This is a genomic window from Enterococcus durans NBRC 100479 = LMG 10746 (genome assembly GCF_001544215.1).
GTDB lineage: Bacteria > Bacillota > Bacilli > Lactobacillales > Enterococcaceae > Enterococcus_B > Enterococcus_B durans.
Map to the genome: position 1 here is coordinate 1 of NZ_BCQB01000011.1, position 55,829 is coordinate 55,829.

Annotated in this window: 69 protein-coding genes; 59 read left to right on the forward strand and 10 right to left on the reverse strand. The window is 38.3% G+C overall.

The features are described 5' to 3' along the window. The first annotated feature begins 551 nt into the window (after window positions 1-551). From ED2_RS04600 to clpB, 27 genes are all read left to right on the forward strand, one after another. Window positions 552-926, forward strand: coding sequence for a VOC family protein (locus tag ED2_RS04600; RefSeq protein WP_016176533.1), 375 nt, complete (start codon window positions 552-554; stop codon window positions 924-926). Between the two features lie 266 nt (window positions 927-1,192). Then, the gene (gene trhO, locus ED2_RS04605) at window positions 1,193-2,131 is read left to right on the forward strand and encodes an oxygen-dependent tRNA uridine(34) hydroxylase TrhO (protein ID WP_005879890.1); all 939 of its coding nucleotides are present in this window, start codon (window positions 1,193-1,195) and stop codon (window positions 2,129-2,131) included. 229 nt (window positions 2,132-2,360) lie between these two features. Further along, window positions 2,361-3,089 (forward strand): metallophosphoesterase family protein, encoded by a 729-nt coding sequence (locus tag ED2_RS04610; RefSeq protein ID WP_016176534.1) that lies wholly within the window; start codon window positions 2,361-2,363, stop codon window positions 3,087-3,089. Window positions 3,090-3,241: 152 nt separating this feature from the next. Beyond that, window positions 3,242-5,422 carry a Tex family protein gene (locus tag ED2_RS04615; RefSeq protein ID WP_016176535.1) on the forward strand — a complete coding sequence of 727 codons (2,181 nt, stop codon included), beginning with the start codon at window positions 3,242-3,244 and terminating at the stop codon, window positions 5,420-5,422. Window positions 5,423-5,425: 3 nt separating this feature from the next. After that, the gene (locus ED2_RS04620) at window positions 5,426-5,899 is read left to right on the forward strand and encodes a SprT family protein (RefSeq protein ID WP_005879884.1); all 474 of its coding nucleotides are present in this window, start codon (window positions 5,426-5,428) and stop codon (window positions 5,897-5,899) included. Window positions 5,900-5,911: 12 nt separating this feature from the next. Continuing rightward, entirely contained in the window at window positions 5,912-6,661 is a 750-nt protein-coding gene (locus ED2_RS04625; protein WP_016176536.1) for a YdcF family protein, read from the forward strand. A gap of 185 nt (window positions 6,662-6,846) precedes the next feature. Next, entirely contained in the window at window positions 6,847-8,181 is a 1,335-nt protein-coding gene (gene murC, locus ED2_RS04630; RefSeq protein WP_005879880.1) for a UDP-N-acetylmuramate--L-alanine ligase, read from the forward strand. A 250-nt stretch (window positions 8,182-8,431) separates the two neighbouring features. Further along, window positions 8,432-8,923 carry a PH domain-containing protein gene (locus ED2_RS04635; protein WP_005879878.1) on the forward strand — a complete coding sequence of 164 codons (492 nt, stop codon included), beginning with the start codon at window positions 8,432-8,434 and terminating at the stop codon, window positions 8,921-8,923. Next, window positions 8,916-10,388 (forward strand): PH domain-containing protein, encoded by a 1,473-nt coding sequence (locus ED2_RS04640; protein ID WP_016176537.1) that lies wholly within the window; start codon window positions 8,916-8,918, stop codon window positions 10,386-10,388. The genes ED2_RS04635 and ED2_RS04640 overlap by 8 nt, the downstream gene beginning before the upstream one ends. Window positions 10,389-10,518: 130 nt before the next feature. Beyond that, window positions 10,519-10,995, forward strand: coding sequence for a MaoC/PaaZ C-terminal domain-containing protein (locus ED2_RS04645; RefSeq protein WP_005879875.1), 477 nt, complete (start codon window positions 10,519-10,521; stop codon window positions 10,993-10,995). 1 nt (window position 10,996) lies between these two features. Continuing rightward, on the forward strand, window positions 10,997-11,680 hold the full coding sequence (locus ED2_RS04650) for a Bax inhibitor-1/YccA family protein (protein WP_016176538.1): 684 nt from the start codon (window positions 10,997-10,999) through the stop codon (window positions 11,678-11,680). Window positions 11,681-11,875: 195 nt separating this feature from the next. Beyond that, the gene (polA, locus tag ED2_RS04655) at window positions 11,876-14,521 is read left to right on the forward strand and encodes a DNA polymerase I (RefSeq protein WP_005879871.1); all 2,646 of its coding nucleotides are present in this window, start codon (window positions 11,876-11,878) and stop codon (window positions 14,519-14,521) included. A 34-nt stretch (window positions 14,522-14,555) separates the two neighbouring features. Next, window positions 14,556-15,389 (forward strand): DNA-formamidopyrimidine glycosylase, encoded by an 834-nt coding sequence (gene mutM / locus ED2_RS04660; RefSeq protein ID WP_005879869.1) that lies wholly within the window; start codon window positions 14,556-14,558, stop codon window positions 15,387-15,389. Next, the gene (gene coaE, locus ED2_RS04665; protein ID WP_016176539.1) at window positions 15,356-15,988 is read left to right on the forward strand and encodes a dephospho-CoA kinase; all 633 of its coding nucleotides are present in this window, start codon (window positions 15,356-15,358) and stop codon (window positions 15,986-15,988) included. Before mutM ends, coaE begins: the two co-directional genes overlap by 34 nt. 52 nt (window positions 15,989-16,040) lie before the next feature. Next, window positions 16,041-16,370 carry a hypothetical protein gene (locus tag ED2_RS04670; RefSeq protein ID WP_005879865.1) on the forward strand — a complete coding sequence of 110 codons (330 nt, stop codon included), beginning with the start codon at window positions 16,041-16,043 and terminating at the stop codon, window positions 16,368-16,370. Window positions 16,371-17,122: 752 nt separating this feature from the next. Continuing rightward, window positions 17,123-17,599: a transcriptional regulator NrdR gene (nrdR, locus tag ED2_RS04675; protein WP_005879863.1), complete on the forward strand. Its 477-nt coding sequence runs from the start codon at window positions 17,123-17,125 to the stop codon at window positions 17,597-17,599. Window positions 17,600-17,620: 21 nt separating this feature from the next. After that, complete coding sequence (locus ED2_RS04680; RefSeq protein WP_016176540.1) at window positions 17,621-19,000, forward strand: replication initiation and membrane attachment family protein; 1,380 nt, start codon at window positions 17,621-17,623, stop codon at window positions 18,998-19,000. Next, on the forward strand, window positions 19,000-19,926 hold the full coding sequence (dnaI, locus tag ED2_RS04685) for a primosomal protein DnaI (RefSeq protein ID WP_005879859.1): 927 nt from the start codon (window positions 19,000-19,002) through the stop codon (window positions 19,924-19,926). The genes ED2_RS04680 and dnaI overlap by 1 nt, the downstream gene beginning before the upstream one ends. A 350-nt stretch (window positions 19,927-20,276) precedes the next feature. Next, on the forward strand, window positions 20,277-20,714 hold the full coding sequence (locus ED2_RS04690; protein WP_005879857.1) for an LptM family lipoprotein: 438 nt from the start codon (window positions 20,277-20,279) through the stop codon (window positions 20,712-20,714). 345 nt (window positions 20,715-21,059) lie between these two features. Next, window positions 21,060-21,431 carry a hypothetical protein gene (locus ED2_RS04695; protein ID WP_005879855.1) on the forward strand — a complete coding sequence of 124 codons (372 nt, stop codon included), beginning with the start codon at window positions 21,060-21,062 and terminating at the stop codon, window positions 21,429-21,431. A 112-nt stretch (window positions 21,432-21,543) separates the two neighbouring features. Beyond that, complete coding sequence (locus tag ED2_RS04700) at window positions 21,544-22,242, forward strand: tRNA (adenine(22)-N(1))-methyltransferase (protein WP_016176541.1); 699 nt, start codon at window positions 21,544-21,546, stop codon at window positions 22,240-22,242. Then, window positions 22,242-23,363, forward strand: coding sequence for a Nif3-like dinuclear metal center hexameric protein (locus ED2_RS04705; protein WP_016176542.1), 1,122 nt, complete (start codon window positions 22,242-22,244; stop codon window positions 23,361-23,363). Before ED2_RS04700 ends, ED2_RS04705 begins: the two co-directional genes overlap by 1 nt. A 14-nt stretch (window positions 23,364-23,377) precedes the next feature. Further along, window positions 23,378-24,610 carry a peptidase T gene (pepT, locus tag ED2_RS04710; protein WP_005879849.1) on the forward strand — a complete coding sequence of 411 codons (1,233 nt, stop codon included), beginning with the start codon at window positions 23,378-23,380 and terminating at the stop codon, window positions 24,608-24,610. Between the two features lie 124 nt (window positions 24,611-24,734). Beyond that, entirely contained in the window at window positions 24,735-25,637 is a 903-nt protein-coding gene (locus ED2_RS04715) for a diacylglycerol/lipid kinase family protein (RefSeq protein ID WP_016176543.1), read from the forward strand. Window positions 25,638-25,664: 27 nt separating this feature from the next. Next, entirely contained in the window at window positions 25,665-25,937 is a 273-nt protein-coding gene (locus tag ED2_RS04720) for a DUF1294 domain-containing protein (protein WP_005879846.1), read from the forward strand. Between the two features lie 10 nt (window positions 25,938-25,947). After that, entirely contained in the window at window positions 25,948-26,991 is a 1,044-nt protein-coding gene (locus ED2_RS04725) for a lysylphosphatidylglycerol synthase transmembrane domain-containing protein (RefSeq protein WP_016176544.1), read from the forward strand. A gap of 473 nt (window positions 26,992-27,464) precedes the next feature. Then, the gene (gene clpB, locus ED2_RS04730) at window positions 27,465-30,074 is read left to right on the forward strand and encodes an ATP-dependent chaperone ClpB (RefSeq protein WP_005879842.1); all 2,610 of its coding nucleotides are present in this window, start codon (window positions 27,465-27,467) and stop codon (window positions 30,072-30,074) included. A 400-nt stretch (window positions 30,075-30,474) separates the two neighbouring features. Here clpB and ED2_RS04735 read toward each other — a convergent pair whose 3' ends face one another. The 3 genes from ED2_RS04735 to ED2_RS04745 are packed head-to-tail and all read right to left on the reverse strand — an operon-like array spanning window position 30,475 to window position 32,871. Beyond that, window positions 30,475-31,146 (reverse strand): DUF2238 domain-containing protein, encoded by a 672-nt coding sequence (locus ED2_RS04735; protein ID WP_005879840.1) that lies wholly within the window; start codon window positions 31,144-31,146, stop codon window positions 30,475-30,477. Next, a complete protein-coding gene (locus tag ED2_RS04740) occupies window positions 31,139-31,633 on the reverse strand; it encodes a nucleoside 2-deoxyribosyltransferase (protein WP_016176545.1) in 495 nt (164 codons plus the stop codon). Before ED2_RS04740 ends, ED2_RS04735 begins: the two co-directional genes overlap by 8 nt. Window positions 31,634-31,650: 17 nt before the next feature. Continuing rightward, window positions 31,651-32,871: a GNAT family N-acetyltransferase gene (locus tag ED2_RS04745; RefSeq protein WP_005879836.1), complete on the reverse strand. Its 1,221-nt coding sequence runs from the start codon at window positions 32,869-32,871 to the stop codon at window positions 31,651-31,653. Window positions 32,872-33,017: 146 nt separating this feature from the next. Between ED2_RS04745 and lepA the strand changes: the two genes are divergently transcribed. Then, window positions 33,018-34,853 carry a translation elongation factor 4 gene (gene lepA / locus ED2_RS04750; RefSeq protein WP_016176546.1) on the forward strand — a complete coding sequence of 612 codons (1,836 nt, stop codon included), beginning with the start codon at window positions 33,018-33,020 and terminating at the stop codon, window positions 34,851-34,853. 92 nt (window positions 34,854-34,945) lie between these two features. On the opposite strand, the gene ED2_RS04755 is transcribed toward lepA, so the two are convergent. The 5 genes from ED2_RS04755 to ED2_RS04775 all read right to left on the reverse strand — a co-directional run bounded on the left by ED2_RS04755 (window position 34,946) and on the right by ED2_RS04775 (window position 39,071). Then, window positions 34,946-36,082: a site-specific integrase gene (locus tag ED2_RS04755; RefSeq protein WP_002301560.1), complete on the reverse strand. Its 1,137-nt coding sequence runs from the start codon at window positions 36,080-36,082 to the stop codon at window positions 34,946-34,948. Between the two features lie 177 nt (window positions 36,083-36,259). Beyond that, window positions 36,260-37,168 carry a hypothetical protein gene (locus ED2_RS04760; RefSeq protein WP_016252646.1) on the reverse strand — a complete coding sequence of 303 codons (909 nt, stop codon included), beginning with the start codon at window positions 37,166-37,168 and terminating at the stop codon, window positions 36,260-36,262. Between the two features lie 110 nt (window positions 37,169-37,278). Then, on the reverse strand, window positions 37,279-38,202 hold the full coding sequence (locus ED2_RS04765) for a YPYG domain-containing protein (protein WP_016176548.1): 924 nt from the start codon (window positions 38,200-38,202) through the stop codon (window positions 37,279-37,281). Between the two features lie 60 nt (window positions 38,203-38,262). Further along, the gene (locus ED2_RS04770) at window positions 38,263-38,691 is read right to left on the reverse strand and encodes an ImmA/IrrE family metallo-endopeptidase (RefSeq protein ID WP_016176549.1); all 429 of its coding nucleotides are present in this window, start codon (window positions 38,689-38,691) and stop codon (window positions 38,263-38,265) included. 5 nt (window positions 38,692-38,696) lie between these two features. Further along, a complete protein-coding gene (locus ED2_RS04775; protein WP_002324032.1) occupies window positions 38,697-39,071 on the reverse strand; it encodes a helix-turn-helix domain-containing protein in 375 nt (124 codons plus the stop codon). Window positions 39,072-39,226: 155 nt separating this feature from the next. On the opposite strand from ED2_RS04775, the gene ED2_RS04780 reads away from it, so the two are divergent. Both ED2_RS04780 and ED2_RS04785 read left to right on the forward strand, forming a co-directional pair. Further along, window positions 39,227-39,445: a helix-turn-helix transcriptional regulator gene (locus ED2_RS04780; RefSeq protein ID WP_002337216.1), complete on the forward strand. Its 219-nt coding sequence runs from the start codon at window positions 39,227-39,229 to the stop codon at window positions 39,443-39,445. Window positions 39,446-39,465: 20 nt separating this feature from the next. Next, window positions 39,466-39,735, forward strand: coding sequence for a hypothetical protein (locus tag ED2_RS04785; protein ID WP_002301567.1), 270 nt, complete (start codon window positions 39,466-39,468; stop codon window positions 39,733-39,735). Between the two features lie 216 nt (window positions 39,736-39,951). Here the strand turns inward: ED2_RS04785 and ED2_RS04790 are convergent, their stop codons facing one another. Further along, the gene (locus ED2_RS04790; protein ID WP_002330127.1) at window positions 39,952-40,347 is read right to left on the reverse strand and encodes a hypothetical protein; all 396 of its coding nucleotides are present in this window, start codon (window positions 40,345-40,347) and stop codon (window positions 39,952-39,954) included. A gap of 61 nt (window positions 40,348-40,408) precedes the next feature. Between ED2_RS04790 and ED2_RS15615 the strand changes: the two genes are divergently transcribed. The 24 genes from ED2_RS15615 to ED2_RS15970 all read left to right on the forward strand — a co-directional run bounded on the left by ED2_RS15615 (window position 40,409) and on the right by ED2_RS15970 (window position 50,055). Then, a complete protein-coding gene (locus ED2_RS15615; protein WP_002319160.1) occupies window positions 40,409-40,561 on the forward strand; it encodes a hypothetical protein in 153 nt (50 codons plus the stop codon). Window positions 40,562-40,624: 63 nt separating this feature from the next. Continuing rightward, a complete protein-coding gene (locus ED2_RS04795) occupies window positions 40,625-41,170 on the forward strand; it encodes a hypothetical protein (RefSeq protein WP_002319161.1) in 546 nt (181 codons plus the stop codon). Beyond that, window positions 41,167-41,454 (forward strand): DNA-binding protein, encoded by a 288-nt coding sequence (locus tag ED2_RS04800; RefSeq protein WP_173284484.1) that lies wholly within the window; start codon window positions 41,167-41,169, stop codon window positions 41,452-41,454. Before ED2_RS04795 ends, ED2_RS04800 begins: the two co-directional genes overlap by 4 nt. Continuing rightward, window positions 41,451-41,636, forward strand: a complete 186-nt coding sequence (locus tag ED2_RS04805) for a hypothetical protein (RefSeq protein WP_025481325.1) — start codon at window positions 41,451-41,453, stop codon at window positions 41,634-41,636. The genes ED2_RS04800 and ED2_RS04805 overlap by 4 nt, the downstream gene beginning before the upstream one ends. Before the next feature lie 136 nt (window positions 41,637-41,772). Further along, window positions 41,773-42,714: a YqaJ viral recombinase family nuclease gene (locus ED2_RS04810; protein ID WP_016176552.1), complete on the forward strand. Its 942-nt coding sequence runs from the start codon at window positions 41,773-41,775 to the stop codon at window positions 42,712-42,714. Window position 42,715: 1 nt separating this feature from the next. Then, window positions 42,716-43,654, forward strand: coding sequence for a recombinase RecT (locus ED2_RS04815; RefSeq protein WP_016176553.1), 939 nt, complete (start codon window positions 42,716-42,718; stop codon window positions 43,652-43,654). Window positions 43,655-43,702: 48 nt separating this feature from the next. Beyond that, a complete protein-coding gene (locus tag ED2_RS04820) occupies window positions 43,703-44,608 on the forward strand; it encodes a DnaD domain-containing protein (RefSeq protein ID WP_016176554.1) in 906 nt (301 codons plus the stop codon). Beyond that, complete coding sequence (locus tag ED2_RS04825; protein ID WP_016176555.1) at window positions 44,605-44,970, forward strand: DUF1064 domain-containing protein; 366 nt, start codon at window positions 44,605-44,607, stop codon at window positions 44,968-44,970. The genes ED2_RS04820 and ED2_RS04825 overlap by 4 nt, the downstream gene beginning before the upstream one ends. 14 nt (window positions 44,971-44,984) lie before the next feature. Then, window positions 44,985-45,146 carry a hypothetical protein gene (locus tag ED2_RS04830; protein WP_016176556.1) on the forward strand — a complete coding sequence of 54 codons (162 nt, stop codon included), beginning with the start codon at window positions 44,985-44,987 and terminating at the stop codon, window positions 45,144-45,146. A gap of 2 nt (window positions 45,147-45,148) precedes the next feature. Beyond that, window positions 45,149-45,454 (forward strand): hypothetical protein, encoded by a 306-nt coding sequence (locus ED2_RS04835; protein ID WP_016252647.1) that lies wholly within the window; start codon window positions 45,149-45,151, stop codon window positions 45,452-45,454. Then, complete coding sequence (locus ED2_RS04840) at window positions 45,448-45,738, forward strand: hypothetical protein (RefSeq protein ID WP_002311437.1); 291 nt, start codon at window positions 45,448-45,450, stop codon at window positions 45,736-45,738. Before ED2_RS04835 ends, ED2_RS04840 begins: the two co-directional genes overlap by 7 nt. Continuing rightward, the gene (locus ED2_RS04845; RefSeq protein WP_016176558.1) at window positions 45,738-46,199 is read left to right on the forward strand and encodes a hypothetical protein; all 462 of its coding nucleotides are present in this window, start codon (window positions 45,738-45,740) and stop codon (window positions 46,197-46,199) included. The genes ED2_RS04840 and ED2_RS04845 overlap by 1 nt, the downstream gene beginning before the upstream one ends. Further along, window positions 46,192-46,365, forward strand: a complete 174-nt coding sequence (locus ED2_RS15620) for a DUF6877 family protein (RefSeq protein WP_016176559.1) — start codon at window positions 46,192-46,194, stop codon at window positions 46,363-46,365. The genes ED2_RS04845 and ED2_RS15620 overlap by 8 nt, the downstream gene beginning before the upstream one ends. After that, window positions 46,365-46,646 carry a hypothetical protein gene (locus ED2_RS04855; protein WP_016176560.1) on the forward strand — a complete coding sequence of 94 codons (282 nt, stop codon included), beginning with the start codon at window positions 46,365-46,367 and terminating at the stop codon, window positions 46,644-46,646. The genes ED2_RS15620 and ED2_RS04855 overlap by 1 nt, the downstream gene beginning before the upstream one ends. Continuing rightward, window positions 46,643-47,056, forward strand: coding sequence for a YopX family protein (locus ED2_RS04860; RefSeq protein ID WP_016176561.1), 414 nt, complete (start codon window positions 46,643-46,645; stop codon window positions 47,054-47,056). Before ED2_RS04855 ends, ED2_RS04860 begins: the two co-directional genes overlap by 4 nt. A gap of 1 nt (window position 47,057) precedes the next feature. Next, complete coding sequence (locus tag ED2_RS04865; protein ID WP_016252648.1) at window positions 47,058-47,246, forward strand: hypothetical protein; 189 nt, start codon at window positions 47,058-47,060, stop codon at window positions 47,244-47,246. A 67-nt stretch (window positions 47,247-47,313) separates the two neighbouring features. After that, the gene (locus ED2_RS04870) at window positions 47,314-47,943 is read left to right on the forward strand and encodes a DUF1642 domain-containing protein (protein WP_016252649.1); all 630 of its coding nucleotides are present in this window, start codon (window positions 47,314-47,316) and stop codon (window positions 47,941-47,943) included. A gap of 1 nt (window position 47,944) precedes the next feature. Continuing rightward, complete coding sequence (locus ED2_RS04875) at window positions 47,945-48,346, forward strand: hypothetical protein (RefSeq protein WP_016176564.1); 402 nt, start codon at window positions 47,945-47,947, stop codon at window positions 48,344-48,346. Continuing rightward, on the forward strand, window positions 48,346-48,492 hold the full coding sequence (locus ED2_RS15625; RefSeq protein ID WP_016176565.1) for a hypothetical protein: 147 nt from the start codon (window positions 48,346-48,348) through the stop codon (window positions 48,490-48,492). The genes ED2_RS04875 and ED2_RS15625 overlap by 1 nt, the downstream gene beginning before the upstream one ends. Next, window positions 48,489-48,683, forward strand: a complete 195-nt coding sequence (locus ED2_RS04880; RefSeq protein WP_016176566.1) for a hypothetical protein — start codon at window positions 48,489-48,491, stop codon at window positions 48,681-48,683. The genes ED2_RS15625 and ED2_RS04880 overlap by 4 nt, the downstream gene beginning before the upstream one ends. Further along, entirely contained in the window at window positions 48,680-48,895 is a 216-nt protein-coding gene (locus ED2_RS04885; RefSeq protein ID WP_016176567.1) for a hypothetical protein, read from the forward strand. The genes ED2_RS04880 and ED2_RS04885 overlap by 4 nt, the downstream gene beginning before the upstream one ends. Then, window positions 48,892-49,188 (forward strand): hypothetical protein, encoded by a 297-nt coding sequence (locus ED2_RS04890; RefSeq protein WP_016252650.1) that lies wholly within the window; start codon window positions 48,892-48,894, stop codon window positions 49,186-49,188. The genes ED2_RS04885 and ED2_RS04890 overlap by 4 nt, the downstream gene beginning before the upstream one ends. Window positions 49,189-49,263: 75 nt before the next feature. Then, on the forward strand, window positions 49,264-49,680 hold the full coding sequence (locus tag ED2_RS04895) for an ArpU family phage packaging/lysis transcriptional regulator (RefSeq protein WP_002318885.1): 417 nt from the start codon (window positions 49,264-49,266) through the stop codon (window positions 49,678-49,680). A 243-nt stretch (window positions 49,681-49,923) separates the two neighbouring features. Then, complete coding sequence (locus ED2_RS15970) at window positions 49,924-50,055, forward strand: hypothetical protein (protein ID WP_002330140.1); 132 nt, start codon at window positions 49,924-49,926, stop codon at window positions 50,053-50,055. A gap of 8 nt (window positions 50,056-50,063) precedes the next feature. On the opposite strand, the gene ED2_RS14790 is transcribed toward ED2_RS15970, so the two are convergent. Next, complete coding sequence (locus ED2_RS14790; protein ID WP_002330141.1) at window positions 50,064-50,228, reverse strand: YjzC family protein; 165 nt, start codon at window positions 50,226-50,228, stop codon at window positions 50,064-50,066. A 547-nt stretch (window positions 50,229-50,775) separates the two neighbouring features. Between ED2_RS14790 and ED2_RS15975 the strand changes: the two genes are divergently transcribed. Genes ED2_RS15975 through ED2_RS04920 form a run of 5 tightly spaced genes read left to right on the forward strand, consistent with a single transcriptional unit; the run spans window position 50,776 to window position 55,736 of the window. Further along, on the forward strand, window positions 50,776-51,000 hold the full coding sequence (locus tag ED2_RS15975; RefSeq protein ID WP_025481328.1) for a hypothetical protein: 225 nt from the start codon (window positions 50,776-50,778) through the stop codon (window positions 50,998-51,000). A gap of 42 nt (window positions 51,001-51,042) precedes the next feature. Further along, window positions 51,043-51,753, forward strand: a complete 711-nt coding sequence (terS, locus tag ED2_RS04905; protein WP_016176571.1) for a phage terminase small subunit — start codon at window positions 51,043-51,045, stop codon at window positions 51,751-51,753. After that, a complete protein-coding gene (locus tag ED2_RS04910) occupies window positions 51,719-53,044 on the forward strand; it encodes a PBSX family phage terminase large subunit (RefSeq protein WP_016176572.1) in 1,326 nt (441 codons plus the stop codon). Before terS ends, ED2_RS04910 begins: the two co-directional genes overlap by 35 nt. Continuing rightward, on the forward strand, window positions 53,038-54,597 hold the full coding sequence (locus ED2_RS04915) for a phage portal protein (protein ID WP_025481329.1): 1,560 nt from the start codon (window positions 53,038-53,040) through the stop codon (window positions 54,595-54,597). Before ED2_RS04910 ends, ED2_RS04915 begins: the two co-directional genes overlap by 7 nt. A gap of 2 nt (window positions 54,598-54,599) precedes the next feature. After that, window positions 54,600-55,736, forward strand: a complete 1,137-nt coding sequence (locus tag ED2_RS04920; RefSeq protein WP_016176574.1) for a phage minor capsid protein — start codon at window positions 54,600-54,602, stop codon at window positions 55,734-55,736. The last annotated feature ends 93 nt before the right edge of the window (window positions 55,737-55,829 follow it).

Here is a 55,829-nt window from a genome sequence, read left to right on the forward strand (position 1 = left end):
TTTACCAACATCATTTGACAAAGAGCCGGAATTAGATGGTTAAAAACTATTAACACTATGCCACCGTCTTTTTAACGGGTCTACATTGGGGACTATGTTAGCGCATAGTTCCTTTCCTTTATATTAGCTTAAGTTGTTGAGTCTTGCAAGTAAGCTGTATATGTACGAACAAAATTATGCAAAGAGGTTGGGACAGAAGTGTTTAACTCCGAGAAATAAGAAGAAATGAACGAAAATTGCTTTTCAAATTTTTGTGAATTTCGGCTTATTTAAGAAGGAGTTACTTCTGCTCCCACCGTTTATTCGAGAGTCTGTGGCAAAACTGATTTTTAGTTTTGTCCACGCTCTTTTTAAAGTAAGGCGAAGTTCTTTGTCTTTATCAATAACACATTTCGAGGAAAGAGAATCAACATGGATGACTGGTTTTTGAGATAAGGTTTTCTTACGTTTTAGGATAAAGTTTGAAGGACTGGTAAACATAGATTTTTAATAGGCTGTATGCTAAACTGGATGAGATTATGGCTCTTTTTAGAGAAATGTGGAGGGAAAGTATGTTTACCAATGAATTGAAAATCATGTTGTATGTCGATGATGTAGAAAAAAATACAGCGTTTTGGACAGCTGTCGGCTTTAAAGAAATAGATCGTCAAGAAATGGATGGCACATTGATCGTTGAGGTGGCTGCCACAGAAGGTGCTTCGACATCTTTCGTGTTGTATGATCGTGCGTTCATCGAACAGCATTCACCTGAAACGGCTGGAAGTTCACCTTCTTTGATGTTTTATAGTCAAGATATTTTCGGCTTATATAAAAAGATGCAAGAATACGGTGTTACATTAGGTGACCTTATTCGTATTGGTGAAGAGTATGTCTTTAATTTTGCTGACCCTGACGGCAATTACTTTGCTGTGACAGGAAAAGAATAAACGATCGCTCTATTTGTGAAAAGTAGACTGCCAAGGATATATGTTGGTGGTCTTTTTTTCCTGTTTTCCACAGGCAGACTGTGATTGAGTGTACGGGTTACAATCTAGTATGTAGCGTAAAATTTTGTGGTCAACTACCAAATAAAAAACAATAATTATATTATGTAAACTTTGGGTTTGAACAGTAATACACAAGCATAAAAATCGTCAAAGTACACTTCCTTTTTTATACTATTTTGGAAGGAATAGAAGGAAGGAAGAAAAAAATGAACTACCAAGTATTACTCTACTATAATTATACGACAATTGCTGATCCCGAAGAGTTTGCGAAAGACCATCTTGCTTTTTGCAAGGCATTGAATCTAAAAGGCAGAATCTTAGTTGCGCATGAAGGAATCAATGGCACTCTTTCTGGAACGATCGAAGATACAGAAAAATATATGGAAGCGATGAAGGCAGATGCTCGTTTCTCAGATACCTTTTTCAAAATCGATCCTAGTGAAGGGCATGCGTTTAAAAAGATGTTTGTTCGAGCACGTCCGGAACTTGTTTCACTTAAATTGGAAGAAGATGTCGATCCCAAAGAAATAACGGGTGCGTATCTTTCACCAAAAGAATTCAAAGAAGCAATCTTAGACGAAGATACAGTAGTGATCGACGCAAGAAATGACTACGAATATGATCTTGGTCATTTCCGCGGTGCTGTTCGCCCAGATATCCGCAGCTTTAGAGAATTGCCAGAGTGGATGCAGGCACATAAAGAAGAATTTATGGAAAAACGTGTGGTTACTTATTGTACCGGAGGGATTCGTTGCGAAAAATTTTCTGGCTGGCTTGTCAGAGAAGGCTTCAAGAATGTTGGCCAACTTCACGGCGGCATTGCAACATATGGTAAAGATCCTGAAGTCCAAGGAGAGTTGTGGGATGGAAAAATGTATGTCTTTGATGAACGGATCGCAGTAGATATCAATCAGGTCGACAAGCAGATTGTTGGGAAAGATTGGTTTGATGGTACACCATGCGAGCGCTATATCAATTGTGGCAATCCCGAATGCAATCGGCAGTTCCTCACATCTGTTGAGAATGAAGAAAAACACTTGGGTTCTTGTTCTGTTGCCTGTGCACAACATCCTCAAAATCGTTATATCAAAGAACATCAACTAACGAGCGAAGAAATTGAAGCGAAGCTGTCTGTTTTTGCTTAAAATCATTTATTAGAAAAACGGAGAACGAAGCTGTAAGAAACAAGAGAAAAATCAGGGATTTCACTTTTTGAATTTTCGAGGATCTCAACATTTAAAAAGGGATATTCGTTCCAGTATTTAGTCAGTTTAAGAGGAGGAGGAAAAGTATTTTTTTACTTTTGAATCTTCCTCTTTTTCTGTTCTCTGATAAAAATATGAGCTATACTGAGGAGCAAAGGAGGGGAATGAAATGAAACCTTATATTTATGCAATCGGTGATGTCCATGGAGAGTATGATCTTTTTCAAAAACTTGTTGCACACTATGATCCCTCAATCCATCAACTGGTTATGCTGGGTGATTTAAATGATCGCGGTCCACGTACAAAAGAGTGCTTTTTATTAGGAATGAAATTGGTAAAGGAAACGAATGCGGTCTATCTTCGTGGTAATCATGAAGAATACTTTTTACAATTTCTCCAAGCACCGGAAGATTGGTACGCTCCCTACGTACGTAATGGGGGCAAAGAAACGTTTGAAAGTCTGTTGCACCCAGGAGCTACAGAAGAATATTCCCCAACCGAGATTGCCATGATGATCCGTTCGAGATATCCTGAGTTGATCGATTTTTTGTGTGAGCGTCCGCTATATTATGAGTGGGAAGAGTACTTATTTGTTCATGCAGGCGTTGATTTAACAAAAAAAGATTGGCGACAAACAAGTGATCGGGATTTTCTATGGATTCGAGAACCTTTTCATACAGGAAAAAACAATACAGGGAAAATGATCGTCTTTGGACATACCATCACACCTATGTTGCATGGTGATATGCAGACGACTGATTTATGGTATGGTGACAATCTGATCGGTATTGATGGTGGGGCAGTCTTTGGTGGTTCATTGCATGGCGTTGTTTTTGATCAATCAGGGATCGTTCAAGATATCGAATATCAGAATAATGAAGGCAGTTGGAGAGGCTAGAAAACCAGAAAAGTGACAGTTGTTTTGTGTCGCTTTTTTGTTTTATGATCAGTTCCTATAAAATATGATAAAATAGAAAGGAACTATATTTATTTGGCATTCTTGGTGACGGTCACGAGTAAGGATGTCTCTATTTGCAAAGGAGTTTTTTAATGACGGAGAAATTAAATCAAACAATTGTTCAGCTTGTTCAAAAAGAACTGGCTGATTATCATTCAAAACAGTTAGTAACGGTCTTGAATTTATTAAATGAAGGAAACACAGTGCCGTTCATTGCACGTTATCGTAAGGAAATGACGGGCAGTCTCGATGAAGTCCAAATTCGAGAAATCGAAGAACGATATGCGTATTTGGAAAATCTAGAAAAACGTAAAACAGAAGTTATTCGATTGATTGATGAACAGGAAAAACTAACACCAGAGTTGGAAAAGGCAATCACTTTGGCAGTGAAGATGCAGCAAGTGGAAGATCTTTATCGTCCTTACAAACAAAAGCGGCGTACCAAAGCAACGATTGCAAAAGAAAAAGGTCTTGAACCTTTTGCACAATGGTTGCTCCAATTCACGCAAGGGGATATTCGCGAAGAAGCGAAAAAGTATCTAAGTGAAGAAAAAGAAGTACAAAGCGTAGAAGAGGCACTACAAGGTGCGCATGAGATCATTGCTGAGCAAGTCAGTGATGACGCAAAATTCAGAACGTGGATCCGCTCATACACTTACAACAAAGGGCTGTATGTCAGTGCTGTCAAGAAAAAAGAACTCGATGAAAAAGGCGTATACGAAATGTACTATGATTTTTCCGAGCCTATCCATAAAATTGTTTCTCACCGTATTTTAGCAACTAATCGAGGAGAAAAAGAGGATATCTTGAAAGTATCATTACAAGTGGATGAATCGGCGGTGTTGTCTTATTTAGAACGCCAAATGATCAAAGATCCAGATTCACCTGCGGCTGTTGCGGTAAGGGAAGCATACCAAGATAGTTACAAACGTTTTATTCAGCCTGCCATCGAGCGTGAAGTACGTAATGAACTGACAGAAAAAGCAGATGAACAAGCCATTGCGATTTTTGGCGAAAATCTCCGTAACTTGTTGTTACAGCCACCGTTGAAAGGCAAAGTTGTTTTAGGGTTTGATCCTGCTTATCGTACAGGCTGCAAGTTGGCAGTAGTAGATGCCACAGGTAAGGTTTTGGCAATCGAAGTGATCTACCCACATAAACCAGCAGCACAAGCAAAAAGAGAAGCGGCAGGACCGGCTTTTGTCAAATTGATCAATCAGTACAAGGTAGATATGGTAGCGATAGGAAATGGCACAGCTAGTCGTGAATCTGAGTTGTTCGTCGCAGAACAGTTAAAAGCAGCTGACCACAAGGCATATTATGCGATTGTCAACGAAGCTGGTGCATCGGTCTATTCAGCCAGTGACATCGCCCGTCAAGAGTTTCCCAATCTACAAGTAGAAGAACGTAGTGCTGTCTCGATTGCTCGACGCTTACAAGATCCACTAGCAGAACTAGTGAAGATCGATCCAAAAGCTGTTGGAGTAGGGCAATACCAACATGACGTCTCTCAAAAACGATTAGCCGAACAATTGGATTTCGTGGTTGAAACAGCGGTGAACCAAGTGGGTGTCGATGTCAATACAGCGAGCCCGCAATTATTGCAACACATTTCTGGATTGAACAAAACAACAGCTCAAAACATCGTGACTTACCGTGAGGAAAATGGTGCTTTCGATACGCGAACACAATTGAAGAAGGTGCCAAGATTAGGACCGAAAGCTTATGAGCAAGCAATCGGATTTATCCGTGTGCCTGGTGGGAAAAATGTATTGGATAATACAGCGATCCATCCTGAAAGCTATATTGTAGCCAAAGAGATTCTAAAAACAAATGGGTTGTCTGAGAAAGAGTTAGGGAAAGCGGAAGCCATTGAGATACTTTCGCATTTATCCGCTACTCGTTTAGCTGAAACACTGACTGTAGGCGAAGAAACCTTAGCTGATATATTAGATGGACTGACTAGACCAGGAAGAGACATGCGTGATGAAATGCCAGCACCATTGCTTCGTTCAGATGTTTTAAGCATGGAAGATCTAAAACCTGGCATGGAATTGAAAGGGACAGTTCGTAACGTGATCGATTTTGGTGCTTTCGTCGATATCGGGGTCAAGCAAGATGGATTGGTCCATATCTCTAAATTAAGTAAAAAGTTCGTCAAACATCCAACTGATGTCGTTTCTGTAGGTGATGTAGTCACTGTTTGGATCGATCAAGTCGACACGAACAAAGGACGAATCAGCTTGACGATGCTTTCTCCTTATGAGGAATAAACTGTGACTCAAGAAGAATTGCAACAGTTGGTTGAAAAGATCTCAATAGAAAGTTTCCATTTACCTTTTAGGCATCGCGCTGTTTTTAATGCTCGGTTAAGGTCCACTGGTGGCCGTTACCATTTAAGCGATCATCATCTAGACTTTAATCTCAAGATGTTCAAAGAGGTAGATGAAAAGACAAAGATCGGGATCATCAAACATGAATTGTGCCATTATCATTTACACTTAAGGAACAAAGGCTATCGTCATCAAGATGCCGATTTTAAGAACCTTTTGAAAAAAACTGGCGGTATTCGTTATGCGCCGAGAGTATCTACCAATCAGGTCAAAAAAATCGAATGTTACGAATGTCAAAATTGTTCAGCACTCATTTACCGCAAACGAAAAATAAATACAGAACGTTATATCTGTGGAAAATGTCACGGAAAATTAGTATGGAAAGAAACAAAAAATGTAGCAGAAAAGTCATGCTGATGGGGGAAAAGAATGGATAAACAGGCAGAAAACTATCAAGACTGGAACCAGCTGTTAACTTTTTTAGCTGACAAGAGTTCTAGCCAAATAGATGAGGCTTCTTTAGTGATTCTAGCGGGTAACTGCTTACCCATATTAGCGGATAAGGCAGCAGAACTTTATCAAAAAGGGCAAGTGAAGAAAATATTTCTTGTTGGTGGCATCGGACATGCTACGGCAAAACTTCATCGTAATTTTGAGAAGCTGGGGATTTTTTTAGATCCAACATTAAGTGAAAGTGAGATGTGCTTTCAGTATCTCAAAGAAAAATATCGGCTCCCAAACGAGGCATTCCTTTTAGAAACTGCATCTACCAATTCAGGTGAGAACGCCCGCAACGCCTTAGCAATATTGCGTCAAGAGGGAGAACTTCCTCGCCAAATCTTACTGATGAACGATCCTACTTTGCAAAGAAGGACAAAAGCGACTTTTGAAAAAGTATGGCAAACAGAAAATGTCAAATTTATCAATTATGTTCCTTTTGTGCCTCAAGTGGTCGCTATTGGGGAAGAAATTCAGTTTACTCAGCCAGAGTTGGATGGCCAATGGTCAAAAGAATACTTTTATGCACTGGTTCTAGGGGAAATGGTTCGCTTGAAAGACGATGAAAATGGCTATGGACCAAATGGCAAGGGCTATATGAATCACGTAGAAATGCCTGAAACAGTTTGGTCAGCTTATCGGCGGATCACTGCTCAATTCGATGAGCGATTCGTTGGGTAGGTCATAGTAACGAAGGTTAGTCAAAGAATGAAAAGTTCCATCATTTATTTCTGTTTTTTGACAGCCAATACGATTTGGTCCTCTTCGAATAAATTTGGTTGAAATTTTCAAAGGTTTATAAGATAATGGGTGTCGTGTTGAATATAGTGAAAAAAATGGATGATAGTTAAGAGAAGAGGATTCAAATGGAAAATCAAAATAAATTGTATCATTTCGTTGGTATCAAAGGATCAGGAATGAGTTCCTTGGCTCTTGTTTTACATGAACAAGGTTTAAACGTGCAAGGATCAGACATTGAAAAATATTTCTTTACTCAAAGAGATTTAGAAAAAGCAAATATCAAAATTTTACCTTTTAATGCGGATAACGTAAAACCAGGGATGACAATCATTGCTGGTAATGCTTTTCCAGATACACATGAAGAAATCCAAAGAGCGAAGGAACTAGGGTTAGAAGTTGTTCGCTACCATGATTTCATTGGAGATTTCATCCAAAATTACACTAGTATCGCTGTTACTGGCTCACATGGGAAAACTAGTACGACTGGTCTGCTTTCCCACATGTTGACAGGTATCCGTCCAACGAGCTATTTGATCGGAGATGGTACAGGTCATGGGGATCCTCAAGCCGAATTTTTTGCGTTTGAAGCATGTGAATATCGCCGTCACTTTTTGGCTTATTCACCTGATTATGTCATCATGACAAATATCGACTTTGATCATCCTGATTACTACACAAGTATCGATGATGTGTTCACTGCGTTCCAATCAATGGCTAAACAAGTCAAAAAAGCAATTTTTGCCTATGGTGATGATGCGTACTTGAGAAAATTGGAAGCTGATGTGCCGATCTATTATTATGGTGTATCTGAAAATGATGATATCCAAGCACGTAATATCGAACGAACAACAACTGGTTCCGCTTTTGATGTGTATCATGGCGAGGAGTTTGTTGGACATTTCGTCGTTCCAGCTTTTGGAAAACACAACATTCTAAATGCACTAGGTGTGATTGCGGTCGCTTACTTTGAAAACTTAGATATTGAAGAAGTCGCAAAAGAAATGCTGACTTTCCCAGGTGTGAAACGTCGTTTTAGTGAAAAAATCGTTGCCGATATGACTGTAGTTGATGACTATGCGCATCACCCAGCAGAAATCAAAGCGACGATCGATGGTGCACGTCAAAAATATCCTGACAAAGAAATCATTGCAGTTTTCCAACCACATACATTTACACGTACGATTGCGTTGATGGATGAATTTGCTGAAGCACTTGATCTTGCAGATAAAGTATATCTTTGCGATATTTTTGGTTCAGCACGTGAAAAACAAGGCGATGTAAAAATCGAAGACTTAGGAGATAAGATCAAAAAAGGCGGACAAGTCATCAAAGAAGACAATGTCTCTCCTTTATTGGATTATCATGATGCAGTGATTATTTTCATGGGTGCAGGAGATGTCCAAAAATTTGAACAAGCCTACGAAAAATTATTGAGCAGTACAACAAAGAATGTTTTGTAATTTCTTGAACATGGATTATTCGATCCAAGAAGGGGTGTGACGATATTTCGTCGCATCCTTTTTTTGTGCAATTAGTTAACTAATGCACAAATAAGCGATTTATTGAAAAAATCCATTGGCAAAGGGGATAACTAGTAGTATTCTTAACTAAATAAAATGGTTTCAAATAACTATAACTAGTGGAATAAGAATCGGTATGCTTGGTAGAAATAAATGTTTTTTGTTCCTTAGAATGAAGGTGAGGGAAAGAATGAATTATCCATTATTAGCACAAAAAATGCCACAGCGCATCAAAAAAGTTTGGCAAAAAAGTATATTCTTAACTAGCGCTATTTTCGTATTATTGGGTATCATCATGTTTGGGATACTCCGTTATTTACATCAACTGTCAGCACTGTGGGGTAGCATACTCATTGGCTATTTTCTCATCGTATTGATTGTGACTATTCTGAAATTCATCCTTGTTCCTTATCGTTATGAATTTCATCGCTATGAGATCACCCCAGAAGACTTGGTCTTTCAAAAAGGGTTTATTTTTCGCTCAACGACCTATGTCCCAATCAATCGAATCCAACATGTCGAAACGGAGCAAGGACCTTTCCTACGCCAACAAAACCTGATTCAAATTGCAATCCACACGGCTGCCACCACCCACCGATTAGCTGGTTTAGATATGGAGGAAGCACAAGCTTTGCGTCAGCAGATCATCGAATTAGTGAAGGTGGCGAAGGAAGATGTCTAAAAAGATTCATTATCACCCGTTGACCATTCTTCTCCATATTTTATCTGCATTAAAAGCGTGGGTACCATTTATAGTCATCGGAATTTTCAGGAATGGGCTCAAAGATGGTTGGGAGATGCTTTTGATTTTTGGAGGAGCCGCCATGTTGCTTAGTATGTGGGCCTGCGTAAAATACTTCTTTGAGTCTTATACGATCGATGCAGATAAACTGGTGATCTATGAAGGAATCATCCGAAAAAAGGAAATCGAGGTAACGTATGAACGAATGCAGGCAATCAAGCAACGCCAATGGTTCTTTTTGGTTCCCTTTCATGTCGTAAGTCTACAGATCGAGACTGCTGGAGGAGAGAGCAAACCAGAAGTCAATATTCCAGCCATACCGATCCGGGTGTTCAATGAAATCGAACATTACCGGCAGCATGCAAACGACAAACAAGAAAAAAACTTTCCTGAACAGCAAGCAGAGGAAGCGGTTATTGAGAAGAGTCCGCTTTACGAAGAACAAGCTGTTAAATATCAATTAACGAATCGTCAGATCTTTCTGTTTGGCATCACGGATCTAAGTGTGTTTATGGGGATTTTCGTTGTGTTATTGACAATCGAACGGTTTATGTCAAAAGAGTGGGTCGATGAGGTTGCAGATGTGACGATCTCGGCTGTCCAAACTGGTGGACTGTTCGTTGTGGCATTCGGAATTTTATTTATGGTCGTTGCGATGCTTTTTGCAATGATCAAAAGCATGATTACGTACTATCATTTCAAAGTGAGCTATTTCGAGAAAATATTGACGATCGAACGAGGATTACTTGAAAAGCATGTTCAAAAGATTCCACTCAACAAAGTGCAAGGGATTCGAATCAAGCAAAATATATTGAGAAGATTACTTGGAATCTCATCAGTGGAATTGATTTTAGCAGGTGGACAAGAACAAAAAGAAAATGCAGATAACACAGCTAAAGTCCTGCTCCTACCAATAATCAGTGAAAGCGAATTGTATCCGGTGTTACAAATGATCTATGCTGATTGGCAAATGGCAAAACCAACCATACAAGCTGTTTCACGAGGACGCTGGCTTTATTTTTCCCGCTGGTCCATCGCTGTGCTATTGCCACTAGCAATCATTTCTTTTTTCTTTTACTGGTGGTTGGGAACGATCCTATTGTTGGGGCTATTCTTTGGCACAGCAGCGGACTTACTGAATAGCCATAATCAAGGATTGGCTTTTCTTTCAGAGTCGCGACTTTGTATCCAAAATTACCAATATTTTACAAAAGTCCAAACATTTATTGACCGAGCAAAAGTCCAATCGATCGAAGAAACCAGTACGCCTTTTCTTTACCGTAAAGATTTAGCCCATCTTAGTTTGCAGTTGAGAGAAGGAAATGGGCGTCTAAATGTCAAATTACGCTATATGAAGGGGAAAGATATCCACCGAGTCACTCGTTTTTTTAGAACTGCAGTCTAAGAAAAAGCGAATCATTTTCGGACCAGCAGGATTCTTAAGTATATCTAGTGTTTAGTTAGTGGAACTTGCCTTTTCTGTTTGTTTTGGTACAATGAGTAATGATTAATATATAAACTGGAGGGTTTTTATCTTGAACATAGGTAAACCGCGTAAATTAGGAAAAACAATCAATGAAATCGAGGAAGGAGACTCGTTATCTTTAACAGAATCGATCGAAGATAACCAGTTATTGTTATATCTAGGTTTGACAAATGATGCCAATCCTTTGTATATCCAACATGATTTTGCTCAAAAAACAGAATACCACCAACCAATCGTTCCATCGGTGATGTTGATGGGGATCATTACCAGTGCAATCTCGAAACATCTGCCTGGGCCAGGTTCACATGTCGTCAATTTTTCTGTGAATTTTATTGAACCAGTTTTCCATTACGAAACATTGACTTTTCAGTTTGAGGTCATCAAAGTAGACAAAATGAAAAATGTAGTAACAATTTCTGTGGAAGCAACCAACAGTGTCGAAAATCGAGTATTAGATGCTGTAGTAATGGTTCAACCAGCAGAAGAACCAGAATTAGAAATTACACTTGAAAGTGAAGGTGAATAATATGAACAATCAAAATACTATGGCAGCAGGAATCAATCGATTTTATGCCAAGGTTTATGCTTTTCTAGGTGGAGGGCTTGCATTGAGTGCTATCGTGTCTTATTTGACACTTCAAGTTTTCCCTTACCAAATCGCTTCATTCATCAACAACTTCCCGTTAGGATTTATGGGGCTGTGGATCGTAGAGTTGATTTTAGTCATGGTTCTCGGAGTGAAAGCACAAAAGAATCCTAGCTTAGCTATTGGTGGCTTTGTCGCTTACTCATTGCTAAATGGGCTGACATTGGCTGTTACATTATCCTATTATGATATCGGCAGCATTACCAAAGCATTCATCACTGCTACAGGTATGTTTTTAGGGATGTCAGTTGTCGGGATGGTCACGAAGAAAGACCTAAGCGGCGTTGGTCGTGCGGGAATGGCTGTATTGATCGGCGTGATCATCGCAATGGTATTGAACATCTTCATTTTGCGAAGCAGTGCAGTTGAATTATTCATCTCGCTTCTGCTTGTGTTGATTTTTGCAGGGATCACGGCTTATGACAATCAAAAAATCCGTAGTATCTATGTGCAAAGCAATGGAACAGCCCACAGTGGGATCGCCGTCTTCTTGGCACTACAATTGTATCTCGATTTTATCAACTTGTTCTTAGCCTTTTTAAGAATTTTTGGTAAAAACAATTAACAATAGAAAAAACGTATTTAACAGGGGTGTGACAAAAATCTTGTCACACTCTTTTTTTGAATAAACGGTGCAGAAGTACTTCTGCAATAACCGTATTTTTTATTTATAGAAGAAAATTTCTCACGTTTTTCTTTTCGCTTTCCTACGTATTCTTTGTTAGAATGAAGAAGAACTTTACAGTAAGGAGTTAAACAAATGACAAAACATAAATTATTACTCGTTGATGGGAATAGTGTAGCCTTTCGGGCATTTTTTGCGCTCCACAATTCATTAGAACGCTTCAAAAATAGAAACGGTCTCCATACAAATGCTATTTATGCGTTCCATAACATGTTTGAGAACGTGATGCAAAAAGAACAACCTACCCATGTTTTAGTCGCCTTTGATGCGGGAAAAACAACTTTTAGAACAGAGATGTACGCAGAATATAAGGGTGGCCGTTCCAAAACTCCTGGAGAATTCAAAGAACAGATGCCTTATATCCGTGAATTACTAACTGGTCTAGGTGTGAAATATTATGAACTGCCGAATTATGAAGCAGATGATATCATCGGTACACTGGCAGAAAAAGCCAATAAAGATGAATTTGATGTGGTCGTTTTATCTGGTGACCGTGACTTGACGCAGCTAGCTAGTAAAGAAATCAAAGTGGATATCACTGTCAAAGGTGTGAGTGATATTGAAAGTTATACACCTGAACATGTGGCTGAAAAATATGATGGATTGACCCCAAAACAGATCATCGATATGAAAGGACTCGCTGGCGATGCCTCAGACAATATACCAGGAGTAACGAAGATCGGTGAAAAAACAGCAATCAAATTATTGAAACAATATGGTTCAGTCGAAGGAATCTATGAACATATCGATGAAATGAAACAAAGCAAGATGAAAGAGAATCTTATAAATGACAAAGATCAAGCCTTCTTATCCAAAGAACTAGCGACGATCAATACGCAAGCGCCTGTCGAAATCTCTATCGATTCCTTGAAATATGAAGGAAAAGACTTGGATAAATTGGTACCATTCTACAAGGAAATGGAATTCAAACAGTTTCTTTCTAAACTGGCTATCGTAGAAGAAGAAACGCCAATGACCGATATCTTATTTGAAGTCGTTCATGAGTTCCATGAAGACATGTTCACTACAGATATGGCGCTGTATGTCGAAATGATGGGAGACAACTATCATACTGAGGATATCGTTGGTGTTGCTTGGGGAACGAAGAAAAAAATCTATGTGACGAATGATCTGGCTATCTTTGAAAACGAATCTTTCCATTCTTGGTTAGCTGATCCTACTCGGTTGAAGAAAGTGTATGATGCAAAACGCACGTATGTTGCCTTGAATCGTTACACAACGAAAACAAAGGGCATTGATTTTGATGTGTTATTGGGAGCCTATTTACTGGATACCAACGAAAAAAGTACAGATATCGAAGGAATCGCCGCTCATTACGGCTATCATGAAGTCCAATCGGATGAAGCTGTCTATGGCAAGGGAGCAAAAAAAGGATTACCTGAAGATGAAGAAGTCTTTTTTGCACATTTAGCTCGAAAAGTCTCTGCTATCAATGTGCTAACGCCTCAATTAACCAAAGAATTAGCAGAAAAGAATCAAGAAGATCTTTTCAGAAAAATGGAATTGCCGTTATCGATCATCTTGGCTGAAATGGAAATCAGTGGGATCAAAGTCGATGCGACTCGTTTACAAGAAATGAAAGTTGAGTTTTCTGATCGTTTGAGAGAAATCGAACAAAAAATCTACCAAGAAGCAGGTGAAGAATTCAATTTGAATTCACCTAAACAACTTGGAGTCATCTTATTTGAGAAAATGGGACTGCCAGTTATCAAAAAAACGAAAACAGGTTATTCCACAGCCGTCGATGTATTGGAACAACTAAGAGAACAAGCGCCAATCGTTGATGATATCCTAACCTATCGCCAAATCGCCAAAATCCAGTCTACTTATGTTGAAGGGTTACTTAAAGTGATCCAATCAGACGGAAAGGTCCATACTAGATATGTCCAAACCTTGACACAGACAGGACGTCTAAGTTCAGTCGATCCGAATCTGCAAAATATTCCGATTCGCTTAGACGAAGGACGGAAAATCCGTCAGGCGTTTGTACCAAGAAAGAAAGATTGGTTGATTTATTCATCTGATTACTCTCAAATCGAATTGCGTGTCCTTGCTCATATCTCAAATGATGAACATTTAAAAGCTGCCTTTCTTGAAGGGCAAGATATCCACGCAAGTACAGCAATGCGGGTATTTGGAATCGAAAAAGCAGAAGATGTGACACCAAACATGCGCCGTCAGGCAAAAGCAGTCAATTTTGGGATCGTGTATGGTATCTCCGATTATGGATTATCGCAAAATTTGGGGATCACTAGGAAAGCGGCACAACAGTACATTGATACGTATTTCGAAAAATATCCTGGGGTCAAAGAGTATATGGAACGAATCGTTCGAGAAGCAAAAGATCAAGGATTTGTCGAAACATTGTACCATCGCCGTCGCTATTTACCAGACATCAACTCACGAAATTACAATATTCGTTCATTTGCAGAAAGAACGGCGATCAACACACCAATACAAGGAAGCGCCGCTGACATTCTAAAAATCGCAATGATCGAACTAGACAAGCGTTTGAAGGAAGAGAAATTGGAAGCAACGCTGTTGTTACAAGTGCACGATGAACTTGTATTTGAAGTACCTGAAAAAGAATTAGAAACACTTGATCACCTAGTCAGTGAAGTAATGGAACACGCTGTTTCCCTCCATGTACCGTTGATTACAGATAGTAGTTGGGGAAAAACATGGTATGAAGCAAAATAAGTGAAGAAAGAGCGAAAGAATCGAAGGTGAAATAATGCCAGAGTTACCAGAAGTTGAAACTGTTCGAAAAGGCTTGGAGCGGTTAGTCGCTGGAAAAACAATCAAAAAAGTACAAGTATTGTGGCCTAAAATCATTGAACAGCCAGAAACACCGATTTTTGAAGCGACATTGATTGGTGAACGAATCGAGTCAATAGGACGAAGAGGAAAATTTTTGATTTTCCATTTAAGCCATTATGAGTTGATCTCCCATTTGCGAATGGAAGGGAAGTATCAATTTGTTGAAACAAATCAGCCTATTGATAAGCATACCCACGTCCTATTCTTCTTTGAAGATGGAAGTCAGCTGAGATACAATGACGTACGTAAGTTTGGACGTATGACACTCGTTGATAAGGGAGCGAGTGACACGTATAAAGGTATTTTGAAATTAGGGCCGGAACCTTTACCAGATCAATTTTTGCTTGATCAGTTTATTCTGGGCCTGGGTAAGTCCCATAAGGCAATCAAGCCTTTATTACTTGATCAAAAATTAGTTACAGGATTAGGAAATATCTACGTGGATGAAGCACTCTGGGAAGCGAAAATACACCCAGAGCAACCAGCCAACACATTGAAGCCAAAAGAAATCGAATTATTAAGAAAAGCAATCATTGATGTATTGTCACGTGCAATAGAAGCAGGCGGAACTACGATCAGAAGTTACCTCAATGCATTAGGTGAAGCAGGTAGTTTTCAAGTAGCACTCCATGTCTATGGACAAACTGGCCACCCTTGCGTTCGCTGTCATACACCAATTGTTAAGACTAAAGTAGCGCAAAGGGGGACGCACTATTGTCCAAATTGCCAAAGACTGAAAATAAAATAGGGTTCGTATTAGGGTTGACAGGTGGAATTGCTACAGGAAAAAGTACAGCAGCGGCTATTTTTAGCAATCATGGTATACCAATTGTTGACGGGGACATTATCGCTCGTGAGGTAGTCGCACCGAAAAGCGAAGGCTTATTGGCACTAGTCAGTGTATTTGGAGATGTGATCCTCCAAAAAAATGGCACCCTTGATCGGAAGGCATTGGGACAAATCGTTTTCAATTCTGCCGAGGAACGAAAAAAGATGAATCGGCTACTTGATCCGTTCATCCGTACAGCGATCACAGAACAAATCGAACAATTGAAAACTGAATACCCGTTAGTTGTGGCAGACATCCCGCTTCTTTATGAGGGGCATTATGAGCAACTCATGGATGCAGTGGCAGTGGTTTATCTGCCTGAAAGCATCCAAATACAGCGACTGATGAAAAGAAATCATCTAAGCCTTGAAGAAGCAAAACAGCGAGTCAGCAGCCAGCTGTCCATTGAAGAAAAAAAAGCACTCGCTGATATCGTTTTTGATAATAGTGGGAGTAAAGAGATGCTCGAAGCACAGATCAAAAACTGGTTAGCGGAATCTCGCAATCGATTTCTTTGAGTATATCCAGTAATTTTGCTATGCTGAATATAAATCGAAGAGGAGGATTGCTATGGGGACTTTTAAAAATCAAAAAGATAAAGTGGTTGGCTCAGCAAAAGAAAAAATCGGTGAACTCATCAATAAGGAAGAATTAAAAGATGAAGGCCGTACTCAAGCAGAAATTGCGAAAGAAAATGAAGAAAAGTATCAAGCCAGAATAAATGAAATTGAAGATGAGCAAGCAGAGGCAGAAGCGAAAAACCAAGATTTAACGAAAGAACGAACAGCAAAGAGTGAGCGCAAAAAAGCACCGCTTCCTGAAGCAGAACATATCCCTAATCAGCAAAAAATCGACGAACAACGTATGAAACATTATACGGGCATCGAAGAAAAACTTTGATCGATCTACATGCAAAAAATGAGTTGAATGAATACACGAATAAACCAAATCCTTGGTAACACCCGAGGATCTTGGTTTATTTTTTATTTTCTAAAGATAGCCCAGAAGTTCAGTCAATCTCAAAAATGTTCTGATCGGTGTTTATCTGTTTGATGAACGTTTGAAGTAATTGTGCTAATAAAATCAAACTAAGCTAGACTTACTGATGGATCAACTAGCCAAGAATAGCGATACAATTTTTAGAAATATCGCCCCAGTTGAATGAGAGCGGGAAAATAATCATCTTAGTCGTACATGATAAAATAGTACAGTTGGGCTGATACGATTGCTCTCGGTGGACAAAGAGAAATAAGACAATATACCTGTCGATCTTACACCGAGTGTGCTCGATGCAAAATAAGCAGCCTTAATGTTCGATAGTGGGGGCAAGGCTAGTTGTTTAGGACTCTATTTCACACGTCCAATGTGAATATAGAAATCGAACAAATTACGTACAAAATTGGAAAAAAATGTTCTTGTATTCGCGTTTTTTTGTACAGGAAAGTCGCGTTGAACACACGTTTCGTGTTATAATACAACTAGTTGCAATTTGTAAAAAATGTAAATATTTATAAGAAAAAACGTATTTACTATTGTAAGCAACGATCATTTAATCGAAGTCCATCAAATCAGCCATTTCTACTTTCAAGATTTGGGTATTTGATATGAAAATAGTAGTTTGATAGAAACACTCACAAGAAGAGGTGAAGAAAATGAGATGTCCTAGATGCCAACATAATAATTCTCGCGTCATTGACAGCCGACAGGCAGATGATGGACGAGCAATCCGAAGAAGAAGAGAGTGCGAAAGTTGTTCTTTTCGTTTTACTACATTTGAAAGAATCGAAGCGGCACCATTATTAGTCATCAAAAAGAATGGTGAACGTGAGGAATTCAATCGCGACAAAATCTTGCGTGGGTTGATCCGCTCAGCAGAAAAACGACCAGTTGCGATGGAGCAGATGGAACAAATCGTAAACCACGTAGAAAACCGGGTCAGAAGCCTTGGTGAAAACGAAGTATCGACCACATTGATCGGGGAATATGTCATGGAAGATTTAGTCAATCTTGATGAAATAGCCTATATTCGTTTTGCAAGCGTCTACCGCCAGTTTAAAGATATGTCTGTTTTCTTAAAGGAATTGCAAGATATCGTTGATAAAGCAAAAGAAAACAATAAAGAAAAATAAGAAGTAAGGAGGCCTATTTCCTTGGATAATGCATGGAAAGAGCTTCAACCCAAAAATATCTACCAAGGAAGAAAAAGTCATCCTCTAAAAGAAGATGGAAGATCCGCCTTGTTGTACCTGTATCAGCCATTGATCGGTGGAGAAGCTCTGAGTCTGTATTTGACCCTCTTATCAGAAATATCAGCTGAAAATGGCCAATCACCAGAAGGATTGCATGCAGATCTCTTGAGTAGTTTGAGTTGTGGATTGCCCCAATTTTATGAAGCCCGTAAGCGATTAGAAGGAATCGGTCTTTTAGATGTTTTTTACAAAGAAGACGCCAGCTTAGGAGCTTGTTTTATTTATGAATTATTAGAACCAATGGATGCCTTCGCTTTTTTCAAAGATAGCGTACTTTCCTTCTTGCTTTTAGAAAAGGTGGGAGAACGCCGCTATGAACAGTTAGTCCAATTATTCCAACCAAAGACATTTTCGTCTCAAAGCTACCAGAAAATCACAAAAAAATTTTTGGACGTTTATCGGTTCAGTGAAGCTGCTTATGCTGCTAATCAGGACAAGATCGAAAATGTGCAAGCAGGATTTCAACAAGAAAAACCAGGTTTATTGGTATCTGATTCAGACCAACCTAAACTAGATTGGGTCTTTTTGACAGAGTGGCTGACAAAAAAACATATCCCAGTTCTTGAAGATCCATTAAAAGATCAAATCGAGATGTACCATCAGCTTTACGGCGTGGATGAATTGACTATCGGTGAATGGATTGTTCTAGCCTATGATTTTTCTGAACAAAAAGTCTCGACAAAAGAACTGCAAAGAATCGTTTTGACAAGTCAAGCACAAAAACCAAAAAAAAGTGATCCAACAAGTCCAGAAACAGGTATAGAAGAAACGGTTACTGCTGACAGTTCGTTACCGAACGCCATAGTAGAGTTGATCAAAGAAGCCCGAAGTATCCCACCAATGAAGTATCTTGAAGCATTAAAACAAGAAAAAGGCGGTTTTGTCTCAAAACAAGAAACATGGTTGATGCAAGACTTAGTTTCTCGTTCAGGCTTATCAAGTAGTGTGATCAATATTTTAGTCAACTATGTGTTGGTCATAAGAAATCAAGCAAGCTTAAATGCAAGCTTCGTCAACACGATTGCGAATGAATGGGCCCAAAATAAGATTACTACTCCAGAAGAGGCAATCGAGCATATCCGTACGATCAGTAATCAAGCAAAACTAACGAAAAAAAAGACAACACAGTCATACGCATCTACGCGGCGCAATGTACGCCGTGAAAAACTCCCTGATTGGGTAAACAAACCCAAAGAGGAACAAAAAATCAGTAGTGAGAAAAAGGCAGAGATCGAACGTAGGTTTAAAGAATATTTTGCAAAAAAGGAGGGCGATAGCTAGTGGAAGATGTCGGAAAAGAGCTAAAGAAAATCATTAGCAGAAGAGATTATCAGCAGAAATTTACTGAGATGATCCAAGAAGTCTTGAACGATCCAGATGTTCAAAGTTTCTTATCAGAACATCAAGAAGATTTGACACAAGCAGATATTGAAAAAAGTTATGCTAAACTGTATGAATTTGTTCAAGAAAAACGGAAGTATCAAAAAAATGATCCTACGATGATCGCACCAGGCTATGAGCCCAAATTGACTCTGAACTTTCACTATGTCGATGTGACGTATGTACCAACAGAAGCTTTGCTTGCGAAAAAAAGACAAGAAGAGATCAAAAGTCGGATCAAAGCAGTGGATATGCCAAAAGATATCCAAGATGCCTCATTCAAAAATTTCGAACGTACAGATGGTCGGAGCTATGCCAGCTTCGAGGCGCTTGATTTTGTCGAACACTATAGTGCTGATCCTAAGGGGTACCACAAGGGACTATATCTAGTCGGTAGTTTTGGAATCGGAAAAACGTACTTGCTAGGTGCAACAGCAAGAGAGTTAGCTATCAAAGGGTTCACGACCACGCTAGTCCACTTCCCGACTTTTGCGGTAGAAATGAAACAGGCGATCGGGAAAGACCAAGTGGCGGAGAAATTAGACGCAGTCAAGTGTTCACCAATCCTCATGATGGATGATATCGGCGCCGATGCAATGAGCAGTTGGATCAGAGATGAAGTATTCGGTGTGATCCTACAATATCGGATGCAAGAACAGCTTCCGACATTTTTTTCTTCAAACTTCACGATGGATGAGTTGGAACAACATTTATCTGTCACGCAGCGTGGCGATGAAGAGCCATTAAAAGCCAAAAGGATCATGGAACGGATCCGCTATTTGACCAAAGAAATCGAAATGACTGGGCGTAATCGAAGGAATGGTTGAATAATTCTCCCGAGCCTTTAATAAAACATGCAAAATTGTGAAAGATGTTTTGTTCAGAAATCATTACACCATATACGATAGTATCAAAGAAAATAGAACAGAAGTATTCAGCTTCAAGAAAAAAGGTTTTCCGTAAAATACTGCTAAAATTTTGTAGGATTTTCGTTTGAAAAACTATTTTTTGAAACATCATGTATTCAAAAAAGAGAGTGTGACAATTTTTGTCACACCCTCTTTACATAATTATATGCACTACCTAAAGGGAAGCGAATCCATCTATTAGGCAAACATATAGTAGTCGGGCGCAACCATCAAAATAAGTCAACTAAAAATGAGCTGGAGGAAATTTTATGAAGATTTTATTTTCAACAATGATTGCGGCTGGTTTACTTTTTACATTAACAGGCTGCGGAAACGAAGACTCAAGTAAAGCATCGATCGATTCGATCAGTGCGGAAACATCGACGGAAGTAAGCAACTCTGCAACGCAAGGTCAAAGTATTTTTAATGGCGAAATCGAAAGTATCTCAGAACCGGATGATTCGACGATCCAAATCAAAGTGATCAACGTAAAAGAAATAAAAGACCCGGAAAATATCGGAAGCTCTTTTACGAATGATGGTGTCATTTTGAATGCGTCTGAGGAGCAACTAAAAGATGGAAAAGAGGCATTCGAGAAAGGTGATCAGATCGAGATCATATTAGTAGAAAATTCCATAATGACAATGTCGATCCCACCGCAGATCCCTGGTAATTCGATTGTCGAAATAGCGCGGATCGAAGAATAGGACCACTTATTAAAAAATCAACTTGAATTAATAGTTTGCTAGTCCACATAAGTACCGCAAAGTTAGGGAAGTAGTGAGAAAAAACTCATATTCGCTTCCTAACGAAACAGAATAAGCAGCGGGAACAAAAGTAACAAATCCGAAGCATAAAAAGCAGATTTTTAAGAATTTGAAAAACAAATTTTTGGAATGTTTGCTTTTTTCTTGTGACATGACACTTTGTCCGAGCTTCTTTTACATAAATGAATCTACATGGACCAAAGAACAACAAATGTAGTTGCTAAAGGCAAATAGCTAGACACGATCGTCAAATAAGTGAACGACAATGATTTGAAGGAGGTATTCATGAAACGTATTTTTTCATCGATAATCGCTATCGTATTCCTTTCTTTGACTGGTTGCGGAAACCAAGAGAACGATTATCTCTCAGAAAAAAAAGAACGGTATGTCTACACTGGAGAAATTTTCAGTATTTCGGAAAGTGAAAAATCGATATTTACTATCATAGTAACGAATATAAAAAACATAGAAGAATCAAAGGATCGTGCTGGTGATATGGTTTTGAAAGCGACTGCTGAAAAATTGAAAGATGGCAAAGACTCAATACATGTTGGTGATCAAATCAAGTTTGTACTGAAGGATTTGCGAATGACCAAGTCGGATCCTCCGATAGTCTTTCTTGATTCTTTGATCGAAATAGCACGTATTGAATCGTAGACAGTAGGATTTTAGAAAAAAATAAAAAAATGAAGGAGATTTGAAATTTTTTCTTTTCGAATCTCCTTAAATTATAATGAAAATGTTATAATGGCGTGGAAGGAGTGAAGGTATGAACCATTTGGAATTATCTAAACGTTTAGCGAAGGTGGGAGAATTTGTTCCAGAAAATGCTCGTTTAGCAGATATTGGCTCTGACCATGCTTATTTACCAGTAGCACTAATGTTAAAAGGAAAAATCCAATTTGCAGTTGCTGGCGAAGTAGTAAAAGGTCCTTATGAATCAGCGAGGAAACAAGTGCGAAAGGACGGCTTAGAAAAGCAGATCACTGTACGTCTGGCAAATGGCTTAGATGCAATCGAAGCAGAAGATCAAATTGATGCAATCACGATTGCTGGAATGGGTGGTTCATTGATTCGGGAAATTCTAGAAGCTGGTAAACAAAAAAATCGCTTATCTGGGAACGAACGCCTGATTCTTCAGCCAAATATCGGTGAACGAACATTGAGAAGCTGGTTGCAAGAGAACAATTATCAACTCATTGCAGAAACGATTTTAGAAGAAAATAAAAAAATCTATGAGATCCTTGTGGCGGAAAAGACACAAGAGAAAGTCACCTATAGTGAAAAAGAATTGATGTTTGGTCCCCACTTATTGAACGAGTCCAATGAAGTGTTTCTCAATAAGTGGCAACGAGAACTGAAACAGCGACAAACGATTCTGCAACAGCTGGCTCATGCAACAAATCAGCAAGCCAGAAAAGAACGAATGGAAAGTGAAATCAAAATGATTGAGGAGGTGCTAGGCTAATGACAGTCGACGGCAATGTGTTCATTCGCAAATTTGAAGAATACTGCCCTCAATGGCTGGCAGAAGACGGCGATCCTGTAGGTCTACACATTGGGACGTTGAATAAACCGATCCAACGAGTGATGATGACGCTTGATGTTCGACCGGAAGTCGTAAAAGAAGCCATTGATAAAAAGATCGATCTATTGATTGCAAAACACCCGCCTATCTTTCGACCAGTGAAACGTTTAAATACAGATGTTCCGCAAGAAAAGATGTATGCGGATCTATTGAAACATGATATCGCTGTGTATGCTGCACATACCAATATGGATATCATTGAAGATGGGTTAAATGATTGGTTTTGTGAATTGCTCGGTGTCAAGGTCGAAAACTACTTAGTCAAAACACATGAACGTCATTATAAAAAACTAGCTGTATATATACCTGTGGAACAAGCTGAAGAATTACGTAAAGCATTGGCTCAAGCTGGTGCAGGCCAACAAGGAAACTATGACTCCACCAGCTTTACTACGATCGGCCAAGGACGTTTTCGACCAAATGATTCTGCTCACCCTGCAATCGGTGAAGCTGGTCAACTGGAGAAGGTCCAAGAAGCGAAAGTAGAAGTCATTTTTCCTGAACATCTTGAGCAAAAAATTCTTCGAGCGATGTACGCGGTCCATCCATATGAAGAAGTGGCTTATGATTTGTTTAAAATCGATGAGCCAACTAAAACATGGGGACTTGGCCGTATCGGAGAATTATCAGAAGAAATGCCTCTCGACACTTTTGTAGCCAAAGTGAAAGAAGCGTTCCAATTAGACGGACTTCGCGTCGTACGTCCCACAGAAAAAGAAGTAATGGTCAAGCGAGTGGCAATCTGTGGTGGCAGTGGGGAAAAATTTTATCCTCATGCACTGTCTCAAAAAGCTGATGTTTATATTACTGGCGATATTTATTACCATACAGCACAGGACATGCAGAGCGCAGGTCTTGCAGCCATTGATCCGGGACATTATATCGAATCATTGTGCAAAGAGAAGTTTATCGAAAAATTTGAATCTTGGAAAAAAGAAGAGGATTGGTCTATTGACTTCTTTGTTTCTGAAACAGATACCAACCCATTTCAATTTAACTAAAAGGAGAGAATTTTATGTACGAAAATCTTTTACCTCGTTTTTTACGCTATGTTAAAACAGAAACACGCTCAGATGCAACAAGTCAAACGACACCATCTACTCAAACACAAGTCGCTTTTGCACAAGTTCTAAAAAAAGAACTAGAAGAACTTGGATTGTCGGATGTTTTCTACAATGAAGAAAATGGTTTTGTGATCGGTACATTACCAAGCAATGTGGATCGTCCTGTGCGTTCGATCGGTTTCATCTCCCATATGGATACAGCTGACTTCAATGCGGAAGGGGTCAATCCTCAGATTATTGAGAATTATGATGGGGAATCAGTGATCGTACTGGATAGCGAAGAACGCTATACGCTAAATACTAAAGACTTTCCTAATTTAAAGAATTATGAAGGCCACACATTGATTACGACAGACGGCAGTACGCTACTGGGAGCAGATGATAAAGCAGGGATCGCTGAAATCATGACAGCAATGGAAATCTTGATCAAAAACCCAACGATTCCACATGGTGAAATCAAAGTAGCATTTGGTCCAGATGAAGAGATCGGTGTAGGGGCGGATAAGTTTGATGTTGAAGCATTCAATGTTGATTTTGCATATACTGTCGATGGCGGTCCATTAGGCGAATTGCAATATGAGACATTTAGCGCAGCTCAAGCAGAGATTTCGATCCAAGGAAAAAATGTCCATCCTGGTACAGCAAAAGACACGATGATCAATGCGCTGCAATTAGCGATTGATTTCCATAACCAACTGCCAGCAGATGAAGTACCGGAAAAAACAGAAGGTTATGAAGGCTTCTTCCATTTGATGGCCTTGAATGGAAATACAGAAGAAGCAACGATGAGTTATATCATCCGCGACCATAATCGTGAAAATTTTGAAGCTCGCAAAGCATTGATCACGGAGATCCAAGAAAAATTGAACCGTCGATTTGACCAAGAACGAGTAAAAGTCAATATGTACGATCAATACTACAATATGCGTGAAATCATTGAAAAAGACATGAGTATCGTCGAACTAGCAAAACAAGCAATGATCGATCTAGAAATCGAACCGATCATTGAACCAGTCCGTGGCGGAACGGATGGTTCAAAAATTTCATATCTAGGTATTCCGACCCCTAACCTATTTGCTGGTGGAGAAAACATGCATGGACGCTTCGAGTTTGTTTCTCTTCAAGTAATGGAAAAAGCGGCAGATGTAATTGTAAAAATTGCGGAATTGAACACAAACGTTTAAAATTGAATAGGATGTCGGATCAGTCAGCTAGTCGAGCGGTTCGATAAACGTTGGGGGGAGGACGAATTCCAAGTGGAACCGTCTATCCCCTTGATTTTTGTGTGAAATTAGGAGGTAAAAGAGTATGGAAAAATTGCTGGTCTTTTATAATGAAAGCTCAGGAAATGACGAAGGCGAAAAATTAGCAAAATGGTTCAAAGATTACGTGAGTGAAAAGCGACCAGAGCTAACCGTTTATTTAACGGAAACCGGTCCCTCGGTGAAACACAAGACACTTGTAAAAAAAGCAGAAGAACACGAAGCAGATACCTTGATCATCATTGGGGGAGACGGAACGATCCATCATATCGTCCAAGCTTTCCAGAAGAAACTAGAACATTATCAAGTAGGATTATTACCCGGTGGAACAGTCAATAATCTAGCAAAGGTACTTGGAATCCCTATAGACAAAGAAGAAGCGGCAGATGTTATTTTAGGGGAAGCCATTCGTAAAATCGATTATGGAAAAGTAAATGATGAAGTGATCATTTCCACATTAACGATCGGGATACTCGCTGATACAGCTGTTTGGATCAGCCAAAAGGAAAAACAACGATATGGATCTTGGATATTTATGAAGCGTTTTGTCAATCTATTGCTGAAAAAGAAAAAATATCATCTAGATATCAAAACAGAGAACGAACACTGGAAAGGAAAAACGCAGTTACTGACAGTTACGATGACGAATTCTGTTGGCGGGTATACAAATTTTGATGATTCTGCTAGTCCAGATGATGGAAAATTCCACATAACGATCATTCCATCTCTTGATATTTTCCGATTTATCTTTTATCTTCCTCGTATAATCAAAGGAAAAATCTATTCAGTCCCTGGGATCACTTATTTGACAGCAAGCCAAATCAATATCCAAGCGCAGGAAAAAAAGGTTGGCACTCGTACAGATGGTGATACCACCGAGGATCTACCAATTGAATTAGTCGTTGTTCCCAAGGGACTATCTGTATTTGTTCCAAAAGAAACAAAATAATTTTTCTGACTAGTTGGAGGAAAAAACATGAATGCAATTTTATATAACCCTTTGTGGTTTTATCTGGTACTTGTAAATATTTATTTGTTTTGTTTGATGGGGTATGATAAACGTCAGGCAAAAAAAGGAAAATGGCGCGTACCAGAAAGTAATTTGATCTTTGTTAGTTTACTAGGCGGCGGTATTGGTGGCTTGCTTTCACGAAAAGTCTTTCATCATAAAACGAGAAAAAAGAAATTTACAATTGGATTTATGGCGGGTGTACTCGTTGATTTGATTTTGATTTATTTTTTTCATTAAGGAGTAGTCAATGTCAACTAAAGGAACAAAAACAAAAATAGCCTTAAATCTGCTTTTATTGATAGGAATACTAGCCATTATTTATTATTTGATCAATCAATCATTTGCAGATATATTTGCTGAATTACTATCGACAAGTTTAGTTGTTATTGTTGCAGCATTAGTATTAGGAACACTTTATCAACTTGTAGAAGGACGCTCCATCAAAGAAATTGCAGAACCTTTCGCCAATGATTTTTCTACGATTGACGGCTTCTGGACATCCTGTTATATTGCATTTTATCGGATCGTATCGTTCGGTACAGGAACGTTGATCTCGGAGATTTATTTCTACAATAAAAAAGGAATGAAATTCTCTCAAGGCGCTGGTGTAACTGCATTGCACATGATCATGTACAAACTGGCTGTGATCACGTATGCCATCATCGGTTTGATTGTCCAGTTCTCGTTATTCTATTCTAAAGGACCATCCATGATCTGGTTCATTATTGCGGGGATCGTCTTGACGGGGCTCATTATTGCTTTTCTGTTATTGATCTCAATAAGTTTGAACCTTCAAATTTTCTTTGTCAGTGTGTCAAATAAATTATTCAAAAGTCAAAGATTGCGAAAATGGGTCGATACTTGCAATACACAAATCTATTCACTAAGAGAAACAGTTCAGACGATCGTAAAAGATCGAACAGCATTGCTCCGAATCTATTTTTGGAATATGCTCAAGCTCTTGTTCTGGTATGTGATGCCATATATCTTCTTGGTCGAAAATCATCCGAATATTGATTTCTTACTGACCTTTTCATTTATTAGCTTTGCGGTAGTATTGTCTGGCGTGATACCGACACCTGCGGGAATCGGTTCATTTGAATTTGTCTATCTGTTATTATTCAAACCTTTAGTCGGAACTGTCGATGCAGTTTCGTCCTTACTTCTCTATCGTTTCAGTTCATTTATTTTGCCATTTATCTACGGGTTCTTTTATGTCGTAGCTGATCGCAGAAAAGTACTAAAAAAAGAGATCAAAGAAGTAAAAAGAGAAAAAGAGCAAAATCATTGATCAAATAAGAGAGGAGGTTGGGACAGAAGTGTTTAACTCCGAGAAATAAGAAGAAATTAACGAAAATTGCTTTTCAAATTTTTGTGAATTTCGGCTTATTTCCGAAGGAGCTACTTCTGCTCCCACCGTTTATTCGGAGTTAGAGTCTGTGGCAAAACTGATTTTTAGTTTTGTCCCACGCTCACTTTTTTTGACATTTCCGAAAAAACTGACTTTTGGACGCCCTTTATTCGAGAGTGTGTAACAAAACTGACGTTTAGATTTGTCCGCATTCTCTAAACATAGTAACAGGCGGAAGCAGAAGATCACTTTTTGTTTCAGCCTATTTCTTTTTTAAAAATAGGTAAAGAAGTGTAAGATAAAAGGTAGAAAAGTAACGTTATTCTTTGACCAATATTGACCAAACGAGTATAATAATAATCGTAAAGAATTGATGAAAAACAATTCATACTCTTTATTTAGGAGGTAAGAAGATGAATATTGAAAAAATGACAACTACGCTACAAGAAGCGATTGCCGAAGCACAGCAAATTGCTGTCACTCGGAAGCACCAAGAAATCGACATTGCCCATTTGTGGAAGATTTTTTTACAACCAAATCATTTTGGTCGTAATCTATACACAGATGCCGGCTTAGACGTCGAGGGCTTTGAAAGAGAAGTTGACCGTGTGCTTGACGAATACCCGACCGTATCAGGAGGAAATGTCCAATATGGTCAAAATCTCAGCCAAAATTTATTCCATTTGTTAAATGAAGCTGACCAAATCAGAGAAAGTTTCGGTGACGAATACCTTTCAACTGAAGTGGTTATTTTGGCGTTGATGAAATTGAAAAATTATCCGTTGACTGTGTACTTAACGAAAAACGGACTATCGGAAAAAGAACTTAGAAACAATATTGAAGAAATGAGAGGTGGAGAAAAAGTGACCTCAAAAAATCAAGAAGAACAATACAAAGCGTTAGAAAAATACGGAGTGGATCTGGTCCAACAAGTACGTTCAGGTAAAATGGACCCAATTATTGGCCGTGATGAAGAAATTCGTGATGTGATCCGCATCCTTTCACGAAAAACAAAAAACAACCCTGTGTTGATTGGGGAACCAGGGGTAGGTAAAACAGCGATCGTTGAAGGATTAGCACAACGAATCGTGCGCAAAGATGTACCAGAAAATCTAAAAGACAAAACGATTTTTTCTTTAGATATGGGCGCATTGATTGCGGGAGCAAAATTCCGTGGTGAATTTGAAGAACGACTAAAAGCTGTCCTTAAAGAAGTAACGAAAAGCGATGGTCGAATCATTCTATTTATCGATGAAATCCATAACATTGTCGGCGCAGGCAAGACCGAAGGAAGCATGGATGCTGGTAATTTGCTAAAACCAATGCTAGCACGTGGTGAGCTTCATTTGATCGGAGCAACCACGTTGGATGAATATCGACAATATATGGAAAAAGACAAAGCCTTGGAACGTCGTTTCCAAAAAGTACTAGTCAAGGAACCAACAGTAGAAGATACGATAAGTATTTTACGTGGCTTAAAAGAACGCTTTGAGATCCATCATGGAGTCAATATCCATGACAATGCACTAGTTGCTGCTGCTACACTTTCTGATCGCTATATCACAGATCGATTCTTGCCAGATAAGGCAATCGATTTGATCGATGAAGCCAGTGCAACCATTCGTGTAGAAATGAATTCTATGCCAACAGAGTTGGACCAAGTCACACGCCGATTGATGCAATTGGAAATCGAAGAAGCTGCATTAAAGAAAGAATCAGATGATGCCAGCAAGAAGCGATTGAAGAACTTGCAAGAAGAATTAGCGGACTTGCGCGAAGAAGCGAATGCAATGAAAATGCAGTGGGAAACAGAAAAAGAAGAAGTCAATACAGTTTCTTCTAAACGTGCAGAAATCGATAAAGCAAAACATGAACTAGAAGATGCAGAAAACAATTATGATCTTGAACGTGCCGCTGTTTTGCGTCATGGAACGATCCCACAATTAGAAAAAGAATTAAAAGAGTTAGAAGCAAAAGCTAAAGATAGTGACATCAAAATGGTGCAAGAATCAGTGACTGAAAATGAGATTGCTCAAGTAGTCGGTCGCTTGACAGGGATTCCTGTGACGAAATTAGTTGAAGGTGAAAGAGAAAAACTAATGAAGTTGAACGAAACCTTGCATAAACGAGTAATCGGACAAGATGAAGCAGTAGATGCAGTCAGTGATGCAGTGATCCGCTCTCGTGCTGGGTTACAAGATCCAAACCGTCCGTTAGGTTCATTCTTGTTCTTAGGGCCAACTGGTGTCGGTAAAACGGAACTAGCCAAAGCATTAGCCGAAAACTTATTTGATTCTGAAGAGCATATGGTACGGATCGACATGAGTGAGTATATGGAGAAACATGCCGTCTCTCGTTTAGTAGGAGCTCCTCCAGGCTATGTTGGTTATGAAGAAGGCGGTCAGCTAACGGAAGCGGTAAGAAGAAATCCTTATACCATCGTTTTACTCGATGAAATCGAAAAAGCACATCCTGATGTCTTCAACATTTTATTGCAAGTGTTGGATGACGGACGTTTGACTGACTCTAAAGGACGTGTCGTAGATTTCAAAAATACCGTATTGATCATGACAAGTAATATTGGTTCACAATTATTACTAGAAGGCGTAACAGCGGAAGGTACGATTCCAGAAGAAGTCGAAGAACAAGTGCGAACGATCCTTCGTGGCAATTTCAAACCCGAATTCTTGAATCGAATCGATGATACAATCCTCTTCACACCGTTAAGTTTAGACAATGTAAAAGGCATCGTAGATAAGATGGTGGCACAATTAGCCAAACGACTAGAACATCAAGAAATCTTCTTGACGATCAGCGACGAAGCCAAAACATGGATCGCTGAAAATGCGTATGAACCAGCTTATGGTGCACGTCCATTGAAACGCTTCATCACGAAAGAAGTGGAAACACCTTTGGCAAAAGAAATCGTGTCAGGTCGTATCACACCAAAATCAAAAGTAACGATCACTTTACTTGATGAAAAACTTCATTTCAAAGCAGAAGAATTAGTTGAAGAAGTATGATACGAAACATTGACCAATAAAATAGATAGTTGAAAATAGCTTCCTGAAGCACATTCCAAAATGAGGCGGGACAGAAGTATTCCTTACTTTTGTTCCGCGCGTATTGGATAGGCAACAGGAAGCTATTTTTTATCCAGAAGAAAGACAAAGCAAATTAGCTTCAGTTAATTGTTTAATTGTTTCATTTTACAAGATCCCCATCAAACTAACCTACAGCTAATGAAGAGAAAAAGGGGAGAGGGAAGCAAGTGGTATTTTTATCACACCTATTAAATCGAACTGCCATCGAAAAGTTGATCTTTTTGAAAAAAATAAGTCGAAATTCTCAAAAACTAAAAAAAGTTTTCGCGAATCTCGACTTAATTTCTTAAGATGTCATATAACTGTAAAGTGCATTCAGCTATTTGCTTTTTATGATCTCTAAACGGTAGCTTTCAAAATAAGCCGGATCATTTTTTCCTTGTACCCAAGCAAAAATCCCCATGAGCAAGGCACCAACTGTGTTCGTCAGTAAGTCCCCCATCGTGTCCATCAATGCAGCCCGACCAACGAATAGTGTACCATCAGAAGCCGCGAATCGTTGCAGATTCATTCCTAAGAATTGATCGCAGAGAAATTCCCAGAATTCCCAAAAGACACCACATAGACCAGCAAAGGCAAAACCGAAAAGCAAGAACAACCAAGGACTTGTTTTAGCGATAGGCGCTTTTTTTAGAAGCAACCCGATCAATCCATAGCCCAATGCTGTCAGCACCATCGGACTCACCGCATGTAAGATTTTATCCCAAAAAGAAATGATACTGATCAAATGCATCCCAGTTCCTAAAAAGACCGAGATAAACAAGAAAAACCAATAAAATAGCACGATAGCATCTGGAATATGCAAATGAAATAATTTCTTCATGATCTGAGGGAGAAAAATCAATACGATTCCTGCTAAAGATTCAATAATAAATGTAATCCCTTGAGTCGTCGAATATTTATTGGTGATAAATTCAAAAATGTTGTAGCAAACTACAAAAAGACCGAAAACAACAAGGGCAATCTGCACCTTTTTTACTGTTTTACTCATTCAATTGTACTCCTTTTAAATAGACCTTCAACGCTTCTAGCAGTTCTGTTTCATCAGAAACGATCGATCCGTTTAATTTGATCAGGCCAACTGTATAGAGATTAAGGTAATGGAATTGATTTTCCGCGACTTGTTGCAACGCCTCAAGTTTCTTAGGGTGTGAACCACCTTGTTGACGGCTGTCGGTATACAGACCGATGACCGGGATACCTTTTGCGTAAGCCACACCAATTTCTGAAGCAACGCCAGCGTCAATCGTCAATCCATCAAGTAAAGCAATCATCAAGTCACTTTCTAAAACTTTTTCCGTATCAGCTAAAGCAATCATTTTGCTATCTGCATAAGCTGTTTTATCATTGATTGCTTCATTTTCTTGAGGCAAATAAACAGTCAGATCCTCTGAGACAGCTCGGATCTTCTTTACAAGCATGGCGTTATAGAGTAAATCACTTTTAGCAAATAGTGGGGCAGCAAAATATATATTCATTTTTTATCATCCTTTATTTAGAAATAATCACTGAAGTAAGCTTCCATATTCGGAATAATCAATTCCAGTGTCTTTAATGTTTCTTTATCTGTTTCGATCCGTTCGATCCTGGCCAAATAAGAAGCTCTGCGATAATTCATCATCAAACAAGTCAATGTTTGAACAGAAAGACGAACAGGTTGGCCAACAGGTTCGTTGACTATTTTTAACTGTTCATTCTCATCCCAAACCAAGCCAAAGATACCATTGTTCCAAGGAGCTACCGGATCTTCCACGATAAAATGGAAAGGTTTGGCAGAAGCGGCAAAAGGAAAACGTGCAAGGAATTCTTTCACATCAACGATTCTTGCCATAAAATAAGGTTCGATCTGTTCTTTGATCTGGCTATCTTCAATCAAAAAGGCTAATGGTTCATTTTTATAGATATCGCCATGAACCCAGTAGATCATAGAAAAGTGGGCAGAAATGAAATTCCATAGACCATTGCGCGCCTCTTGATTCAAATAGAACATTTCCTTCACATGGAAAATTTCTTCCGCTACCCAATAAAAAAGAACACCAATCGGTTCTTGAGCAGAATTGTAATAAACAGCAGCCGTCCGTTCATCTTCATTCTCAAAACGCCAGTATTCTTCCCAGTGGAAATCACTTCGGAACAATGCCCCATGATTTTGACCAGCAAATTTTTGATAAACTTTATAGACATCCGGATGATCAACAGGCAATCGTTCCACCATACCACTCACCGGCACTTGCTTTGGCAACTGGGTATCACGTATCTTAAAAGACAGTTTATCAGACATGATCTCCCAGCCCTTACGACGGTAGTAAGGAATACTATAAGGGTAAAGATAGGAAATCCATTGCTTGTTTTTACGCATATTATCTAATGCTACGATGATCAAGTCTTGCATCAACCCATGATTTGCGTATTCGGGATAAGTTCCCACACCAGTGACACCTCCCATTTTATAAGGCGTACCATGGATATTCACTTCACAGGGATAGATGGCAATCTGTGAAATCAGTTTTTCTTCGTGAAACCAACCAAATACTTCAGATAACTCCAAAATTGGTCGTTTTGAGCGGATAAAGGCACGCTTGCTTTCAAATCCGCTCTCTTCAATATCCGCTTCAGTTACTTGGAAGACATAAGAGAGCAATTCATTAAACTGATCCACATGTTCTTCTGTAACAGGTTTTAATTCAAGATTTTCTCTGAAATCTCTTTGATCCATTCTTTCATCTCCAATTATTTACTTGTTACTAGTATAGCAAAATTTCAGCAAAAAAACTTCTAAAGCCGACTAGGTAAAAAGTCTTTAAATTCATTCTTTTCATTGATATAATGGAAAGTGCTGATTATAAGAAAAGAGGAGACGCTATGGATATAAAAAAAATGAAACAACGCCAAGAGCAAATTCGGAATTTCTCGATCATCGCTCATATCGACCATGGGAAATCTACATTGGCCGATCGTATTTTGGAAAAGACGAACACTGTGACGTCTCGTGAAATGCAAGATCAGCTATTAGACTCAATGGATCTAGAGCGTGAACGTGGGATCACGATTAAATTAAATGCTGTAGAACTAAACTATACAGCTAAAAATGGAGAATTATATATTTTTCATCTTATCGACACCCCAGGACATGTCGATTTTACCTATGAAGTATCACGAAGTTTAGCTGCGTGTGAAGGAGCTGTTTTAGTCGTTGATGCTGCCCAAGGAATCGAAGCACAAACACTAGCAAATGTTTACTTGGCTTTAGATAATGATCTGGAGATCTTACCAGTCATCAATAAGATCGATCTACCTGCAGCAGACCCTGAAAGAGTACGTCAAGAAATCGAAGATGTCATTGGACTCGATGCAAGCGAAGCAGTTTTAGCCAGTGCCAAAGCAGGGATCGGTATTGAAGAGATCCTAGAACAAATCGTCGAATATGTTCCTGCACCATCTGGAGATTTAGAAGCACCATTGAAAGCACTGATCTTTGATTCAGTCTACGATAGCTATCGCGGGGTCGTATTAAATGTCCGCATCACAGATGGCGTGGTAAAACCAGGAGATAAGATCCAGTTGATGAGCAACGGCAAAACATTTGATGTAACGGAAGTAGGTGTTTTTTCACCTAAAGCTGTTGCAAGAGACTTTTTGATGGTCGGTGATGTCGGTTATATCACTGCAAGTATCAAAACAGTCCAAGACACACGAGTAGGGGATACTGTTACTCTAGCTAACAATCCAGCAAAAGAAGCACTGCCAGGTTATCGAAAAATGAATCCAATGGTTTATTGTGGACTATATCCTATCGATACTTCCCGTTACAATGATCTGCGTGACGCACTGGATAAGTTGCAATTAAATGACGCTGCGCTCCAATTCGAACCAGAAACTTCTCAAGCATTAGGTTTCGGTTTCCGTTGTGGATTCTTGGGATTGCTACACATGGATGTCGTTCAAGAACGGTTAGAACGTGAATTCAATTTAGAACTGATCACGACTGCACCATCCGTAATCTACCATGTCAATAAAACAGACGGCTCTATGACAGTCGTAGACAACCCAGCAGATTTTCCTGAACCAGTAACCATCCAAGATGTTGAAGAACCTTTCGTCAAGGCACAAATCATGGTACCGAATGAGTATGTCGGAGCTGTAATGGAACTTTCACAAAGAAAACGTGGAGATTTTATCACCATGGATTACTTAGATGATTACCGTGTAAATGTCGTTTATAATATTCCACTTTCTGAAATCGTTTTTGACTTCTTTGATAAACTAAAATCAAGTACGAAGGGCTACGCCTCACTTGATTATGACATGTCAGGCTATCAAAAGAGCAAGCTAGTGAAAATGGATATTTTATTGAACGGCGAAACAGTCGATGCATTAAGCTTCATCGTCCATCGTGACTTTGCCTATGAACGAGGAAAAGCAATCGTTGAAAAATTGAAAAAACTGATTCCACGACAACAATTCGAAGTACCGATACAAGCCGCTATCGGTCAAAAAATCGTCGCCCGTTCAGACATCAAAGCGTTGCGTAAGAACGTTTTGGCAAAATGTTATGGCGGAGATGTTTCGCGTAAACGAAAACTTCTTGAAAAACAAAAAGAAGGTAAGAAACGCATGAAACAAATCGGCTCAGTAGAAGTCCCACAAGAAGCCTTCATGGCCGTTCTGAAAATGGATGAGGAAGAAAGTAAGAAGTAGCAAGGTTTGTTTGAAAACAGTGTAAAAAATAACCCATGTTTACATGGATTTGCCACCGGTTTGCCACCGGTGGTTTTTTTCGGTGGCAAAACTTACGAATTCTTTCTCAGATTCTCCATGATATCGACCGTTTCATTTCTCATCTTATCTGTCACATGCGAGTAAGTATCCATCGTAATTGAAATTCTGCTGTGGCCCAATCGTTCAGAGATTTCTTTCATTTTTGCGCCATTTTCGAGAAGAAGTGTAGCATGAGTATGTCTGAGAGAATGGAAGTTAAAAGAGAGGGAGAGTGCATTCGATATCCTTCTTGTGTTCCATTTCACCACACTTGGCGTAACTAGCTCACCGTCTTCCTTCGTACATACTGCATTTGAATCAATGTAGAGCTTTCCATACTTCATTCGATTTTCTAATTGTTGTTTCTTATGTTTTTTCAGAATTGCTAGCAAGGTTTGTCCAATAAAAATCGTTCGATTGGAACTGCTTGTCTTTGGTGTACCATATACCCATTCGCCATCATTCTTTACCATTTGTTTCTCTACAGTAATTGTTCCATTTGAAAAATCGACATTATCCCACGTCAGACCACAAACTTCGCCAACGCGCATTCCCGTATAAAATCCAATATTCAAAGGAATATAGAAAGGATGGCCTTCAGGAGTAATTTCTAGCATATGATCAAAGTCCTCAAGAGAAATGATTTTTAGATCTTTTTTAGTCGTTGGTCGTTCTTCGTATTTTGGTATCTTTACATACAGCATAGGATTTTGCTTGATTAACCCCCAAGGATAAACCGCCATATTCAGCGCATTCTTAAGGACAGAGTGAGTAATAGTCATTGTTTTCTTCGAGTAACCCTTTTTAAATTCAGCATTGATGAAATTTTGTAAAAGAGCAGGGGAGAGATCCGTAAGTTTTTTCTTTCCTAAATAACCGTTTATATGATTTTTGATGGTAAATCGGTAGTTTTCATAGGTATTGTATTTTAGATTTAGTTTAACGTATTCCTCCATCCAAAAATCAAGGTATTGTTTTACTCGAGTATCCGTACCTAAAAAGTATTGTCCTGTTTCGTCAATATCTGATAAAACTTTTCGTAAAGCAGCTTCGGCCTCTGGTCGGGTGTCTCCGCCAACTTTCTCCACTTTTTTTCTTGAGCCATCATCATTGATGTCTTCAAAATAATAATACCAACGTTTTCCACGTTTTCTCACACCGCCACGCATAAAATCAGTCCTTTCATATTGCTATGTCATTAGTACGATAGTTAAATTCTTTTGGTACATATAGAGAGGGAATAGATGTAAAATCCGTATTTTCAATAGAAGTATACGAACTTATGTTCTTTTGCGTTTAAAAAGAAAAGCCCGAAGGCTGATCTTAAACTATTACAATGCAACTAATTAGGGACGAGCGTATTGATTCCCTCGAGGGGCACGACTATACCCAGCATTATCAGCATCTATTTGAGTCATGTATTGATAATTATTTGGATTTGTAACACGAGAATAGTACTTTCCACTATCTGAACGAGCGAAAACCATACCATTTGCAGCGATAGACCACTGGCCATCAACAGTGTATGAATTATTTTGTTGTTCAGCTTGACGTTGAGCTTCAGCAGCTTGCTGTTCTTGAGCCTGACGCTGAGCTTCAGCAGCTTGTTGCTTTTGTCGTTCTGCTTCAGCTGCCTCATTAGATTTTATAGTTGAATCAACATTGACTAAGCGATTTAATAATTCTTGGTTTCCACCAGGTATAGATTGAATAGCTGATAATGCTGCATTGTAGTTATCTCTAGTTGGATTAGCTTCAGCTTGTTCCAGAATGGTTTTAGCTGTTGAAGTTTTTTGATTAATTTCTTCTTGGCGTTTTTTCTCAGCTTCTTTAGCTTTTTGTTCTTCTTGGCGTTTTTTCTCAGCTTCTTTAGCTTTTTGTTCTTCTTGGCGTTTTTTCTCAGCTTCTTTAGCTTTTTGTTCTTCTTGGTGCTTTTTTTCAGCCTCTTCTTTAGCTTTTTGTTCTTCGGCCTTTTTCTTTTTAGCTAATTCTTTAGCCTTTTTTTCATCTTTTTCTCGGCTTTCAGAAGAGACAGATACACTAGAAGATGAAGATTTAGCGTCTTTGTGTACATCTGCTTGTCCAGTTGTTGGTGGAGCAAGAGCCCCTCCGATTACCATAACTATAAAAGCTACTAGAATTCCAATACTAATCTTTTTCTTTGAACGTTTCTTCTTGGAGAAAAAAGAATATACTAAAAAACATACTCCAAATAGAAAACCAAAGAACCCAACTAAAATTAAAAACGTACTCATTTATTCCTCCTTGTTGAATATATCACTGGGTAAATCAAGTATTTACTCCCACTTGAAGGCAGGTAGTGATAGTCGCCATTAATAAAAAGAAAAGCCCGAAGGCTGATCTTTTAATAATCGATAATTGTTACGTTCCCACTATTAGAACTTACAGGAGTTATTGTAATTTCAACAGTGGTATCTCTTTCAGCATTAAAAGCATTTGCTATAGTGGCTTCAGCTTTATAATACCAACCGCCATCTTTTTGAGTCCAATCTTGAATTACCCCCATTATTGAATGTATTTTGCTACCTTTGTAAGGATATTGTTGTTCGAACTGTTGCTGTGCTAGATCGTTCAGTATAGTTCTTTGTTCAATAGTAGGATCATTACTTAATACTGTTATATCTTTTTTCTTAGCATCCTCAGCAGCTTTAGCTTCGGCTTCTTTTTTCTCAGCTTCAGCTTTGGCAGCATCTGCGGCTTCTTTCTCAGCTTTTTTCTTAGCATCTTCCTTAGCTTTTTTTTCAGCTTCTTGTTTTTCTATCGCAGCTTGTGCATCATTATAGGCCTTTGAATCATTGAAAACTGAAACATCTAAACTTTCTTTATTTAATCCTTTGGAATCCGCTTCTAATGTGAAAGCTTCTAATCCTTGTTCTTTTGTGAGATCTACGCTGAACTTAAAAGTTCCTTTTTTATCAGCTGTAGTTTTTTGATTTTTAAAGCCAGTTTCTTTTGCCTCTGCATCTGGTGTAAGTGTTACTTTTGCATCCGGTAAGGTTGTTCCTTTGATCACTGCTGTCCCTGCTGAATTTGTGTTAAATTGTGCTTCATTATCCCCATAGTCATTTTCTTCAGAGACTTTTATAGCTAATTCATCTTGTTTCTCTTGAGCGTTATGCTGCATTTCAACGCTTATTCCTATTATTATCATACAGATAACTACTAAAATAATTGAGTAATTTCTATATTTTTTATTCTTGTATTTTTTAATGAAATACCAAATACCCACACATCCTAAAATAAATAAGAGCCCAACAAAACTTATCATAATTCCTCCAACAACAAAAAATATTTACTCCCACTTAGGGCAGGAAGTAGTTGCCGCCAATTAAATTAAAAATCTATACACGCTTTCAGGAAGCCCGTACAAATTTGTTAATTCCTCAACTTTTCTAGGGTATCGATCGTTGTCTTCTTTATAAAGAGAAACAATGAGATTAGCAGCAAAGCAATTCGCTTCGCTTTCTGATTTGCTTCTAGAATTTCTTGTAGAGACGTGATAACTTGATAATCCTTTGTGGAAAATGGCATGACCAAGCTCATGGGCGCAAATATAAAAACGCTCTTCTGATTCTTTCAATTCGTGGCTTAAGAGAATGACGGATCTCCCTAATAACTCTTGAAATTGTCCTTTCGGGTTATTCATAAATGGCACGTACTTAATTTGAATGCCCATTTGTTCACAAATGATAAAAGGATTAGCAGAATTATATTTCTGCTTTAATTTACCAGCTAGATTTATTACGTCTCTCTCCATAAAAATCACTTCTCTTTGTTTTTATCTTCTTTTCTAAATTCCCAGAACAAACCAGTTAAAATATCTTTAACACGCTGTCTCTCTTCATCTGTTAAAGTTTCACCGCCATAAGCCATATCTACGTTTGAATCAAGTATTTTATCGAGTTCAATCAAATCATCTTTATCTGCCCAATCCGGAGTTTGATTTCGACCTAATAAATAATCAGTTGTGACATTAAAATAATCAGCAAGTGCTGTTAGGGTTTCTCTGTCGGGGCTTCGTTCCCCACGTTCATAACCAGAAATTGAAACTTTAGATACATGGATAATATCACCTAATTGTTGTTGGGTTAATTTCTTACTTTTTCTTAATTCTTTTAATCTGGTTCCAAAGTCCATGTTAACACCTCGTTTCTATTATGATTTTATCGTTAACAAACGGTTAACACAAGGAATACAAAAAAAGTTAACTAATTGTGTAATTTTTTATTGACAATTAACAGATAGTTAATTAAAATATAGTTAACTTGAAGTTAACAAAAGGAGGAACTTAAATGGTGCTAAAAAATCTAGAAAAAATTAGAAAGGAAAACGGCAAAACTTTTCAAGATGTAGCTGATAAAGCTGGTCTAACTAAAGAATTTTACTGGATGATCGAGAAAGGAAAAAGAAAACTTTCCTATGAAAATGCAGTCAAAATCGCTATGGTGTTTAATAAAGAACCAGACGATATTTTTTTAGAGACAGAGTTAACTAAAACGGAACTAAACTGAATGATGAGGAGATGATTCTAATGACACGACAAGAAAAAATAAAAAATCTGCTAAAACTCTCAATACAACCTAAAGTTGAAAACCCAACAATTTCACCAAATTATGAAATTAAATTAAATGATTGGACATTAGGACGTGGAGTAACAAATATTGAACTATTTATGCCAGCATCAGGCAAGCCAAAACTAAAAATCGAATGTTTTATAGATGAAGTTGATATAAAAGATGTTTTGGTAGGACCAGAAATTCTCCCTTTGAGTAAATACTTCAAAAATTCAAAAGGAGAATAACCAGAAATTATTTATTAATTACAATTGGAACAAGCTCACTATAATAAATTTCTGTTTCTAAAATATTGTCGGGATATTTTAAAGGAGGTTTCTAAATGAAATTTTTAATAATAGCAATATGGATATTTGGAATATTTTGTATTCAGACAATGCGTAAATTAGAACCTAGCAATAGTTGGTACCCTTTCTACGCATTGTTAGTTTTATTAATAATTACTAGTTATCTATTATCCGTCTAATATCGTACAAAAGTGTTTCTTTCATGTACAAGCTAGTCTTGCTGATGTCGCCACTAACGACTAATTCATAGAATTCCGTAAAATGATCGTAAGCTTTTTCTGGAACATAAGGTAAACATTTATAAAAGGAAGATTTTAATGCCATTTCAGATTTAGTACTAAGTGTATTGCCCATATATTCCCCGTAATATTTGAGAAAGTCTTCGAATAGAGTTCGAACATGGCTGGAGTATTGTTCATATTTTTTCTGCTGAACTTCTAACTTTTTTACTTTCAGTAAATACCGATTGTTAAGTAGTGTAGTTAAAATCGGTGAAATAAGGGCCACTAAAGCAACAATTACGGAAATTGTAATTGATAGATTAAATTTCATAATTATCACCTCGCTTTCGAGATGATTATACCAAATAAAAATAACGAGGAGGAATCCTTTTATGACACGCCAAGAAAAAATAAGCATCGTTTTAGATGCAAGACCTCGAATGATCCATATCATCAAATGTGCAAATGATGATCAACTCGATCGTCTAGTTGAAGAAGTCCAAAAAGAGCTTGAACGTGAATTAGACGAAGCAGCTTTCGTTTGATTCTTTAAATTAATAGTATAAAAAAATTGCTCGTATTGATATACGGGCGAATAAGAATATGAGGTGTTTAAACTGTTAAAAAAATCAAGTGTTATTCGAGAATCGTTAGTCGAAGTAATTAATAAGAGTGGTGAGACCAAAAAGGAAATAGCAAGACAAATCAACGTCTCTCAACAGTCATTAAGCGATTGGACAACATTGCTTAATACGAAGCCCGTGACGTTGGAAAATGCTCAGGCGTTAACGGATCATTTTAGAGATTCAGATTTCACTCTTCAAGTGATTCATGAGTTCTTTGGTTTATTTAAATCAATAGATGGTGATGTTTATAGAAGAGATCCATCTTCATTAGACAAGTTGCAAATGATTGAATCAGATGAGCGGAAACAGAAGAAGCAAGAAGTAGAAAAAATTCTTCTTAAACAAGTAAATTACTTAACTGTTGATGATCGTCAACAAATCATTGCATATGCTTATGAATTTTTAGATGAAATCATGGTGGAAGTAACACTAATAAGTGCATTATGCGAAATACTTGGAATCGATATTCGCAAGCTTAGTGAGGAACGGCTATCGTACTGGGTGGTACAAGGATATATGAAAGGATGATGGAAATGGAAACATTGGAAAATATTTTTCCAAAAAAAGTTGTCTTGAAGCGCAACAATAAAAGAAACATTGAAAAATTAACATACTCAGTTACAGAAGCAGCATTGGCCATAACAACAAATCCACAAAACGTAAAAGCTTTGATCGATATGGGGTACTTGGGTTGCTTAAAGATTGGAGAGATACGGATACCCAAAGCTGAAGTTAACCGTTTTTTAAACAATTATATGAACCAAGATTTGGCTAGTGAAATTTCAAATTTTAGAAAGGGGAAAAAAGTATGAAATCAAATTTTAGGATGAACGTCAGAGCAGGACTGCTACTGATGCTGATAGGTAGCGTTCTTTCAGCTTGGAACTGGCGTTTCGCTGCAATTTCATTTGGAACATTAGTGGTAACGTATCTAGTCCGCGAATCAATGAAAGAACATCCACAAAAAAGACCGACTAGCGACGGCCATCGCTAATCGGCAACATAACAAAATATCTTATCTGTATTTTAGCATGAAAGGAAGGCTAAAACAATGAACGATTTTGGACAAGCATTAGATCAGTATTTAACTACTCCAGAATGGGGCACACCACACGAAGAGGAGGAAGACGATGAGTAAGTCTACTTTAGAAATGAGCCATCAAGAATGGCTTGAGGATCGTCAAAAAGGTATTGGTGGTTCTGATGTTGGAACGATTTTAGGATTGAACAAATGGAAATCACCTTATCAATTATGGCTTGAAAAAACAGGGCAAGTCGTACTTGAAGAAATAGCAAGTGAGCCAGCTTATTGGGGCAATATCTTAGAAGAAGTAGTTGCTAAAGAGTTTCAAGAACGTACAGGTAAAAGGGTTCGCAGAAGAAACCAAGTCTTTGAACATCCATTGCATCCGTTTCTAAGAGCGAATATTGATCGTGATGTAGTGGGAGAAAATGCCATTCTGGAATGCAAAACAGCCAATCAATTTCTCGGCAAAGAGTGGGAAGGTGAAGAAGTACCACTCAGTTATCTCTGCCAAGTTCAACATTACATGAACGTTCTAAACAAAGACTATTGTTACATCGCTGTCTTAATCGGTGGTCAAAAATTTATCTGGAAGCGGATTGAACGAGATCAAGAGTTGATCGATACAATTACTGAACAATTAGTAGAGTTTTGGGAAACGAATGTTCTTGGAGGCATCGAGCCAGTTATTGACGGTAGTCAAGCGACAGCTGATTTCTTGAAAGAAAAGTATGCAGATGTTGAAGACGTTCAAACGGCGTTGCCAATTCGTTTTGATGAACTAGTTGAACAGAAAAACGAACTCAAACGGACTAAGAAAGAAATTGAATCAGCTATTCGACAGGTGGACAACGAGTTCATCAGTGAATTAGGTAAACGTGAAGCTAGTATCGGGATCACTCAAAAAAACATCATCAGTTGGAAACTTGTCCGTACGAGACGTATGAACTCGAAGAAACTAGCAGAGAAATATCCAGATATCGCAAATGATGAAGAGATTTATAACGTTACTGAATCAAGAAGGCTAACCGAAAAGGAGATCAAATAATATGGCAACAAATGAATCGTTAAAAAATCAATTGGCAGCAAAGCCACAGAAACAAGTTGCACCAGGTCAATTAGGACTTAAAGCTTTGATGAATACACCAACAATGAGAAAGAAGTTTGAAGAGGTGCTTCACGATAACGCTAATGCTTTTATGTCGAATGTGATGACACTGGTATCAAATGATAGCTATCTTGCTGACAGCGAACCAATGTCCATCATGAGCGGCGCACTGACTGCTGCGACATTGAATCTTGGGTTAGACAAGAATCTTGGATATGCCTATCTAGTTCCTTTTAATAGCAAAAACAAGCAAACAGGAAAATGGGAAAAGAAAGCTCAGTTTTTACTCGGCTACAAAGGGTACATCCAGTTGGCTCAACGGTCAGGTAAATATAAAGCATTGAATGTCATTGAAGTATATGAAGGCGAATTAAAAAGCTGGAATCGTCTTACTGAAGAGTTTGATTTCGATCCAAACGGACGGAAGTCAGATGAAGTTATTGGGTACGTGGGTTACTTTGAACTGCTAAACGGGTTTAAGAAAACTGTCTATTGGACCAAGCAAGAAATAGAAGCACATCGTATTGCGAACAGCAAAGATCGTGACAAAACCAAATTAAGCGGTGTGTGGGCATCAGATTACAATGCGATGGCTCGAAAAACCGTTCTTAGAAATCTCCTTTCTAAATGGGGAATTTTATCCGTTGAAATGCAAGAAGCCACCACCTCAGACGAAAAAGTACAAAAAGTCCAAGAAGATGGGAGCATCATTTCTGAAACAGAAGTCGAAGAGGATATCCCTGAAAGAAAAGAAGCAGAAAAAGTGGAAATAAATACTGACAATGGCTCAACAGCATTTGAAGAATATGCAGAATCAGTTCAGACAGATGAAGCACAAGAATCGCTGTTCGATGCATCGAATCCACCATTAAATAAATAGCGAGGGAGTTATCTCCCTCTTAACATCAAAACGAAAGGAGGAATACAATTGGATTACATCGGACAGCTTAATGCTTTTGACAATTGGCTTGAATATAACGAGCTTGGCGCTGGTCCCCAACTGCTTTGGTATAAGCTAATGGCTATAGCAAACAAAAGTGGATGGCAGAGCGAATTATCGATTGCCAATACAAGGCTACAAGCAATGACTAAAACGTCTGAAAAAACGTTGATTAACAATCGTAATCAATTGATCCAAAACGGACTCCTTCAATATAAAAAGAGAGGTCGCACTAAAGCAGGTATTTATCTTATTACTGATTTAACTGGAAATTTTACAGCAAAAAAGAAAGTAATTGATACAGTAGAAAATCCCACTACTGGAAATATTACAGTAAATAGTAAAGTAAATCCGAAAGTAAATAGGGAAGTAAATCCTTCAGTAGATTCTACAGTAAATCCTTCAGCTTATATAAACAATACAAAACAAGACAATACAAATAAAGAAGATGAAGACGACTTAGGCGTGTACGAATTTATTCAGGTCAGTTGGGGTAAACCACCAACAGGTCTTTTGCAAGGTGCATTAGGCCCAATGATCAAAAAATGGGGATCAGACATCATCCTGTTTGCGTTTAGACTAGCATTTGAGAATAGCGTTGAAATGCCCGGTCTAAAAAAATACGTTGAGGCAATATTGGAATCGTGGAATAAGCAAAATATCAAAACATTGGACGATGCTCTGAAAGCTCAAGAAGACTATAAAAATCGTAAGAAGAAACAGTCTTGCACTCCGAAATATCAAAAAAACGTCCGTCGAGAAAAATTGCCTGATTGGGTTGATAAACCTCAAAAAGAACAAAAGATTGATCCTGAGAAAAAAGCGGAAATCGACGCTAGATTCGAAGCCTATTTTTCTCGGACAAGTGATGAGAAGGAAGGCGCAAGCAATTGATCACAACAAAATATGGCAATAAGAAAACTCTCTATCGTGGTATCAAGTTCGATTCAAAAGCAGAAGCAGAGTACTACGACTTGGCACTGTGGCAAGCACAGGCGAATGGTTGGAAAGTGAAGCTCCAGGAAAGGTTTGAGCTGATGCCTAAGTTTGAACTAGAGGGCAAGAAGTATCGCAAGATCGAGTATATTCCCGACTTCACATTTTATAAAAACGGCAAACTTGTCAAAGTCGTAGATGTTAAAGGGATGCAGACAAAAGATTTCAAAATCAAAGCGAAACTCTTCTGCAGTCAATATCGAGTACCGCTGATCTTAGCGAAGAAATATCGGAATACGTTCAAGGAAGAACGGTTTTAACGAGGTGATCCATCATGACAACAGAAGAAGTGATTCAAATGCGTATTCGAAGCATTCAACGTGAGATTGACGATCTGGAGCGGACAAAGGCAGTGATGGTCAATGAAACGGCGAGGAAGGCAATTCATTTGCACATTGAGAATTTAAGAAGGAAAATTCGTAGATTGGAGGAATGAGCGTGGATAAGAAAGCAGCAATGAAACGAATTGCTGAATTAACCAAGTCAGAATCTTGGCAAGAAGACAAAGAAATAGTTGCAGAAGTCCAAAAGCTTGGTAAACCAATGTGGACTGAAAAGCCTAAACGGAAAACGCCGAGAAAAATTGCAATCTGGCATGGTGATCGAATTTTAGTAACAGGTACTGCTGAACAGTTATCTGAAATTACTGGATTAAGCAAAAATATTATTTGGGATAGGGCTAAACGCGAGAACGTTGATTCGAAAGGTCGTCAATTTAAATATTTGGAGGAGAAAAAATGCTAGACATGAAAATCGAAGATTATCGAATTACCAGTGATTCTAGAAACATTGTCTTATCGAAGGTAAGAAGAGACGAAGAAGGAAACATCCGCTACACCGAAGCAAAAGAAGAATCACGAGCAGATATCGGCTACTTTCAAACGGTCTCATCGTGTTTAAAGGCGATACAACGCGATTACGTGTTAAGTGAAGAAAGAACGATAAAAAGTATTATCGAGTACAAAAAAGCGTTAGAAAACATCACTAGACAGTTTGAACAGGCATGTGAGATTGAGGAGGAGAAATAATGAGAACAGTCATTCAGGGAAAAGAAATCACAGTAACAATTAAGTCAGAGCGAGAATTAGACACACAAGAAATAATTGCGGCACACCAATTGGCTACTGGGAATTTTGAAGCTTTATTTATCAAAGAAGATAGCAAAACATCCAATACCAACAAAGAAGTAAAAACAAAATCTGTAGAAAAAGATATTCCGAAGTGGATCCAAGTAGAAATCACATGCCCTGTATGTACTCATGAAAGCAGAACAACAACTAAATATGGCAACGTATTTACAAAATGTCCAAGTTGTAAGACACCTTTGTATAACAAATATGCAACAGGAATTGCTGGTGAACATGATAAAGCAGGCAACTACTATTATGCTCAGGAGGTCTTACGTCCTAAAAATGGAGGATTGACTGACGAGGAACAAGAACTATTAAAATCAATGAGCCAAGTAGTGACTAGTGAAAACGATGGATAAAATCAATGAATTGTTAAGCAAATATGATTTCCCTTTACCCGTTCTAAGCGATGTCAATCATCGCTTGGAATGCTGCAAAGAAGAAGCATATGTTGCTCAGCAACTTAGATATTTAGAAAACTTAGTGAAGTTTGGAAAAGTAAATTTGAAAGTGGAGGAAAAGTAATGGGTGATATGAGTGAATACTGGAAAGATATTAAACCGCATCTAAAAGAACGTAGAAAACAACATGTCAGAAAGATGGGCAATTCAGCAACTAAAAATATTGAAACCTTGGGATTTGAATTTACTCATTATCCAAACAATCATCAATTTGCAATTAATACCCATAATGGAATTATTGACTACTGGGGAACTACAGGAACGTGGATTGAGCGCAAAACAAAAAAACGTGGTAAAGGGATACGTAGTTTGAGGAAATATATTAATCAGGAGGACAGCAAATGATACCGAGATTTCGAGCGTGGGATAAGCGAAAGAGCGTTATGAGAGAAGTAGCAGTCTTACATTTTACTAAAGGTGGCAAGGTCAACAGTATCGAATATTGGAAGACGCCTTCCGAATTGAAATCGTATCATGTACGAAATTTAGTCCTCATGCAATCCACAGGGCTGAAAGATAAAAATGATGTTGAGATTTTCGAGGGGGATATTGTATTAGTCAGCGTACAAAATGGATTCGACTATTTAGATAATAAAGTTTGTATTGTCAAAAATTCAATAGGACATTCGGGATTAGTGTGTGCCACTGTTGATGAAGATTTAGAGTATCGAATTTTTAACACAGAGCTGTTTGAAGAATACACGTATGAAGTCATCGGAAATATATACGAGAATAGCGAGTTATTGGAGGAATAAGATGAAATACATCATTACCACTGACAACGAGGAACAAGGTTGGCTTGATTCCTTTAACACTTGGTCAGGTCATTCTTACGAAATGAATCAAGAGGTTAAAGAAGATCATCTTGATTGTGTGGAAACGAATATTGATAGATTTAATAATGAGGTTGCTTGTGGACCGGCAATTAGATTGGAGGAACAGTGATGAATAAACAGGAATTGATTGAAAAATACGAGACAGAAGTCGAATTTGAGTAAGGAGGATAAAAAGAATGAACACATTAGAGTTTAAAGAAGGTCAAACCTATGTTTGCACAAAATCAGATGAACGATGGTGGACAGTAGGTAAAGAATATCCAGTATTTTTGGATAGTGACAACGAACCAGTAATTAAAGATGATGATGGTGACAAGCGGTATTCAAGCTATATAAGAACATTTAACAATCAATTTAAACTAAAAGAGGAACAACCAAAAGTAACACTAGACGAAACGCAAAAGCCAGTGGTACCGAAGTTTGTGGCGGAGTGGTTTGAGGATAATAAAGATGATTTAGAATTTGCCATTTGGGAATTGTGTGTAGATTCTTATGGTTCTGCTCAGCAAGGGATGTTGGATTGGATTCAACAATCCGAAAACAAACCAATCGAAACCCTTGTCCGCATGAAAGACGGCTACGAGGTCGAGAAAGAGCCGTTGTACAGTGTAATAATTGCTGGCGATTACCTTTTCAAGGAGATCAGTTGCAGTAATGAAGTTAAACTAGTATCAACAGCTTACCTGCTGCAATACCTTGCACACCACTACCAACTGACCGAAAAACAGATTAAAGAAATTGATGAAAGATACTGGCCATTTGCTGTGCCAGTGGAAGAGGTGGAAATAGCAGAAAGCGAGGAATAACATGTTGAAAATTGTTATCGGGACAAATGAAGGAAAAGTATTATGTATTTCAAATAACAAAGACGAGATCAAAGCATCAATGGTTAATTATTTGATTGATACCGACCAAGAACCAACAGAAGATTTCTTCGAATCTCGAAACTGGGGTGAATATGATATTGAGGTATACGAGTATCATCAACCGCAACTCAACGAGAATCAGCAGATTGTGTTGGAGTGGTTGAAATATCCGTTGAATGACATACCTAATCGATTTGCCAAAAACTATTTTGCGTATGTCACGTGTTTATTTTTAGGACAAGCGCCTGATAAAGTTTTAAAAGCCTATCAAGAATTGTCACTTGAACAGCGAAGACAAGTCCTAGCAGCATTCGCTCAATGGGGAGAACAGGAGGAACAGTGATGAAAAAATTTGAATTTTCATATAACTACAAGGGAGTAGACAAGTGGGTAATCATTGGAGCTAGTAATGAAGAGGATGCTTATAGAAGATTTGTTTTTGCTTATATGCACTGCGAAGTAGAAGAAGTAGAGGAGGAACAGCGATGAGTATAACAGTAAAAGAGCTGCTAGATGTGGTTGGTTCTGGAACGGCTTTTTGGGTTCGTACAGCTAATCAAGGTGAGTGCATTAATTATTCTCGTGAAGAGGTTTTTGGACGTTTTTCACATAGAGATATTTTTGAAATACGTTGCGAAGATACAGATGAGCTAGTTATCGTGTTGGAGGAAGAGGAATGAAAGAACAAACATACTACGCAATTGATTCTGAAAATGGTTATGTGAGAGGGTTGAATGTTGATGGGTCGCTAAGTTTGGGCGGTAGAAATGTCATTAAAAACCTGAGCGATAATTACATGTATGTAAAATATTTAATCGATTTGATTCATGAGTATACAGACCATGAAGTGAGTCTGAAAAAAATCGCGATAACGATGGAGGAAAAAGAATGAAACTAAAAGACGGATTTTACGCTAGTAGCCACGGTATCGGCGGTTTAATGCTAGACATGCCGACAAAGAATCCTAAAACACGTGAGAAACCAAAATTCAAAGTCGGTGACATGGTTCGATGTGAAGCAGAAGAGTTCATCTATCCATTTCGTGGATATGTAGAACACGTCTATAATCACTCAGCAATCATTCGCATTGAAAACACGATGGAATGTGACAAGTGGTTAGCGAAAAGCAAAGAGAATTTAGCAGTGGTGAGATTGGTGGATATGGAACTAATCAATGACAAATAAAAAAGCCGGATCGCTCCGACCGTTCTAATAAATTCCACAAGTTTATTATATCACATAAAGGAGCGGTTTGACTTGATGCAATTGTTACGAGAGGTAGATTTCAAACAGACAAGATGTAATGCGAGAGATGTGCTGAAGAACTTTCGGCGTTTGGAGCGGATGGCAGGTCGCTCTTTGATAGATATTAAGTCGCCGATTATTACGGATATGCCTAAGGCACCGAAGCATGGCAATAAGGCAGAAGACGCGATCATTCAGATGATGGATATAGAAGCAGAGAGAGATGCGATTTTAGCGGCTTTGATGGCACTTAGTCTGATTAGCCGTCAGATACTCTACTACAGCTTCTGTGACGTAAATAAGCACTCTAATTATGAAATAGGGCAATTGATACGAGGATACGGTGAAAAGAATGTAGAGAAGCTGAAATCCATCGCATTGATCGAATTTGCTGAAGCATACAAAAAAGGCGTGTTAGTTCAGTATCGTTGATTTTGTAGGGTTTTTGTAGGGATAGTGTAGGCTTTTTAAGCGGTTTAACGTGATATTATGATAGTGTCGAAAGATTAGGAAACAGGACTTCGACAAAATAAAATGTAAGGGAGGAAATCTCCCTCATCGTTTTAAATTAAGCTTCGATAGATAGCAGCAAATATGAAGAAAAGGATGTGAACTCAACTCCTTCTGAATTCTTCGTATGCTGCTGTCTATTAAATTATTTAAGGAGGGGATTGTATGCATCATTATATTACTAAATATCAAGATGAAAATGGAAAATTGAGAATTGTATCATGGTTACAAATTAATCTATTTAACAAATCTTACTGTTTTTCAAAAAAAGAGCTAGCTGTCCCTAAAGACAACTAGCAGTAATCTTATTTTTTGGTCCATTTGTTTCCTGGCTTAGAAGTTGGAGGAAGTCTGTCTCCTTTATCGATAGTAGCATTATGACCTTTAGGAACATTTCCTCCTTTTGGACCAACTTCTTTGTACTTACCGGCAGGCTTATTATCTTCGCCTGGTTTGAAAAGATTACTCATATTTTTCACCACCTTTTAATTTATTTCAGCGGACCACTCGCTGATAACTAAAATTATACGCTTAGTATTTATTTTCACAATATTAATTTGTCGCTGTGGCGGAAAGGGTAGACGCTAAGCATGTGTGCTAGGTCAATGCTTCGGCAACCATGCAATGTTCGATTCATTGCCAGTGACTTTGGGTTTATGTTAATCCCAAACTACCAGTTAGTAAAAACACAATGATGTCTGGTGCATAGCAACTGCTGACAGGAAAGTTGTTAATGTAAAGCGATTCGAACGGACTATACCTGACAGAGATGTCCTATTGTCGAATTGAGTATCAGAGCTGGAAACCTCAACTGATGCACCTGTCAATTAGCAACCGAGGTATTGAGGAAGTGGGTAGGCGCAGGAAGTATTAGACTTGTCTGTGTGTAGGTTGCTATTACATATTAGATCACTCTTTGAGTGGTCTTTTTATTTTGCATAAAGGAGGTCACGTGATGAGAAAACTACTAGATAAGTTAAGAAGACTCATCCGCCAACGGAATGGAGTGGTAACGACATGAGAAACTGCTGGTATGTATCACTAACAAACCGATATCCGCAACCGAACACTGATGATCCAGTGAGGGTTGTCCAATCAGTCCAAATAAAAAAGAAGTACTCCATCATTGAAATGGCCAGAGAAGCAACACCAAAAGAGATTGATAAATGCAAACTTCTTTATTGCTGTCATGGTTTCTATTCAGATAAACACATACAGGGAAATCTTTCAAAGTATGTGTAGATTACAAAACAAATGTTGCAAACAAGCGAGGTGGTGTCACATGTGAAGAAATACGAACTAGCTAAAGATGATTATGAAAAAGGGTTGAAGTATAGAGAAATAGCGGAAAAGTATGGTGTATCCATCAGCACAGTAAAGTCATGGAAATCCCGTTACTGGTCTCGAGAAAAGGTTGCAACCAAGAACGCAACTATTCCGAACAACAAAGGAGCGCCAGAGGACAACAAAAACGCTGTTACCCATGGCCTTTTTGCCAATTGGTTACCTTCTGAAACATTAGAAATTATGAATGAGGTTGCAACCTCTAAACCTGAGGATATATTATGGAATAATATCATGATCCAGTACACGGCTATTATCCGAGCACAGAAAATCATGTATGTTGATTATGAGGGTAGTTTGTCCAAAGAAGTTTCTAAGTGGTCCTCGAGTGATTCTGGAAGTTCAGAAGAATATGCTATTCAATATGCTTGGGACAAGCAAGCTAATTTCATGAATGCACAATCAAGGGCTATGAGCACGCTATCTAGCTTAATTAGACAATTTGTCTCTATAGCTGATGAACATGATGAACGTAGAAAGAAACTAGAATACATGGATGTACAAGTCAATTTAGCAAAAGCACAATTGAAGCAGTTAGATGATGGTTATGATTCGTCAGAAGAACAAACAGTGATTGTTGATGATATCCCGATGATTGAAAGTGAGGTTGATTCAAATGGGAATGAAAGCCAAGACGAAGCCTCAGATTAAACTAACTGGAATGATTAACCCACATTTTTATAAGATGTGGCACACACAGCGCCCTTATATCTTAATGAAAGGTGGACGTGGTTCATTTAAGTCGTCAGTAATCAGCTTAAAGCTCGCGACTGAAATGAAGAAACATACGCAAGCAAAGCATAAAGTCAATGTTGTTTGCATGATGAGTCAGCACAAGTATTTACGTGATGCGGTTTATCTTCAAATCAAATGGGCATTGAATATGCTTGGGATTGCTAATGAGTATAGGTATCGAATGTCGCCATTGACGATCATCCACAAGCGAACTGGTTCAGCATTCTACTTCTATGGCGTTGATGATCCATTGAAACTTAAATCTAATGCGATAGGCGATATTATCTCATTGTGGTATGAAGAAGCTGCTAACTTTCAAAGTAGTGAAGTATTTGATCAAACAAATGCTACGTTTATTCGCCAACGCTCTAAGTATGTGGACCAAGTAAAAGTTTATTATTCGTGGAACCCGCCAAAAAATCCATACGATTGGGTCAATGAATGGGTAGAGAAATGTAAAGAGCTGGATGATCACTTAGTGGACCATTCTACTTACTTAGATGATGAATTAGGTTTTACTGATCCACAACAACTTAAACTAATAGAGACTTACCGCAAGAATGACGAAGACTATTACAAGTGGCTCTATCGTGGTGAAGTCATTGGATTAGGGACTCATATCTACAATATGAATCATTTCCAACCTTTAGATAAAATGCCGGATAATGACTACATAGCGAATCTTTATTTCTCAATCGATAGTGGTCACCAGGTATCTGCAACAACATGCGGGTGTTACGCGCTTACTAGAAAGAAGAACGTAATCTTGTTAGACACGTATTACTATAGCCCGGCAGGTAAAGCAAATAAGAAAGCACCGACCGAACTATCAAAAGACTTGCATGATTTCATTGATCGTTGCCAGGCTGAATATGATAAATATGCGTATCAAATTACGATTGATTCGGCGGAAGGCGCATTAAGAAATCAGTATTATCTAGATTACAATGTTCGACTGCACACAGTAGCTAAAGCTAAAAAAGTAGACATGATTGATCACGTTCAAAGCTTACTTGCACAAGGTAGGTTTTTTTATTTGGAAAAAGAAAGCAATAAGATATTTATTGAGGAACACAAAAAGTATCAATGGGACGAAGACACGTTGAACAGTGATGATCCAAAAGTTATTAAAGAGGATGATCACTCTTGTGATGGTTTTCAATATTTTGTACGTGATAATCTTCAAGACTTAGACCTGAAATGGTAGGTGAGAAAATGGGAGTATTCCAAACGATTAAAAGTATATTCAAGAGAGGAGTTGATAGCGTGAATATGAGTTATACTGGTCGTGATATTGCTAAGGTAACGGATCATCCTAAAATAGGGATTGATTCAAGAGAATACGATCGGATTGCAAGAAACTTTAGGTACTATTCCAATCTATTTCCTGATATACAATATCGTAATTCATACGGGGAAACACAGAAAAGAGAATTTAAGTCCCTAAATATCACCAAGACAGCTTCTAGACGGTTAGCGAGTATCATCTTTAATGAGAAGTGCAAAGTAGCACTAAAAGACAAGGAGGAACAAGCAGAAGCTTCGAAAAGCATCCAATCAGCTGTAGAGTTCCTAGATAAAACACTTTATGACAACAATTTCTACAATCTATTTGAGTTGAACCTTGAAAAAGGGATTGCTGCAGGCGGTTTTGCTATGCGTCCTTACGTTGACGGTGACAAGATCAAAATTTCATGGATCCGTGCGGATCAATTCTATCCGTTGCGATCAAATACTAACGAAGTAAGTGAATGCGCCATTGCAACAAAGACCATTCAAACAGAAGGTGACGTGAATTACTACTATACGTTGCTAGAATTCCATGAATGGCAAGATGATAAGTATGTTATCAGTAATGAGCTTTATAAATCTGATAACGATAATATTGTTGGTAAACAAATTTCATTAGCGGTTCTTTATCCTGATTTGGCTGAAACTGTCACATTAGAAGGATTGAAAAGACCGCTTTTTGCATACTTTAGAACACCTGGTGCGAATAACAAATCGTTAGAAAGTCCATTGGGCGCTGGTATTGTCGATAACTCAAAAGAGATTCTGGACACAATCAACACAACGCATGATCAATTTGCTTGGGAAATTCAGTTAGGTCAACGACGTGTTGTTGTTCCTGCAGAGTTTCTTAGAGTAGATCAATTGCGCCCGCCGCTGTTCGACACTGATCAGAATGTTTTTGCTGGTGTGTATGGTGCTGAAAATATCGGGGTTAAGGATATCACTACACCTATTCGGACGGTTCAGTATAAGGATGCTATTAGTCATCTGATCAAAGAGTTTGAGGTGCAAGTAGGTTTATCTGTTGGCTCAATGAACTATGCAGACGATGGGATTAAAACGGCAACAGAGATTGTTTCTAACAATTCTATGACGTATCAAACGCGTTCAAGCTATTTAACGATGGTTGAAAAAGTTATTAACGAACTAATCCATTCTATTTTTGAGCTTGCGGGATACGGAGAAATGTTTGAAAGCGAGAAACCGCTATTCTCTATTGAATATGATAGTTATTTAGTAACAGTTAGTTTTGAGGATGGTCTATTTGTCGATCGTAACAAACAATTAGAAAATGATCTAAAGGCTGTAACTGCTGGCGTAATGCCTAAGAAACAGTTTCTTATCCGTAATTACAATCTAAACGAAGAGGAATTAGAAGATTGGTTAGCTGCATTAAAAGATGAAATGCCAGAAGCGGGATCAACCGAACGGCGTAGTCAAGATGCCTTATTCGATTTAGGTGATTAATTATGATTACACCAGAAAAGATGCAAAAGACTGCGAATTCAATTATTAATATCTATTCAGAACTGGAAGACCGAATCTTTAACATCATAATCAAAGCGTTAAAACAGTCTCGTTTTCAAGATGTTGCAAAAGAAGACGTGCTTTTGTGGCAAGTAAATCAACTTTCTAAAATGGGTACACTGAACGATAAAGTTATTGATTTGTTAGCAAGTTATACTGGCGAAACTCAAGAAGCGATTGAACAATTGATTAAAGGAAACGGCGTGAAGATCGTTGATGAAATAGACCGTGAGCTTGAGCGAATGGTGCATAAAAGTATTCCTGTATCTGACGACGTAAATAAAATTCTAGACTCTTTGGTTCGTCAAACTTTCCAAGACTTAAATAATAATGTCAATCAAACGCTGATCACTACTAATTTCAATGAGAATGCAGTCATGAGAGCTTATCAAGCAATTCTCAAACAATCAACCATCGAATCTATGACAGGTCTTAAAACGCATGAGAAAGCCGTAAAAGATAACGTCTACAAAATGGTTGATATGGGAATCAAATCGGGTTTTGTTGATAAAGCTGGTCGAGAGTGGTCGATGGAAGCTTACTCGAGAACAGTGATTCAATCCACCTCACACAGAACGTTTAATGATCTTCGTTTGAAACGAATGGAGGACTTCAACTGTGTCACTGCATTAATGAGTAGTCATCCAGCAGCTCGCGAAGCCTGTGCGCCAATCCAAGGCGGATGGGTATTAACTGTGCCGAAAAATGAAGCGCCAGAAGAATTCAAGCATTTACCATCTATTTACGATCACGGATACGGCGAGCCAAGCGGAACGCAAGGAATTAACTGTACACATATTCTTTATCCTGGCCGTCCTGATGTGAACACAAACAATCAGCCGCGATATGATCCAGAAGAAGTACAAAGAAATGCTGAGATCCAGCAAAAGCAAAGAAGATTAGAGCGTGATATTCGTTACCAGAAAAAGCGAATGAATGCGGCGTTAGAGTTGGAAGATCCCGAAACTGTCCAGATGTGCAAACAAGTGATTGCTAACAAACAGAAACAGTTAAGAGAGCTTATCAACGAACATGAGTTCTTAGTTCGTGATTACAGTAGAGAACAAGTACAAAGTTAATAATTTTAGGCTTAGCAATCGCTAGTCTTTTTATTTTGCCCCGAATACGGCGTTAAACTGTTCAATCCATCGAGGGCGTAGCCTCGTTAAACA

What these genes read in the sequence shown, in the direction of transcription:
- mutM (WP_005879869.1), top strand. Translation starts at nt 14,556, where the DNA reads ATGCCAGAGTTACCAGAAGTTGAAACTGTTCGAAAAGGCTTGGAGCGG.
- ED2_RS04720 (WP_005879846.1), top strand. Translation starts at nt 25,665, where the DNA reads ATGAATGCAATTTTATATAACCCTTTGTGGTTTTATCTGGTACTTGTA.
- ED2_RS04865 (WP_016252648.1), top strand. Translation starts at nt 47,058, where the DNA reads ATGAAATACATCATTACCACTGACAACGAGGAACAAGGTTGGCTTGAT.
- ED2_RS04805 (WP_025481325.1), top strand. Translation starts at nt 41,451, where the DNA reads ATGAAATCAAATTTTAGGATGAACGTCAGAGCAGGACTGCTACTGATG.
- ED2_RS04830 (WP_016176556.1), top strand. Translation starts at nt 44,985, where the DNA reads ATGACAACAGAAGAAGTGATTCAAATGCGTATTCGAAGCATTCAACGT.
- ED2_RS15970 (WP_002330140.1), top strand. Translation starts at nt 49,924, where the DNA reads ATGCATCATTATATTACTAAATATCAAGATGAAAATGGAAAATTGAGA.
- ED2_RS15625 (WP_016176565.1), top strand. Translation starts at nt 48,346, where the DNA reads ATGAAAAAATTTGAATTTTCATATAACTACAAGGGAGTAGACAAGTGG.
- lepA (WP_016176546.1), top strand. Translation starts at nt 33,018, where the DNA reads ATGGATATAAAAAAAATGAAACAACGCCAAGAGCAAATTCGGAATTTC.
- ED2_RS04775 (WP_002324032.1), bottom strand. Translation starts at nt 39,071, where the DNA reads ATGGACTTTGGAACCAGATTAAAAGAATTAAGAAAAAGTAAGAAATTA.
- ED2_RS04745 (WP_005879836.1), bottom strand. Translation starts at nt 32,871, where the DNA reads ATGGATCAAAGAGATTTCAGAGAAAATCTTGAATTAAAACCTGTTACA.
- ED2_RS04670 (WP_005879865.1), top strand. Translation starts at nt 16,041, where the DNA reads ATGGGGACTTTTAAAAATCAAAAAGATAAAGTGGTTGGCTCAGCAAAA.
- ED2_RS04920 (WP_016176574.1), top strand. Translation starts at nt 54,600, where the DNA reads ATGATTACACCAGAAAAGATGCAAAAGACTGCGAATTCAATTATTAAT.
- ED2_RS04875 (WP_016176564.1), top strand. Translation starts at nt 47,945, where the DNA reads ATGTTGAAAATTGTTATCGGGACAAATGAAGGAAAAGTATTATGTATT.
- ED2_RS04765 (WP_016176548.1), bottom strand. Translation starts at nt 38,202, where the DNA reads ATGATAAGTTTTGTTGGGCTCTTATTTATTTTAGGATGTGTGGGTATT.
- ED2_RS15620 (WP_016176559.1), top strand. Translation starts at nt 46,192, where the DNA reads ATGGATAAAATCAATGAATTGTTAAGCAAATATGATTTCCCTTTACCC.
- ED2_RS04760 (WP_016252646.1), bottom strand. Translation starts at nt 37,168, where the DNA reads ATGAGTACGTTTTTAATTTTAGTTGGGTTCTTTGGTTTTCTATTTGGA.
- pepT (WP_005879849.1), top strand. Translation starts at nt 23,378, where the DNA reads ATGTACGAAAATCTTTTACCTCGTTTTTTACGCTATGTTAAAACAGAA.
- trhO (WP_005879890.1), top strand. Translation starts at nt 1,193, where the DNA reads ATGAACTACCAAGTATTACTCTACTATAATTATACGACAATTGCTGAT.
- ED2_RS04910 (WP_016176572.1), top strand. Translation starts at nt 51,719, where the DNA reads ATGGGAATGAAAGCCAAGACGAAGCCTCAGATTAAACTAACTGGAATG.
- ED2_RS04725 (WP_016176544.1), top strand. Translation starts at nt 25,948, where the DNA reads ATGTCAACTAAAGGAACAAAAACAAAAATAGCCTTAAATCTGCTTTTA.
- ED2_RS04740 (WP_016176545.1), bottom strand. Translation starts at nt 31,633, where the DNA reads ATGAATATATATTTTGCTGCCCCACTATTTGCTAAAAGTGATTTACTC.
- clpB (WP_005879842.1), top strand. Translation starts at nt 27,465, where the DNA reads ATGAATATTGAAAAAATGACAACTACGCTACAAGAAGCGATTGCCGAA.
- ED2_RS04600 (WP_016176533.1), top strand. Translation starts at nt 552, where the DNA reads ATGTTTACCAATGAATTGAAAATCATGTTGTATGTCGATGATGTAGAA.
- ED2_RS04880 (WP_016176566.1), top strand. Translation starts at nt 48,489, where the DNA reads ATGAGTATAACAGTAAAAGAGCTGCTAGATGTGGTTGGTTCTGGAACG.
- ED2_RS04735 (WP_005879840.1), bottom strand. Translation starts at nt 31,146, where the DNA reads ATGAGTAAAACAGTAAAAAAGGTGCAGATTGCCCTTGTTGTTTTCGGT.
- ED2_RS04890 (WP_016252650.1), top strand. Translation starts at nt 48,892, where the DNA reads ATGAAACTAAAAGACGGATTTTACGCTAGTAGCCACGGTATCGGCGGT.
- ED2_RS04625 (WP_016176536.1), top strand. Translation starts at nt 5,912, where the DNA reads ATGGATAAACAGGCAGAAAACTATCAAGACTGGAACCAGCTGTTAACT.
- ED2_RS04615 (WP_016176535.1), top strand. Translation starts at nt 3,242, where the DNA reads ATGACGGAGAAATTAAATCAAACAATTGTTCAGCTTGTTCAAAAAGAA.
- ED2_RS04785 (WP_002301567.1), top strand. Translation starts at nt 39,466, where the DNA reads ATGACACGACAAGAAAAAATAAAAAATCTGCTAAAACTCTCAATACAA.
- ED2_RS04855 (WP_016176560.1), top strand. Translation starts at nt 46,365, where the DNA reads ATGGGTGATATGAGTGAATACTGGAAAGATATTAAACCGCATCTAAAA.
- ED2_RS04895 (WP_002318885.1), top strand. Translation starts at nt 49,264, where the DNA reads ATGCAATTGTTACGAGAGGTAGATTTCAAACAGACAAGATGTAATGCG.
- ED2_RS04640 (WP_016176537.1), top strand. Translation starts at nt 8,916, where the DNA reads ATGTCTAAAAAGATTCATTATCACCCGTTGACCATTCTTCTCCATATT.
- ED2_RS15975 (WP_025481328.1), top strand. Translation starts at nt 50,776, where the DNA reads ATGAGAAACTGCTGGTATGTATCACTAACAAACCGATATCCGCAACCG.
- ED2_RS04810 (WP_016176552.1), top strand. Translation starts at nt 41,773, where the DNA reads ATGAGTAAGTCTACTTTAGAAATGAGCCATCAAGAATGGCTTGAGGAT.
- ED2_RS04695 (WP_005879855.1), top strand. Translation starts at nt 21,060, where the DNA reads ATGAAACGTATTTTTTCATCGATAATCGCTATCGTATTCCTTTCTTTG.
- ED2_RS04755 (WP_002301560.1), bottom strand. Translation starts at nt 36,082, where the DNA reads ATGCGTGGCGGTGTGAGAAAACGTGGAAAACGTTGGTATTATTATTTT.
- ED2_RS04690 (WP_005879857.1), top strand. Translation starts at nt 20,277, where the DNA reads ATGAAGATTTTATTTTCAACAATGATTGCGGCTGGTTTACTTTTTACA.
- ED2_RS04610 (WP_016176534.1), top strand. Translation starts at nt 2,361, where the DNA reads ATGAAACCTTATATTTATGCAATCGGTGATGTCCATGGAGAGTATGAT.
- ED2_RS04845 (WP_016176558.1), top strand. Translation starts at nt 45,738, where the DNA reads ATGAGAACAGTCATTCAGGGAAAAGAAATCACAGTAACAATTAAGTCA.
- polA (WP_005879871.1), top strand. Translation starts at nt 11,876, where the DNA reads ATGACAAAACATAAATTATTACTCGTTGATGGGAATAGTGTAGCCTTT.
- ED2_RS04700 (WP_016176541.1), top strand. Translation starts at nt 21,544, where the DNA reads ATGAACCATTTGGAATTATCTAAACGTTTAGCGAAGGTGGGAGAATTT.
- ED2_RS04715 (WP_016176543.1), top strand. Translation starts at nt 24,735, where the DNA reads ATGGAAAAATTGCTGGTCTTTTATAATGAAAGCTCAGGAAATGACGAA.
- ED2_RS04770 (WP_016176549.1), bottom strand. Translation starts at nt 38,691, where the DNA reads ATGGAGAGAGACGTAATAAATCTAGCTGGTAAATTAAAGCAGAAATAT.
- nrdR (WP_005879863.1), top strand. Translation starts at nt 17,123, where the DNA reads ATGAGATGTCCTAGATGCCAACATAATAATTCTCGCGTCATTGACAGC.
- ED2_RS04815 (WP_016176553.1), top strand. Translation starts at nt 42,716, where the DNA reads ATGGCAACAAATGAATCGTTAAAAAATCAATTGGCAGCAAAGCCACAG.
- ED2_RS04840 (WP_002311437.1), top strand. Translation starts at nt 45,448, where the DNA reads ATGCTAGACATGAAAATCGAAGATTATCGAATTACCAGTGATTCTAGA.
- ED2_RS15615 (WP_002319160.1), top strand. Translation starts at nt 40,409, where the DNA reads ATGACACGCCAAGAAAAAATAAGCATCGTTTTAGATGCAAGACCTCGA.
- ED2_RS04800 (WP_173284484.1), top strand. Translation starts at nt 41,167, where the DNA reads ATGATGGAAATGGAAACATTGGAAAATATTTTTCCAAAAAAAGTTGTC.
- ED2_RS04915 (WP_025481329.1), top strand. Translation starts at nt 53,038, where the DNA reads ATGGTAGGTGAGAAAATGGGAGTATTCCAAACGATTAAAAGTATATTC.
- murC (WP_005879880.1), top strand. Translation starts at nt 6,847, where the DNA reads ATGGAAAATCAAAATAAATTGTATCATTTCGTTGGTATCAAAGGATCA.
- ED2_RS04650 (WP_016176538.1), top strand. Translation starts at nt 10,997, where the DNA reads ATGAACAATCAAAATACTATGGCAGCAGGAATCAATCGATTTTATGCC.
- ED2_RS14790 (WP_002330141.1), bottom strand. Translation starts at nt 50,228, where the DNA reads ATGAGTAATCTTTTCAAACCAGGCGAAGATAATAAGCCTGCCGGTAAG.
- ED2_RS04705 (WP_016176542.1), top strand. Translation starts at nt 22,242, where the DNA reads ATGACAGTCGACGGCAATGTGTTCATTCGCAAATTTGAAGAATACTGC.
- ED2_RS04870 (WP_016252649.1), top strand. Translation starts at nt 47,314, where the DNA reads ATGAACACATTAGAGTTTAAAGAAGGTCAAACCTATGTTTGCACAAAA.
- ED2_RS04780 (WP_002337216.1), top strand. Translation starts at nt 39,227, where the DNA reads ATGGTGCTAAAAAATCTAGAAAAAATTAGAAAGGAAAACGGCAAAACT.
- ED2_RS04790 (WP_002330127.1), bottom strand. Translation starts at nt 40,347, where the DNA reads ATGAAATTTAATCTATCAATTACAATTTCCGTAATTGTTGCTTTAGTG.
- ED2_RS04885 (WP_016176567.1), top strand. Translation starts at nt 48,680, where the DNA reads ATGAAAGAACAAACATACTACGCAATTGATTCTGAAAATGGTTATGTG.
- ED2_RS04860 (WP_016176561.1), top strand. Translation starts at nt 46,643, where the DNA reads ATGATACCGAGATTTCGAGCGTGGGATAAGCGAAAGAGCGTTATGAGA.
- ED2_RS04635 (WP_005879878.1), top strand. Translation starts at nt 8,432, where the DNA reads ATGAATTATCCATTATTAGCACAAAAAATGCCACAGCGCATCAAAAAA.